The sequence below is a fragment of the Paenibacillus gallinarum genome (genome assembly GCF_014836635.1).
In the GTDB taxonomy this organism is placed as follows: Bacteria; Bacillota; Bacilli; order Paenibacillales; family Paenibacillaceae; genus Paenibacillus; species Paenibacillus gallinarum.
In genome coordinates, this window is the sequence record NZ_JACSQL010000001.1 from 288357 (window position 1) to 343411 (window position 55055).

Below are 55055 nucleotides of genomic sequence, written 5' to 3' on the forward strand. Positions count from 1 at the left end.
GAAAAAAATATTCATGGTATTTATTTTTCTCGTTATATTGCTGACAGGTTGTCAGAATCAAGATGCTGCAAATATGACTTGGGGAAATAAACACTCGATCAGCATAGAAGACATTAGCGGAGTTGATTTTCAGATGGGAGACGGCACAGTTATAACCCTACCACAAGAAGAAATGGTTCGTTATCTGAATGCAATAAGCAGCGGGATATCTGATAAAGGACAGCTTGATATACGTCCAGCGGACTATGCGGCAGAACTAACATTAAAGAACGGGGAAAAAAGGGAATTGTCTGTGTGGATATCTGATGGATCAAATCTATTTACGGATCATGAGGATACAGGGCATTATATATTAGACGAGAAGGCCAAAGCGACGATGATGGAGATTTTAAACGAGAAAGAAGAGCGATGAACTCGGATGGAGCGGAGGTAGATCTATCATGAATAGGCATTAAAGGGGTCATCGGTGACCCTGTATTCGACGTTCCGCGGTTTATATGAAACGAATTTGATGTTCAAGCCCACAGGAGTACTTGAATCATATAAGAATTGCTTTTTTTGCTGAAAAAATAATGGAATGCGGTATTTAGAATAGGAGTGTAATCGATGAGTTCATTAACGAATGAAGACATACAGCTGATTGATGCTGCGAAAAAAACAATAAAAGAATTATATAAAGAGGGAAAACACCATGTGGGAGCAGCGATAAGAACGAAAACCGGTATGACTTATTCAGCCGTTCATTTAGAGGCCTATATCGGAAGAGTGTCCGTATGTGCTGAAGTTGTTGTATTAGGAAAAGCAATTTCAGAGGGGGAATGCGATTTTGATACGATTGTAGCAGTAAGACATCCCGATCTAACTGAAGAGGTACAAGAAATAGAAGTCGTTTCTCCTTGCGGGATCTGCAGAGAATTGATAAGTGATTATGGACCGGAGATAAATGTAATTTTAAAGAAAGAAAATCAGTACATAAAAGTAAAAGTTAGTGAATTGCTTCCGGAGAAATATACAAGAGGAGAATAGGATAGCATGAGCACCCATATCAACTGATTCTTGATGCAGCCGGAGTACTTATCACCAATCTTTCTCCGACATTCTGGTATGAGATTGCGGAAAAAGCGGATATCCCGCATGAACATTTACGAGCTCAATATAAACAGGAAATTCGTGAATCTTTATGGTCTGGGAAGATAAGCGAAGAGGAGTTTTGGCAATGGCTCAAGATACAGTGTCCTTCGATAGAAATCGAAGAAGCAAAACGGATACTATTCAAACATCTCGGGTATTTACCCGCTTTTAATTATATCCCAACCTGGAGTAAGTTAACTGACATTCATATCCTTAGCAATCACCGGGCAGAATGGATCGAACCGTTATTTAGACCCATGTTACCCTATATAAAGAGTCTCACAATCTCGAGTGAAGTTGGACTGTGTAAACCTGACCCTAAAATATACGAGTTTGTTCATAAGAAACTGAATCCAAATGGACATGTATGGTATATAGATGATCAAGAAAAAAACCTAAAACCCGCACAAGAAAGGTTATGGAACACCTATATTGCAGATCAGAACGGAAACTGGATTGAGCATGTAAATGGATTATTAGGACTTAGGGGAGGATTCATATGAACAATGGCAGTATTTCATGTGGAGGCGTACCTTTTGTAAGGGGGGAACTCAGTGAATCCTATTTTTATGGAATATACTAGGGACTTGGTTTTATCAGGAGATTTAAAAGAGGACATTACTTCTTTTTTTAAACTCAATCATGATATAAGAACATTGCAGCATACACTTGAGGTTGCTGAGGAAGCGGAACGAATTGCCAAGCTATATGGCCTGGAATCAGAAAAAATGGTATGTGCCGCATTTTTACATGATATCAGCAATGTAGTTCCAGTCTCCTCAATGATTCAAATTTCGAAAACGCTGTCAATTGAAGTTCTAGAGCAAGAGCTCACGTATGACCGAAGCGTGCATCAAAAACTATCAAGGTATATGGCTGAAGATATTTTTGGAATAACGGATGACGAGATATTAGGAGCCATTGAAAGTCATACCACCCATAAGCCACATGCGAATATGACGGATAAGATCTTGTTTGTCTCGGATAAAATCTCATGGAAGTTACCGGGTGAACACTTGTATTTACAAGAAATGAGAAGCAAGGTAGATCGATTGGAAATTGATGAGGCCATTCTAATTTATCTGAATTACATTTGGGGACAAAGGGATAAGCTGAAGCTCGTTCATCCTTGGTTGATCTCAGCTAGAGAAGAGCTTATTGCAGATACCCTATGAGAGATAATTGATAGAGTAATAGGAAGAAGGTGTTCCATATGAGATACAGAAAAGTGCTGCATTATGATGCTTTTTCCTCTAAACCTAATAAAGGTAATCCAGCAGGGGTTGTACTGAATGCAGATGATTTAGATGAGGAATCAATGCAATCTATTGCAAGATCGGTAGGTTTTAATGAAACGGTCTTTGTGCTGAGATCCGAGAAGGCAGATGTAAGATTGAGGTATTTCACTCCGGGACACGAGATTAATTTATGTGGACATGCGACCATCGCTGCTATGTATTGTTTAAAGACTTTAGGGATTCTTGACGTGGATCAAAATGAGATTGGAGTTGAAACTAATGTTGGAGTGTTACCTATCTTTTTTGAAACAAGAGATGGCGAACATTTTATTACAATGAAGCAAGACAAACCTCGGTTTACTCCGTTTCAGGGTTCTATATCGAAGCTTGCTGAAAGTATCGGGATTACCGAAGAAGAAATTGACGCCACAATGCCGATTGTATTTGGAAGTACGGGGACATGGACCTTGTTACTACCTATCAAAAATGTACATAGTTTCTCTAAAATGAAGCCCACTAATTCTATGTTTCCTGAGATTCTTACCCAAAATTCAAAAGCATCCATTCATCCGTTCAGCTTGGAAACGGTAGATGAGAATGCTTTTATGCATGCAAGACATTTTTCCTCTCCCTATTCAGGAACGATTGAAGATGCTATAACGGGAACAGCTTCCGGAGTTATGGGTGCTTATTATCTAACTTACCTAAACCAAAATGTTTCTGAAGTGAATTTTCTTGTTGAGCAAGGGCAAGAAGTAGGGCGAGAGGGAAGTGTATGGGTAACCGTTAACCGTGGTGAGCAGAATATGGACGTATATGTGTCAGGGACAGGCGTCTATGTCAGAGAATTCGAAGTGTCGTATGCCTTAGCGGAGGAGAGAGTATAGTGAATGATTCCTATCATATTCAGTTTGAAAAATTGTGCTGTACATGTAACTTGGGAGAAATAACGAAAGCACCGGTGAAAGTATCAGGCGGGCTATTACACCGGATGTTTGCCATCGAAACGACAAAAGGAAAGTACGCGGTAAAAGCATTGAATCCGCAAATTATGGAAAGACCAACAGCACTTCCTAATTATATTAGAGCCGAAAAAGTAGCTGTTATTGCCTCTACACGTTTGCCTGCTCTTCCGGCGATGATCATAGAAGGCGAATTTATTCAGAAGATAGATCATCAGTACTATCTTATTTTTGAATGGATCGAAGGAAATCCTTTGAAACCTGATGAAATAGATGTGTCTCATTGTAAGAAGATAGGGGCTATTCTCAGTGATATCCACAATACGGATTTTTCTCAAATAGAGAATCATATGGTCCTGGATCAAATGAAAGAAATAGATTGGGGATTTTATTTAGAAGAAGGAAAAAAAGCCGGCTCTGTTTGGGTGAGTCTATTACGTGATACGGTTAACCAACTATACATCTGGACTGAGAAAACAAAACAATCCCCTATGAAGTTATCATCTGATATGGTTATTAGTCACCGAGATTTAGAACCAAAAAACGTCATGTGGAGTCAAGGGAACCCCATCATTATAGACTGGGAGTCCGCGGGAGCTATCCATCCGAAGCATGATGTAGTGGAGACCGCGCTATATTGGTCTGTAAATGAAACAGGAGGTATAAATAGAGAGAAATTAAATGCTTTTGTGAATAGTTATTTTCAGAAACAGAGCGGAGAAGTAGAAACAGATTGGGGAATGGTGCTGTCTCTTGGTTTTCAGGGCAAGTTAGAGTGGCTCGAATATAGCCTTAAACGCTCATTAAACATAGAAAGCACTGACGCGAATGATCAAGAACAAGGCACAGCCGAGGTGACAGGTACCATCATGGCACTAAAAGCCTATGAAGATCTGATTCCAACTCTAGAGACTTGGCTTAATAGGTAAACATTTAATAATGACATGAGGTGAGGTAAATGGGGACTACATTTTTTCTAGTAAGGCATGGAATAAAGGAAAAAGCCATAGGTGATGTTCCAATCACTCCACAAGGTATCATCCAAGCACAATCTACTGCTGAGCATGTTAGTAAGATACCGATCCATGCAATCATCTCTAGTCCGCTTCGAAGAGCTATAGAAACAGCGGAGTATATTGCTGCTAAAACAAACGTAGAGATCATCGTAGATGACCGTTTACGGGAGCGTGCGAACTGGGGAGATCTACCGGAACAGACATTTGAGGAATTTATTCAGATGTGGGATAAATGTACTCGGGAACCCGACTATATTCCTCCGATAGGTGATTCTGTGAAATCCGCTTGTAAAAGAATGTCCTCCTTATTAACGAGTCTAGCAGAAGAATATCCTTCTGGAAGTAATATTATCATTGTTACCCATGGAGGATTGATTACTGATTATATTGTGAATACATTTTCAGAGGATGTGCTCCATCATTTTCATCCCCAGTTTGTTGCGGAACAAAGCAGTTTAGTATCTGAATGTTCGATTACTACACTTACTTTTGATGGTCAGAATTATACGATTGATTGTTTTGCCTCAATAGAACATTTAATGAATGAACAAGAGGAAAATAAAAAATGAAAATTATGGTCATTGGTTCAAGCGGTTCCGGGAAGTCAACATTTTCGCGTGAACTTGGGGAGATATTGAATGTACCTGTGTACCATCTAGATCTCTACTACTGGAAGCCAGGTTGGATCGAAACACCTAGAACTGAATGGGATGATGTTAACTACCAATTGGTTGCGAAAGATCAGTGGATCATTGATGGACACTATGGAAGAACACTGGATATACGGTTACAAGCAGCAGACGTTATTATATTTTTCGATATATCACCTGTGATCACGACATACCGAGTAATAAAACGCAGAGTACAATATCATGGCAAGACAAGACCTGATTTAAATGAAGGTTGTCCGGAGTCGATTGACTGGCCGTTTATTAAGTATGGTTGGAATTTCAGGAAAGATAAAAGACCGAATATATTAAAAAAGCTAGAGGAATATACAGATAAGAAAATCATCATTATCAAACGCCCTGGCGAAGCCCGAAGGTTATTAAATAAGATCAGAACAGATGGAGATGGTACACGCATATGAACTACTCGTTGTATCATTATTTTGATAGAAAAACTGGACCATTTAGGAACCTTTCAAGTTTACCTCTGCAAAAAGCGATAGATATTTCTAAACAGATTAATAAAGAAGGAAAGACATTTGCGAGTCAAAGGTCTCTTGATTATATCGAGATTAGAAGAGAACTTGAAATGCTTGCAAGAGAACAATTTATTGCTAAAGGCGGCAAACCAATAAACTCCTTCCCTCATTACATGACATTAGGAGCGTGTGATTGGCTTAAGTCATGGTACATCAATCCGGATTGGATTGTACTACATTGGGATGATTTCATAGAGTCATCTATTAGTTTTACATACGGTGATCTTTTCCCAACCATGCGAGTTAAAGATGATAAACCCTATCGAGGACAAGTCTACACGAAGCAGGAAATTATTGAAGTGATCAACGAATATGGAATGCCCCAGGATTGGAATAAACAAGGGGATAAAGGGCCGGAAAGATATATTGAAGTTCAGATCTGGGATGATGATGTAATTAAGAGATATTAATAACATTACTTTTACGAAGGAGTATCCTATGAATGCACAGGAACTAGCCATACAAGCGTGTAAAATCTCTAGAGAATATCTCAAACCAGGTATTTCTGAAAAGCAATTTGCAGATATTTGTGAAAAAACAATGCATTCCCTAGGAGCAGAAGATGTATGGTATCCCATGCTTGTCAATTTCAATACTAATTCAAGATTTTGCACCCGGGCAAACCACTTACCCTCTGATGATGTTTATTTATTGAAGGATGACATTGTATTGATCGATTTTAGTCCGAAGGTAAACGGTTATTGGGGAGATTATTCAGAAACCATCGTGATTGGTGAAAATGAAGCATATTCCCGTCTTGCTGCAGACGCAAAGTTTATTTTCGAACAGACCTTTGATTACGCAAAAAGATGTAATACCATCGGAGAATTATTCACCTTTTGTGACAGCTTAATAGGATCAATGGGCTATCAATTACTAGATCCAAGTGGAAATATTGGACATTCCATTGAGGACGAGAACAACCATGCAAAGAGGATATTTATAAGTCCCGATAATCGAAACACATTACTTAAAGGAAAAAGTTGGGCTATCGAACCTCATATAGGTAAAGGGCAATATGGGGCAAAGTTCGAAGACGTAATAGACTGTTGATTAATCATAATCATAGCAGCTAGGGACTTTAGACAATATAAAATAAAGGATATGGTTGAGATCAAAAAAAGACGAGTGTTACTTATTTTTATGGCGATTATCATCATTACAGTTGTCATAACGCCTGTCATATACGTGCAGGTAAACAAATACAAATATGCGGATAGAGTAACTAATTATCTATTGGAAGAAGAGAAATATAGCAGAGAAGAAATAGAATCTGTAAAAGGGGTTTGGGGAAAGAAGTTACCTTCTTTTTATACACTCGTGATCTTTAAGGATGAACCTTATGTGGAATATGTGTACTTTGCTCATAGTGAAATCATACAATTTGACTACCGATTGACTGAAGAGGGTGAGGAAAAAGGAGTTGCGAAATCGAAGCTGAAACATTATGTACCCCACAATTAGAGGAGGGTGTTCCCATGATTATTTACTCAGAGGAAAAAGTACAAGATGCGAGTGATGTAGCACAAGTATTTAAGAATTCCGGAATAAAACGCCCTTATGAAGACTACGAACGAATACAAAGAATGATAGATAACGCAGATATATTAATTACGGCTTGGACTAACGGGAAAATGATCGGAGTTGCAAGAGCGATAACGGATTGTTCGTATTGCTGTTATTTATCTGATCTAGCAGTAGATTCAGCCTACCAAAAGGATGGAATTGGAACAGAACTGGTCCATCGTGTACAAGCTCAAATTGGAGAGGAGTGTTCTTTGGTACTTCTTTCTGCACCAGAAGCAGTAGAGTATTACCCTCGATTAGGATTTGAAAAAGCAGATAAAGCATTTGTAATGAAAAGAAAGAAATAAACAGAGATCAAGCATATAGACTATAACAATAAGGAATTTGTGTTTGAAGATATTGACCTAAGATGGATTGCAGTTGGCAAGAAACAACAATGAAGATAGGGAAATCAACTGAAGAGTAGTAAGTTTCTATGTTGGCGTATGAAGCTGAGAGAGGTGGACTAATGAAACATTTTACTTTTGATATTCCTGTAGAGAAAAGAGTCTATAAAAAGGCACATCGGGACTTACATTTGTACATTAGCAAACCGGAATCAGAAGGGGAAAATAGACCGGCTTTATTATTTTTTAATGGTGGGAGTTTTAAGAAAAATCCAATAACTCCAGATCAATTTCAGCATCAAGCTAAACACTTTTCAAGTAAAGGGATTGTAAGTATTTGCGTTGATTATCGGAATGGATCGGATGATAATTTCACCCCTGTACAAGCGATCTGTGATGTGAAGTCTAGCATTCGGTGGGTCAAGGATCATCACCTAGAGTTAGGGATAGATCCGAATCGTATCATTGTGTGCGGTGCATCGGCGGGCGGATATATTACCGTTTCGGCTTTCATGTTCCCGGAAATCGATGATGAAATGAATAATACAACCGATTATAACGTGAGCGAGCTGATTATTTTTGCGGCGGGTATGGATGCTGTAGATATTACAACTCGGCTCTTTCCTGACTTGGTGCCTATGTCGCAAACTTTCTCGCCTAAGCATCATATCAAGCGTTGTTTACCGCGAACCCTGTGGATGTGTGGGACTGGGGATGTTCTATATGAAGAGAATAAAGAATTCATTCAACAGATGAAGGAAGCCGGGAATGATATACGGTTTTTGACCTATGATAGTATGGAGCATGGATTTTTTAATTATGGAAGGCATGAGAACTTGTATTTTGAAAAAACAACAAAAGATATGGAGAACTACCTAAAAGAAATGCATTATATAATAGAAGATTAAAGGCATTTCCTCTACATAATATCTAATAAAGAAAAGAGGGTGTTATATGATCTATCAGTTCAATCGAGAATGGCTTGTTAAGAAATTTCAGGAGATACAGAGAAGGATTCTCCTTGTCATGGAACAACTCAGTGAGGAACAATTGAATTGGAAGCCGAATGAGCAGAGTCATCGTATTGCTAATTTAGTACTTCATATCGAAGGTAATATAAAAGAAAGAATCGCCAAGGGAATATTGCACCAGAATATAGTCCGAGATCGAGAAGCTGAATTCTCAGCTGTATTTATTTCAAAAGCCGAGTTAACTGCCATAGTAGAAGGGAATTTTAACTTTTTAATTGATATCGTGAGTAAACTGACAGATAGGGAATTAGAGCAAACGCAATTAGTCAGGAATAAGGAACGAACAAATATAGACATTTTGCATCAGTGCGCAGCTCATTATTCCGAGCATATGGGACAGATCTTCTACATTGCGAAGCTTTGCCTAAATGAAAGCTATAAATCAACTTCGATATAACGAAAGAAGGCACAATTTAATATCAATATCGTAAGCAGGGAAGCGAGAACTAGATTTTCGCGGAGCTGCTTTTTTATTTCTAAAATATGGAGCGAATTAGCTGAAGATAAATTCTTCCATATGGTTTAAAATACAAAATAAGGAATTTGGAAAAAGGAGGGAAACCAAAACTTATGGCTACTGTAGGATTACTTGGAATGATTCATGATGAAGAGTTGAGACAGAAATATCATTGTACATTACCGCTTTACAAAGAGACAATATTAGAATTTGCCCCGGATTTGATCTGTGGAGAAGTTCATCCACTTAGTTGGAAGAGATACCTGGAAGATAACACGGATAAGGGATATTGGGGAGAGCCGGCAAGTGAATACTGGGATCTGATTTTTCCATTATGTGAAGAAAAACAAATCGAATTTGTTCCGATTGATTGGTTTGAACTAGATGTATGGAATAATTTTGGCCCTTTTGTAGATTTCCCCGAAGATCAAAAGAATGTCTATGAATTAATGGAGAAAGATTGGTCTACAGAGCAGTTGCAAACGTCCCTGTATGGAGAGATTCCATTTAACTCCAAAGAATTTGATGTGATAACGAAACAGAAATATGAATGGCTAAAGGGTCTTAATGAAAGATCATATCAACTCAGGTGGCATATTCGTAATCAAATTATGGTTGAGAGAGTAAGAAATACCTACGAGAAATATCCGAACAAAAGAATTTTATGTACGGTAGGAGCAGATCATAACTACTTTTTTGAAGAAGAATTAAAGAAGGACCCTATTGAATTTATTTATCCGATTCGTTAATAAGCGGGGAACAAATAAGATGGTGGAGGCATAATCATGGCGACTTGGGTTACTCATTTTAGGATTGCTGAGAGATTAATAGACTTGGGGTTACCTGTATGTAAAGAAGAATTCGTAGTCGGGAATATTGGTCCGGATTGTGGAATTTACCGTGAGGGCGCAGGATTCATTCCTCCAAAGGAAATAACTCATTTTCAAATCGATAGAAAAATAGACGCAGACTTATTTTATAATCAGTACCTTCTTCATAACGAGAAAGATATCCATACGAAAAAGGTGTCTTTTTATCTGGGCTATTATCTTCATTTAGTGACCGATCAGGAGTGGAACAAATGTTACCAAGCTAAAAAGAAAGAACCATTATATCAAAATATCCTAGAATCACCTGAATATTGGAGTTTAATTAAAGGGGATTGGTATGGCATCGACTTTCAGTATTTGAAAAACAACAAAGATCATATCTTTTGGACCACATTTCAAAATATTACCGACTTTCCGAATTATTTAGAATTTTTCCCTAAAGGACAAGTGGATGAACAGATCAGGGGGATCACATCGTTTTATTTGGAAAATACAATTCCGAATGATCATCATTTTATATATCTCACACAAAGTGAAGTAGATGAATTCGTGGAGCATACGGTATCTAGAATTATTGAAATACTAGAACCACGTATCGATAAAATGAGGATTAGGAGAGATAATTATGACACAATCCATTGAAATAAAGTTAAAAGAGATGAATATAACTTTGCCAGCTTCAAGTAACCCGGCTGCTCAGTATACAAATTATGTTATTGTTAATGGAGTCATGTTTGTCTCTGGTAAAGGACCATCTGGTCAGCCGAGAGGTAAACTCGGCTCTACATACACAACTCAAGAAGGATATGAGTTCGCTAGAACAACAGGAATTGAGATTTTAGCTGTACTGAAAGATGCACTAGGTAGTTTAGACAAAGTGAAGCGTGTTGTAAAGATTCAAGGCTTTGTGAATGCAGAACCTGGCTTTGAAGAGCACCATAAAGTGTTAAATGGGACATCTGATCTCATGTATAAGGTTTTTGGAGAAAAAGGAGTTCACGCAAGATCCGTATTAGGGGCTGTATCGGTAAGAGATAATCTTCCCATCATTGTGGATTCTATATTTGAAGTGGAAGAATAGACAACTATGAAGTTTTGGAAAACGCTATCACACCTATGAATATTAGAGATTGGAGCTAACACATGAGTCAGTATACGATCGGAATCGATCTTGGTGGTACGAACATCAAGGCAGCTGTTTTTAATAAAGAATTTAAAACGGTAGTTGAAAGAAACGTTCAAACGGAAGCAATCAAAGGTCCAACCCATGTACTAAATAGAATGAAAGAAACCATAATTGAAATGTTGCTAACCACTAATTTATCGCAATCTGACATAAGATGTATGGGAATGGGCATCCCCGGTCTCTTGAATCCGGATGAAGGGCTCTCGATCTTCTCCCCTAATTTTCCTGGTTGGGAGAATATCCATATTGTAAATGAGATGGAGAATACCTTTGGAATTCCCACTTTTATTGACAATGATGTTCGTGTAAATCTCTACGGTGAATGGCGATTTGGATCAGGTATTGGATTTGATAATGTTGTGTTAATTACCTTAGGAACAGGACTGGGCTCAGGAATCGTCAGTGCTGGCAATGTGTTGTATGGAAAGACCTCGAGTGCTGGGGAAATAGGCCATATGAATATGTATAGAGAAGGTCGCCCTTGCAAATGTGGCAGTTCAGGCTGCTTGGGTAGGTATGTTTCAGCTGTCGGGATGGTCAACACTTTTATTGAACGGCTAAATGACGGTGATAACAGTATCATTCAAGAATGGGTCCAACAAGATCAAAGCCAAATTACGGCTAAAATGATTTCTGATGCGTATGATTTAGGAGATAAAGTAGCAATGGAAGTGATGCATGAGACGGGTAGAATTTTAGGTTTTGGCCTTTCCAATGTCATTAATCTATATAATCCAGAGATGATCATTGTCGGTGGAGGCATGTCTGCTGCAGGAGATCGATTGCTAGATGTGGTTCGGGAGACAACTGCTAAGCATGCATTAAAGTTATCCAACGAGGCATGTAAGATTCAGGAAGCTCAGTTAGGCAGAAAAGCAGGCATGATTGGTGCTGCTGTATACGCAAGCGAACGCTTTACAAAGAAACTCTCCAATAGAATTGAAATAGAATCCTGATTTGTGATGAGGGGGAGAAGCAGTGGAAACATCAGAGACATCAGAGACATCAGAAGCATCAGAAATTTCAAATTCATCAATTGTTATCCGGTCAGCTTCATTATCAGAAGCGCCCATCATTCTAAACCTGTGGAAAAATTCCGCTAAGTGGCTTAATTCTAAAGGAATATATCAGTGGCGTCCGGAGTTTTTTGATGTAGATCAGGTTATGGAATTTTTAACAAATGGATCTGATGTTTACATTGCTGAGCTGAATTCGGAGGTAGTGGGGACTTATATTATTACTTGGACAGACCCTTTTATATGGAAAGAGCTCGATAATCTACAATCAGGTTATATCCACCGATTTGCAGTGAATAGAGATTATAAGGGAATGGGGATCGGAAATATCCTCTTAAAAACAGCGGAACAGCAGATTAAAAGCCGGGGGAAGACTTTTGTAAGGTTGGATTGTATGGCAGACAACAGCAGACTTAATGTGTATTATCAAGATTATGGATTTAACTATATTAGAACAATAAATGGAGATGGATGGAGCGCTAATCTGTATGAAAAGCAGTAAATGAGCAGTAATTCAGCGGGAATAACGTAAAATTATTAGTACAATAGAACATTTTAATAGCGTTATAAAAAACATTTTATGGATTTTTATCTCGTATTTTATTTTGTTATCCTGTATATTTAAGTACAAACTTTTATGCGTTTTTACAAAGAGAAGCCTACAGACTTTAACACAACAAAGGAGTGCATCGAAAAAGTGTCCATGATAACGAGAGAAAATACAGATCAAAACATGCTTATTGCTACAGAGTATGTTCATTCCGTTTATGAGTCGGTTGTTGCAAGAAATCCACAGGAGTTTGAATTTCATCAAGCAGTAAAAGAAATTCTCGATTCTCTTATTCCCGTTATCGCTGCTCATCCAAAGTACCGGAAAAACAGCTTGCTTGAACAGCTGGTTGAACCAGAACGTGTTATTACTTTCAAAGTACCTTGGGTTGACGATCAAGGTAAGGTACAGGTAAACCGGGGATTCCGTGTACAGTTTAACAGTGCAATCGGTCCTTATAAAGGTGGACTGCGGTTCCATCCTTCCGTGTACGCAGGGATTGTTAAGTTCCTAGGCTTCGAACAAATCTTCAAAAATGCATTGACGGGTTTGCCGATCGGCGGCGGTAAAGGCGGTTCTGATTTTGATCCAAAAGGAAAATCGGATCTTGAAGTCATGCGTTTTACGCAAAGCTTTATGACTGAACTATATAAGTACATTGGTTCAGATGCGGACGTTCCAGCGGGGGATATTGGCGTAGGCGCAAGAGAAATCGGTTATATGTTTGGACAATATAAACGACTTACAAGTAGTCATGAATCCGGTGTCTTGACGGGTAAAGGACTGCAGTACGGTGGTAGTCTTGCACGTAAGGAAGCAACTGGATTCGGATGTGTGTACTTTGTTGACGAGATGTTGAAATCGAAAGATCTTAGCTTTGAAGACAGTACGGTTGTTGTATCCGGTTCCGGTAATGTATCGATCTATGCGATTCAAAAAGCTCAAGAACTTGGTGCAAAGGTTGTTGCTTGTAGTGACTCCGGCGGATATGTATATGATCCAGAGGGTATTAATCTAGAAACAGTAAAACGTCTAAAAGAAGTAGAACGTCTACGGATCAGTGAGTATGTAAAAGAGCATCCTCATGCAACTTATACAGAAGGCTGTGAAGGAATTTGGTCTATTCCTTGTGACATTGCACTTCCTTGTGCAACTCAAAATGAGATTGATGAACATTCTGCTATCTTGCTAGTTAAAAATGGAGTGAAAGCAATTGGTGAAGGAGCTAACATGCCTTCTACACTGGATGCGATTGATATCTTCCATGAGCATGGCGTTTTGTTTGGACCGGCAAAAGCTGCTAATGCAGGCGGTGTAGCCGTATCAGCACTTGAAATGTCACAGAACAGCATGCGGTTGTCCTGGTCATTTGAAGAAGTGGATACCAGACTGCAAGAGATCATGCGTAACATTTATAACAGTAGCGTTGAAGCAGCTGATCAATACGGTTGTTCAGGTAATCTGGTTGCTGGGGCAAATATCGCAGGTTTCCTTAAAGTAGCAGACGCTATGCTCGCTCATGGGATTGTCTAATAAAATAATAGTAAAGCTGTTATCAGCTTGTTAACAATGAAGCCGTCTTCCTTAGGAAGGCGGTTTTTTATATTACTGTTTAATGTGGATGGAATGACAAAATTACATTTTAATGATTAGATAGAGGATTTTTACAGACAGGTCAAGAAGTATAGAGGTTATCGCAGTTGCTGCATTTCAGCTGAATAGTAAAGATTTTCTTTTACAGTAAAGAAAGGAGTTCATAAGTGTGAATATCCTATGGGATTTTGATGGTACTTTGTTTAATACATACCCAGCTTATACTGAAATTCTTTATGAGATTCTTGACCAAGCGGTTCCTAAAAAAGATATACATAATCACCTGAAAATTTCATTTACTCATGCTGTTCAATATTATGGTTTATCAAAAGAACAGGTGAAAAGGCTATTTGCCATGGAGCAAACAATAGACCCTGCAGATACGACTCCCTTTCCGTTCGTTGAGGACATATTAAAGTTTGCCGATCTAAATGTAATCATGACGCATAAACCTCGTAAAGATGTGGAACATATTTTGAAATATTATGACTTTGAAGATTACTTTACCGAAATTGTTGCTATAGATGATGGATATCCGAGAAAACCTGATCCTGCCTCGTACATTTATTTACATCATAAATATAAGATTGATCTAGTGATTGGTGATCGCGAGATAGATATTGTCCCGGCGAAGTCCATTGGAATAAAGACATGTCTATTTCAGAACAGCGCTCCTGGAGCAGATGTATATTTGTCGGCATATGAGAAATTTTTTGATTTAACTTGCATAGCAATAAACGACTAATCAGTTAAAAATTTATTTATCTATTACTCAGAGTTGTTGTGAAAAATTCGTTAGTCACGATAAAAAGCCTCCAAACTTATTGGAGGATAGGAAATCATTTACTGTCAGTTCCTGATTGAGCGAGTACAGACCCTGCTAATGATTTTGAAGTTTTACTAGCAGAGTTACTTTGCAAAACATGCGATGCTTTCTTAGACAATTTCTTAGAAGATACTTTATTTTCGCTTGATTTAGCCATGATACGACACCTCTTAGTTTTAATTTTATATATATTTAATAAACCGCTGAGTTCATTGTAAACATTGATGCATGGAGGAAGAGAATATGAATATCCGTTTGCGAGAGCTTAATGAAAATGATCCTGAGATTATTTCGAATGCTTTTAAACAACAAGGCTGGGAAAAGCCAGTCGATTTATATATAAGGTATCTGAATGAACAGAAACGTGGTGAACGCGTATCGATTGTTGCGGAAGTTGATGGTGATTTTGCCGGATATGTCAATGTGTTATGGGATTCGTATTATCTTTCTTTTCGAGAAAAAAGGATTCCTGAAATTAATGATTTCAATGTATTAATGAAGTACCGCCGATTAGGCATTGGCTCTAAGTTGATGGATAGAGCAGAAGAAATTATGAAAGAACGATCCGATTTTGCCGGAATTGGGGTAGGGTTATTTACGGATTACGGAAACGCTCAAATCTTATATGCCAAACGCGGTTATATCCCCGATGGCAGAGGAATACATAATGGTCAGCAATATATTGAATACGGAGATGTCGCTACAATCAATGATGATCTTACCCTTTATTTAACTAAAAAACTGATCAAACAAGAGATTTGTATCAAGAATATAACAGAAGAACAAGCAGAACAGTTTTGGAAAATAAGACTAGAATCATTAAGAGTAAGCCCGGAGGCATTCGGAACTTCTTACGAAGATTCTGTTGGTACGCCAATTAGTGAAGTTGTGAAAAAGATCAAAAATGAACATGACGAGTATATTTTAGGAGCTTTTACAGAAGACAATCAAATTGTAGGTATCGCAGGTTTCAGAAAAGGACAAGGAATGAAGTTTAAACATAAAGGAATGGTATGGGGTGTTTACGTTTCACCCGAATATCGAGGTAAAGGGATCGGCAAGAGCCTCATGGTAGAAGTATTGAACCGAGGTAAAGATATAGAAGAGTTGAAGCAAATTAATCTCAGTGTGATAACGGTAAATAGATCGGCAGTAGAACTGTATAAGAAATTAGGGTTCGAATCTTATGGTGTTGAAAAGAATGCTTTGGAGTATATGGGTGATGCATACGATGAAGAGCATATGACCTATTTTTATAAGTAAACTACAACAAGTTTGAACTTATTAATAAAAGAGATAAGAGAGATCAAGGATGTTATTAATAAAGAATCATAAAAAAAAGGAAGGATGAGAAGATGAAGTTCATCGTTTCGGCAAGTGTCATCGTATTGAATGAGGAAAATAAGATTTTACTGATGAAAGGTCGTAGAGGTTGGGAGATGCCACAGGGTTGTGTAGAAGAAGGAGAGTCTATACGCCAAGCAGCCATTCGTGAAGTGAAAGAAGAAACAGGAATTGATATTAAACTAACTACTTTTTGCGGTACCTATCAGAATATAACACGAGGCGTATGTAATCATATTTTCACCGGCAAACCGATTGATGGAGAACTTACGACAAGTATAGAGAGTGAAGAAGTCGGCTATTTTTCACTAGAAGAAGTGGATCAGTTAATCACCTGGGGGAACTTCAAAGAAAGAATTCATCTTGCATTAGATAAAGAGAAACATCCTTTTCTCATTGAGTTTACGGAATAGAGTATCTTGATTTTAGTAGCCTTGATTATGGAATTGATTACTAACTGAAATTGAACGGAGGAACCACAGTGGCAAAAATAGCAAAGAATCTTACTGATCTGATTGGCAATACACCGTTATTAGAACTAGCTAACTTTTCTTTGAATCATCATCTAGAGACGAACCTCATTGCTAAATTAGAATACTTTAATCCTGCGGGTAGTGTTAAAGATCGAATTGGCCTTGCCATGATTCAAGCTGCCGAAGAGAAAGGCGATATTAACAAAGAAACAGTGATTATAGAACCGACCAGTGGAAATACGGGAGTGGGGCTTGCTTTTGCAGCTGCAGCGTTAGGATATAAGTTAGTGATTACGCTTCCCGAAAGTTTCAGTATGGAACGCAGAAAATTGTTATCTGCCTTGGGTGCAGAATTAGTTCTCACTCCTGCTCAAGAAGGGATGGCTGGAGCAATCAAAAAGGCCGAAGAAATTGCCAATACCATTCCTAATTCATATATTCCGCAGCAATTTAAGAATCCTGCTAATCCTGAGATCCACCGAAAGACAACAGCAGAAGAGATTTGGAGAGATACGGATGGGGAAGTAGATATATTTATTAGCGGTGTGGGAACAGGCGGAACCATCTCAGGCGTAGGTGAAATTCTTAAACAGAGAAATCCATCGGTTAAAATTATGGCAGTTGAACCATTCGATTCTCCGGTTCTTTCTGGTGGGAATAAGGGATTACACAAAATTCAAGGGATCGGTGCTGGATTTGTGCCCGGTAATTTTCATCATTCGGTCGTTGATGAGATTATTCAAGTGAAAAACGAAGATGCTTATGAAACAACACGACAGTTAGCGAGAAGCGAAGGATTGTTGGTAGGTATTTCATCTGGAGCAGCGACGTTCGCCGCTCTACAAGTCGCAAATAGACCAGAAAATAAAAACAAAAAAATTGTCGTACTACTCCCAGATACAGGCGAGCGTTATCTATCGGTTCCCGATCTTTTTCCAGAAGCATAAAAGTAGAGCAGTTACATGCTGAATGTAGCTGCTCTTTTTTGAGTTATTTTGGAGTCTCCTTATCAGTTCATGGGAGAAAATGACTTAAACCTATCGCTACTCGTGCACAATATGTATAATTATGGTAAATAAAACCTAGAAGAAGTCAGACTGAGGATATTCAAGAATGAATAGTACTGTATGAAAAATAGGAGGCAAGTTCTATGGCTGAGAAGCACTTTATTATTACGGGTACATCAAGAGGGATTGGTGAACAACTGGCTATGATGCTGCTTGAAAGAGGCAGTCATGTTCATGGCATATCTAGAGGAAGTTCAGAAGTCTTATGTAAGTATAAGAATTACTCACATCTTAGGTTCGACTTAAGTAATACAATGGGTGCTCAGCATATGCTAGATGGAATTCTTGAGTCAATCAATATGAATGATACAGAAATGTTATGCCTGATTAACAATGCGGCTATGCTTGAACCACTCAAATCAATTGAAAAATGCATACAGGAAGAAATAAATGGAAATCTGCAAATTAGTTTAATTGCTCCTATGGTTTTGACTTCTTGTTTTATTCAGCAAACCGAAAATCTACAGTTGAGAAGAAAAATTATTAATATATCTTCAGGTTCAGGGACATATCCAGCACCCGATATGAGTGTGTACTGTACAGCAAAAGCAGGACTAAACATGTTTACTTGATGTGTGGGAGCAGAGCAAAATAAACGAGAAAATCCTATTGAAATTATAGCGGTTGATCCAGGTATGGTCGACACAGAACTACAAAGGGTAGCTAGAGGGAAAAATGAGACTGATTTTGGGATGGCTCCGTGGTTTAATTTAGCTCACGAAACCGGACAATTACAATCAACAAGGGATCTTGGAGAGCACTTATTACATATGATTGATCAGAAGATGGAGCCTGGAAAGATCGTTACCTACGCTGAAGTATAGCAGGAGATCAGAGCTAAACTTAAAGGGGGATGAAATGAATAGACTCATTAATTTAGATCAGGTTGTTCATCTTTTTCAGGAAGAATTACAAGAATCCCTTACTGGCATGTACTTGCATGGTTCGATGGCAATGGGATGTTTCCACCCGGAACATAGCGATATAGACATCTTAGTGGTCGTGAAGTCGAAACAACCGAGAGATACATATAAGAGAATTGCATCTGGGCTTATTCGGTTTGAGGAAGAGCTACATCTGACAAAAGGCATAGAGTTAAGTGTAGTGCTCAAAAAATATACAAATGAATTCGTATATCCTACTCCGTTTGAATTTCATTATTCTTTAGCACATAAGGAAAAATATAAAGCAGACCCGGATTATCTATGCGGTGGTTACGAAGATACGGATTTAGCAGCTCATTTCGTAGTTATCTATCATCGGGGGATCGTACTCTATGGAAAATCCATTAGAGATGTTTTTACAGCGATTGATAAGTCGTATTTTATAGCATCGATTCAATCGGATGTAAAAGAAGCGACCGAAGGGATTATCGAGAATCCGGTTTATTATGTCTTGAATTTATGCAGAGTGCTATTCTTTTTCAAAGAAGAGGTCATATCTTCTAAAAGAGAAGGCGGAGAGTGGGCCACTAAGGTTGTCCCTAAGAAATATGTAGTCGTCATAGATAACTGTCTTGCCGCAATCAAGGTAAAGCTGATGTGATCCAGCTGGATAATCAGTTGTTGCTTGATTTTGCTTCTTATATGTTAGAAGAAATTGATAAAACAGGGAGTGTAAACGAATGGAAGAAGTAAAATGGCTTACATGGGCAAAGCAAATGCAGGCAATCAGTCAGAATGGTCTCGCGTATGGTAAAGATATTTATGATATTGAGAGATACGAGCAGCTGAGAAGCTTAAGTGTAGAAATATTAAACACATATACGAAAGTCGATTCAAATCAGATTACCGATTTGTTCGCAAATGAAACCGGGTATGCCACTCCAAAGGTAGATGTCAGGGGTGTTATTTTTCAGGACGATAAAATACTCCTTGTTAAAGAAAAAGCAGATGGTGCGTGGGCGCTCCCTGGGGGATGGGCAGATATTGGGTTATCTCCACGCGAAATCGTAGTGAAAGAAGTAAAAGAAGAATCGGGATTTGATGTAGTACCACGGCGGCTACTTGCTGTATTGGATAAAAATAAGCATTACCATGCACCTTCTCCTTACCATGTGTACAAAATTTTTATATTATGCGACATCATTGGCGGTAGTGCGATGGAAGGAATGGAAACAAGTGAAGTGAATTTCTTTGATCGGTCCAATCTACCACAGCTCTCGGAAGAGAGAAATACATACGGACAGGTCCAAATCATGTTTGATAAAGGCTTACAAGATAATAGTGAAGTGGTATTTGATTGACTAAGATAACGAGCTAGGGAGGAGTAATCAAATCAATATACAAAAAGCGAAATACATTACATTCATCGTGATGATATCTTTGTTGTTGAACATGATACTAATCATGATATTGATAACGAAAAACAACAGAATTGACGATGCAATTTCAAGCCATACCTTTCAAGTTCAAACAGATTTAGTGGAACTAGAGAGCGCAATTAATTACCAAATGGATCAAAGTTGGCAAGATGATAATGTTGTTTTAGAGAAAATGGAAGATATTAAAGAAGAATTAAATTCGTTCATGAAAATAGGTCAAACCTTAGGAAGATTAACAAAAGAACAAGAAAGAGAGCTTTCTATTCTTTATAACTATTTATCAACATATCCCGATTATACAGGTGTTCCTAACACAGTTCTAAGTTCTGCAGATAGAAAAAAACTAGAAGTGCTAGCAAGCAATCTCCCCAAAGCAGGTTGGGGAATGAACATCAGTTATAGTGGCGATTGGGACAGCTTTTCTGAAAAATTAAATAAGTTACTTTAACAAAGTACTCATTAGAATGGCTGGTGCTCATATGATAACGGAACTAGATAAACAAGAGTTTTACAAGGTACAACCTATCACGGATCAGTGTAGAAATTTGGAAGTTCGAGCAGTGGTGAATGGGATGAATCCCGGTTCGGTTTATGTAGATCATGGGACGGATGTTACTGCCGCTATGATTTGGATTCAAGGTCAGTCCGGGTTTCATATGGTTGGAGACCCTAAGAGTGAATCTTTCTTGACGCATTTAGAGACTTACATGATCAATGAAATTGAACCTAGACTCAAAAAGTTGAATATCGATGCTGTGGAAATAAGTGTGGAAAATGATCGTTGGGCAGAAACGCTGCAAACTATATTTAAAAAGCGAAGTCTATTAAATGATAATCAATATGTGTTCGAAATGACTGATAATGAAGCAAAACAAAGTAGTAATCATATGCAGAATACGATGATTCATAGAATAGATAGAGATTTACTTGAATCTAGAGGATTTGAAAATAAATCATTCCTCGAACAGAAGATCGCTAGGTTCTGGGAATCGAAAGAGGACTTCCTACAACACGGTTTTGGTTATATAGCAGAACATAATCATAATGTGATAAGTGTATGTTTTTCTGCTTTTGTAGATGGCCACACGCATGCAGTAGATATAGAAACACTAGTTGAGTATAGAAATAAACATGTTGGGACAGCGGTAGCAGAAGCTTATATAGAAGAGTGCAAACGTAAGGGAGTAGATCCTTACTGGGATTGTATGCCAGAGAATGTGGGTTCGGTGCGCCTGGCGAAAAAGATGGGATTGTCTCTTTCTTTCGATTATCGAATTTTGTGGTATAACATCACCTAAATACATGGAGGTCATTAACATGATAGACATGAAGCAGATCTTTCTTATTACCGATATTCCTGGGTATTCCCCTCAAATCAGCCGTTTACTATCGATGATGAACTATGCGAGATTTACGACTATAGAAGAGGTGAAGGATTTAACCGTTCAGGAGTTAGATTTTTTAATGGACTCCAAAAGTAACTCGATTGGTGCGCTTTTATTACATTTTGCAGCAGTGGAATATGCTTACCAGGTGGGGACGTTTGAGAAAAGAGGATTGAATGAGGAAGAAACAGCGATCTGGGGTCCAGCTTTGAGCCTTGGTGAAGAAGGGCGTAATAAGATTAAAGGGAATGAACTAAGCTATTATACCGATCAGCTACAAACAGTAAGGCAACGTACTTATGAATTATTTAAAACAGTAACGGATGAATGGCTCTATACAGAAGAAGAGTTTTGGGCTCAGCAACAAGCCAATTATTATTTTATGTGGTTTCATGTATTCGAAGATGAGATCAATCATAGAGGCCAGATTAGAATGATAAGAAAAAGAATGGATATATAAATAGATTTAAATAAAGGTTGATTTTGCGGAGAGTTTCTCTGTGAAATCAACCTTTTTGTTTGCTTTTAGTATGAAGTGGAAAAGAGCGAAAACCACCAAATCATACAGAACCAAAATTTATTTTTGTCAAGTAAAATGTTTTAAATTATTTTAAGGGGGTTAAATCTAGAACAAGCAAGCATCACTAAGAAATCAAAAATCAAAAAATACGAATCACTAAAACTAAAATGAGAGAATCTCTAGGAGGAATTTATTATGTTAAACAAAAACACAAACCATTTGGAAGATGTAAAGAAAACGGACAAGGTACATGCAAATGAAAGAATCGTGGGTTCATTTAGAACAGAAGAAGAAGCAAGCCGAGCTATTGAGCAGCTAAAAGCGAAAGGTTACAGCACTGACGAAATTTCAGTAATTGCAAAAGATCGAAAAGATATGAAAGCAATTAGTGAAGAGACAGGAACGAAAGCTCCTGAAGGTGTTGCAACAGGTGCAACAGCAGGCGGACTCGTTGGCGGTATCGCTGGTCTATTAGCAGGACTTGGAATCATGGCAATTCCTGTATTTGGTCCAATCATGGTAGCAGGTCCAATCGCAGTAACACTGACAGGTACTGCTGTTGGAGCGGGTGCCGGCGGACTGGTTGGCGGTTTGATTGGACTCGGTATTCCAGAAGAAGACGCGAAGGAATATGAGTCTAACGTAAAAGAAGGACAAATCTTAGTACTGGTAGAAGACAAAGCGGACACTAGAACAAGTGTACACGATATCTTCCGTAATAATAATGCGACAAATGCACATCTTTTTAATGATAAACAAGTACGCAATTCTTCTGTAACGTCTACTCCAAATACGGCAGCAGCAAATGCTGATCGTAGAACAGCAACGGACCTAGATCGCAAAGTGACTCCTGAGAATGTGGGCAATGGCCGCTTTGATTCAGGTGAAGATGAAAAGACAATGCGTCTTCGCGAAGAACAACTGGATGTATCTAAAAATAAGGCTAAAGTTGGCGAAGTAGAAGTTCACAAAGAAGTTGTCGAAGAACAGAAAACTATTGATGTTCCTGTAAGTCATGAAGAAGTCGTAATTGAACGCAGAGCTGTTCATGACAACACAACAAACGAACCAATCGGAAAAGATGAAAGTATTCGTATTCCCGTAAGTGAAGAACAAGTAGAAGTAAATAAACGTAACGTAGTAACGGGAGAAGTAGAAGTTCACAAAGAAACCGTTCAAAATACGGAACAAGTTAAAGATACGGTAAAACGTGAGGAAGCTCGCATTTCCCGTGAGGGTGAACCAGCAGTGAATGCAGATGCGGATAAAACCCTTGGACGTGAAGGACTTAACCGTGGAACGGTAAATGATAATACAATTAACCGTCCAAGACGCTAATCTTGGTACAATGAACGAAAATAAAGCAAATAAAATAAACCCGATGAGTCTCATACTCATCGGGTTTATTTCTGTAGAAATAAGGTTACAATCTACAATCCTAGAAAGAGAACTATATTCACAATGAGCTGTTCGATGTACTTAAGTTGACTACGGGCTCATCCTTAACGAATTTCACAAATAGGAATCTTACCAGAGGGCCAATTACCAGCAATTGAGCAGGATAGGCAACGATCACATTTTTTAGAATTGTCCGTCCATAGTTTGCGAGGATTGAACCTTCGATGCCATTCATAATCATGGATGTAATAAGACCGTATACCGACATGCAGAGCACCATACCTATAACCATACAAGTAGATGTAGCGAGAATGACATACAACGTCTTGGATTTATCAAATGGCAAGGAAAACGCAGCTTTTCGAGCAATAGGTCCAACAATAAAAGATTCTACTAAAAAAGCAATTACAAATGTTAAAGCAAATTGTGATAAAATACCAGAAATAGGTAATGTCGTTAACAAACCATTCAAATACATGTTGTAAAAGAACATGACACATACCATTCCAAAACACATCATTAATCCAAAAATAATTCCTTCTTTTTTGTTACTAGGCAATTTCTTTTTCTTCCTTTCGTTTTGCAGATAAGCTTTAGTATAGTGACATAAAAATTTCTTAGTAAGTGAACAATTTGTGAACTTTGATACAGAGTTTATAATTTTTTTCTTAAGCTCTATTAATCTGTGGAGATCAGACTCGTTTTTAATCATAGAGAAGAAGGTGTGAAAGATGGATCAATATACCCACCTTGGTGTATATGGCATTCTCGTCAAAGATGACCGGATCTTGCTCGTTCAAAAATCGAGAGGTCCGCATAAAGGAAAATGGGATCTTCCTGGTGGATCCATTGAGTTTGGCGAAGAGCCTTTGTTTACGCTGAAGAGAGAGTTTCTAGAAGAGACAGGGATTGAAGAGATAGATGCGGTTATTCATAGTGCTCCATCATATACTCTTATTCATCCGTTTAGAAAAAATCAGCTAGAGGAAATGCATCATATCGGGATCATTTACAAAGTTAGTATTAATAATGAGAATTACATCTTGAAGGTAAGTGGAGATGGCCATGATTCTCTTGGAGCAAAGTGGTTCTATAAGGAAGAATTTGATGAACTGGAAGTGACACCATTTGTAGAAGGAATAAGGGGACAGATTCTATGAAATAGAAAGCTGTGGTTTTAGATTTAGATATAGTAGCAGTGATACTCGAACGGTATATAGCGAAGAATGCACCTTTGGTGTAACAGATTCTTATTTGTGAGGGGAGTTAAGGATATGCCGTGGCCAATGGTTCATTTTGCAGTAGCGAATGAAATTTATGAGGGGCAGGCGTCCCCTGCTTTTTTACTGGGAAGTATTGCACCGGATACAATTCATGCAAGGGAAGGGGCAACACGGAAAGAGAAAATGCGGTCTCACTTTGTCAGGAACGATCGCCTGGCTGATCCTGTGCTACTTACTAGTAAGTACCTGGAGTATATCGATCTAAGTGAAGATCCGGCGTGGAAAGCATACATAGCAGGGTATTTCATACATATCTTTACAGATGAACGATGGACGGCAACACTCTATGCTGACTTTGAGCGTAAGGTTCAGGAGGACCCGGTGGAGATTCGGAAGATTTACAATGAAGAAGTAAGTCAGCTGGAGTATGATCTTTTACCGAGCAACTACTGGATCGATGTCATCCTGACTCAATTAGAGGCAGCTAATGGGTTTGAGGTGGCCCCTTTTGTGAGTGTGGAAGAAGTAGAAAAGTATCGTGATATGAAACTGGAGTGGCTAAAGGATCCGAAGAATGAACCGGGAATTGAGCTGGTTTATTTTACAGAAGACAGGGTTCGTGACTTTATTAAGAAAACGGCGGACGAAGCTAAAGAACTTCTCAAAGCTTGGGAAGCGTTAGAAAAACGGACGATTCAAGGGTGAGCTTACGGTCTATCTTACCTATGAATGGAGGAGAACCTCGATGAAAAAGATTGTAGCAGGAGGTATTTTATTTCTCGGCGGACTAATGGAAAAAATTGCTTGATCAACTGGGACTGTAAAGTTTAGGATAGATATACAGAAAACATGTTTCTGATACAACGATGAGGGACTGAACTTGATGACGCAACTAAGAATAGCAGATATGATGAAAGCTTATGCTGAAGATGCCGTGGAATTTGCGGATCAGATGGACGTAAAACTAGACTATACTGAAACTAGCTTGAAGGATCTTGATTTGATCCTCCAAAAATTTCATGATGAGCTTCCCAAGGGATGGAGAAAGATTTTCAATAGAGGACCTTCGGAAGAACAGATCGCATACATGGCTAAGATGTGGGGTGGCTACCTAGGGGAAATTATAGTCAGACACCTTGGTGGAGAATGGAAAGCTAGCGAAATGGACGATGACACGATTGCTTTACAAATAGGGGAAGCGGAGCTATATCCTCCTTCTAGAGTTTACAGAAGAATCATGAATGGCGCAGAAGATAGCGTCGAAGATTATTATAAAATACTAAAACTTGAACAGGATTCTATCCGTTTGTGATCCAATTTAAGAAACATAAAGAACATGGAACCGATACCCGATTCATGTTCTTTTTTTATGAGGAGCCTTTATGTTGGTAAAGGATCAGAAGGTATAATATTACAGGATATAGTATAATCGTATTTTGCTCTATTAACGAAACATGACATCAGGGGGCGTACATAAGGATATGAACAAGAAAAAAATCGCTATTATCATTTGTGTTTTACTTGGATTACAAGTTTTGAGTAGCTACACTCAGAACTGGCACCTAACTGCATCAGGTGCGATTCCTGGGAATCACAAGATTATTATTTCTCAAGATACAGTCTATGGTAATGCCGCGATCTATGAAGACACCATGAATAATACGTTCGGAGCTGTTAAACTCAGAAAAAAATTAGGTTTATTTTATGAATTTGGTGGTCATGCAGTAAAAGAATCCCCTGATCGAGATATGCCTTTTCAGGCGGTAGGGTTTGAAAATGATGTAGAAGAAGATGACAGCTATGTTGTCGGCGTTAAAGTAAATCGCGACTCTAATATTACCTCCGTATCACTTGGATATCACAAGAAGATAACCGACTACAATGAGCCCTATGAGTTCAGTATGAAGGACATCGAAGCTCATCCTGACAAGTATCTTGTCGAAGAAGTGAAGGATGGTTATGCGCTGTTTGTCATGGATGAATACACCCATGAAGGATGGACCATAAGAGGTTTTGATAAGGAGGGGAATATGGTTGCTGACAAATTGTTCTCTGCCCAGCCACGGTACACGAACTGGTAAAGGTCATGAATACTCAGGATCTAAAGGTGTGAAAAACAGCAAAATTTGAAAGGGGTAGGGGATGGAAACTTTTTTTCGATATAACTGGATCGTAAGAGAACAATGGTACGAGTGGTGTGTGGACCTGCCGGAAGAGGAATTGTTATGTCCCCGAACTGGAGGAGTCGGAAGCATTTTACAGACGCTTTTTCATATCGTAGATGTAGAGTGGAGCTGGATTCGAATACTTCAAGGTAAACCGGATGATCAGGAGAATTTTGATGATTACGCAACACTTCAGAAGGTAAGGGAGCTCGATCAGCGTTTCAAACCTGAAGTGGAAGCGTTCGTAGCCGCATGGAATGATTCGATGGAGACACGAGTATTTTACGATTATAGACCTGATGGCAGTGTTGATATGGATGCTTGGGGCGAAGTAATGCGCCATATTATTGCACATCAGATCCACCATATGGGACAGCTATCTGTATGGGCAAGAGAAAAAGGAATTCAGAAGAATCCAATTTCTCCTAATGTTATAGGTAAGAATCTAATTGCAGTTCAGCAAAAATGAGAGGTGAAAACGAAGATGGAACAATGGGAATACAAAACGATGAAATATAAGACAGGTGGGTTCTTGGGAGGAAAAGTAGATACGGAGGAGTTCGAACAAGAACTGAATGAACATGGACTGGATGGTTGGAAAATTGTATCCTGCTTTGACACAAGTATTTCGCAAGGTGCATCAAAAGATGTGATTGTCGTCTTTAAAAGAAGAAAATCATTGTAATTGATATTCGCATTCTATCCATCAGAAATTGTTGTCTCTTTTGTTATAATCTGATCGTACACCTGGTAGTAAAAAGGAGCGCCGATAAGTAGAAGAACAGCAAATAAGATCATTAAATTACGAAATAGTTTCACGTTCTTTTCTTTCTTAGCATACAGCCAAAAAGGAAAACAGATACTGGCTGCCAGCAGAAAAAATAACTCAGCAATAACGATCACGGGAGCATAATCCTCAAGCTTCATCACTTTCACCTCGACTTTTTTACCCAATTATAGAATAATTTTCTCCATTACGCGACAAATAATTCTCCAAACAGGGGGCTAGCAGATGAAATTCAAAGCGGTATTTCTCGATTTCTATGGCACATTAGTACATGAAGACGATGATATTCTGCCTCTCATTTATGATGAAGTGAAACGATTTAGCTCCGATGATATAGAAGCAAATCACATTGGGAAGTATTGGTCTAAAGCATTCTTTGACCTGTCGAGAGAAAGTTATGGCGACTCGTTTGTCACGCAAAGGGAGATCGGTATTCAATCTTTAACAGATACCGTTCGTCATTTCAGATCATCTTGTACAGCAGAGGATATTATTCAAACGCAGTTTAATCACTGGATTCAGCCTCGATTATACGAGGATACTCTTCCTTTTTTGAAATCAATCGCTGGAAACCCTATCTACATTCTATCCAATATAGATAGGAACGATATTATGTCTGCCTTAAGCTTTCATGGGATCTCGGTAACGGACGTAATTACGAGTGAAGATGTGAGATCCTACAAACCAAGAGCGGAGTTATTTGAAGAGGGTCTGCGCAGAAGTGGGTGTACAGCAAATGAAGTCATTCATATAGGAGATTCTCTTACAAGTGACATTGAGGGAGCTCAGCGTCTTGGAATGAAAGCAATCTGGATCAATAGACTTGGTAGAAAGCTGCCAGATCACTTTAAACCAGATTACATATATCCGAATTTAAGTGAAGTTCATTTGGAATCTTTATCATAAAAACAAAAGGGATACCCAATGAATGGGATCCCTTCTTTTAATGCTTATCATCTGCTAAAAAAACCTTAAGTTGTTCTGTTGGCATAGGACGCCCTCTAAGATACCCTTGAACTTCATGACATCCTAGTTTACAGAGCAAGGAAAATTGTTGCTCCGTTTCTACCCCCTCAGCGATAACTTTCATACCAAGTCGATCTGCTAATTCAATAATTGTCTGTACAACCTTTGCTTCATTCACGTTCATTGCAATGTCTTGAATGAGGGAACGGTCAATTTTGATATACGTGAATGGAAAACGATTCAACATACTTAGGGAAGAGAATCCCGTACCGAAATCATCAATGGACAGTGATACACCTAGCTCTACCAGAGCACGACAGATTTCTAGTGATTTTTTCGAATCGAATATCGCCGTTCTTTCCGTGATTTCAAGACATACATTTCGCGGAGAAAGTTCATGTTGCTGCAGTAGCTCTGCAATTCGTTCTGCAAACAAAGGTTCTCTGAGCTGATGCGCAGATAAATTGACGGAAACCAAAATATCAGCATACCCCTCATCCACCAACTGCTTCGTTTGTTTAAAGGCGGCATTCAGAACCCAATCACCTATGGATTTTATCATTCCTGTATCCTCGGCGATCGGTATGAATTGAGCGGGGGACACGAATCCCAGTTCTGGTGAATTCCATCGAATTAAAGCCTCTAATCCAACAATACGATTTGTACGAGTATCGATCTGCGGCTGATAATATAGTGTGAATTCATTTTTGGCAAGAGCGGTGCTGAGTCCATTCACGATTGTTAAATTACGTTCAGCCATGGCTTTTAAATTAGGAGTATAGGAATAATATTGGTTACGTCCTGCTTGTTTTGCAGCGTACATAGCAGTGTCTGAACTGCTATACAATGCTTCGATGGTTGTGCCGTCATCAGGCGCTATACTGATTCCAATTGATGCCGTAACGGTGTATGGCTTTCCAAAGATATGAACGGGCTGTTGCAGAGAGGACAAAAGTTCATTAGCGTAACTAATGGCCTCATCACTATGGCTCACGGGCACAGTTATAGCGAACTCATCTCCACCTAGCCGGGAAACGACTGCAGAGGAGGGCATACTCCCGCGAATTTGGCCTGCAACATGCTGTAATAAAAAATCTCCAGCCGAGTGGCCAAGCGTATCATTGATCCATTTAAATTGATCGAGGTCTACCATAATGACGGCCGTTTGTTGATCTTCTAAATCAGCGTTTTGAAGTGCCTCTTCTAAATTTTCCATGAAATAAAGCCGATTACCGAGACCCGTCAAATTATCCTCATACGCTAGTTTTTGCAATTTTGCCTCCGCATTCTTTGTTGCAGTGATATCACGTGTAACCAAATAGCAAAAAATCTGATCATCAATTTCCAAATAGGCGGTGTCAATTTCCACGATCTTTGTTTCGTGTACAAAAGTATTGATTTTTTGTTCCATATGAATCGGTGTCATCGTGCCAAATTTTTCTTTATATAATTCTTTGATCATTTGTTGCTCTTCTTCAGGAATCAGAGAGATTAGATCAATTCCTTCTTCTGGAATTGTATTTGAAATTCCAAGCGATTTCCGAAAAGAGTCATTCATTTCTACAGCGAATCCAAGGTCGTTTACAAGTGCAATCCCTTGTCTTGATAAAGAAAACAGAACTTCAAATCGACGATTAGGCGAAGCGAGAAAGTCATAGTGAATCATGGCGGAACGGATAAAATAAGCCCAGATCAATATACAATACGCGGGCATTATTTCATAAGGGAGTACTCTAAAAAGAGTCTCAGGACCAAATGAATCTTTAAATAAGGAAAACACTGACCAAAAGGCAGTCCATAATAGACAGAGGACGAGCCCTCGTTTGATTCTATGCATACGAAGGTATTCTTTTTGTGACCAGTTCTTATCCCTTCGCTGCCGATTGCCAATCCATAAAAAGAGAAACAACATCAAAAAATTATACCCTGCAATCCCCATGATCATAATCACCATGTAGAAATCCAACTGTTCAGAACGCCAAAATATACTTTGTGTACTTGACACAAAAGCTTCAGGGGGATTTGTTAAAATGGGAATGATACCAATCAATGGGACTAAACAAAGCAAATGTCGGAATAACGGTTTTATTCGTATTTTACTAACCAAGCTATAGAGATAAAGCCCGAGTGTCATCGTTACAAGAGCGCTGATGTATTTCACATACATCGTTACGTATAATCCAGATGCAATTGGCAATGTTTTTGCCCAGAATCCTCCAAGAAAAAATAAACTGAGAGAAAATAGTAATAACATACTTAAGCGATTTAATGTACTGGGAGGATTTTTAAAATAAACTTCAATTCCCATTGCGAATAAAATCAAAAACGGAATAAATAAAAATATAATTTGTAGGATCATGTTGTACATTACCATCGCTCCATCTACTAGACTTCATTAACTCTTATTCGGACAAGATTCTATTTTACAGTATATAACTGGTTAATACATAAAAAGGTTGAATATTAATTATAGATGTGGAATCATAAAACGATATAATAAATGGAAAATAAACCTAATACCAATTGAAATGAATGGGGAGAATTCATTAATGAAGAAGAGAAGGTATACAACAAAGCTCTCCCGAAAAGAATGCCTATCCTTTATTAAAGAAAATATTGATTTTATTCGCTTTGATTTTTATAACGAATCCTTTCGTGGATGGACGAAGTTCGGCATTTTTAGCATTTCGTATAACGATGGGGAACACAACAGGAGAAGAATCGTCCGTAATAAGGCGGTAGGCCGGATTTCTGTAAAAGATGGAAAAACTCATGTTCGTTTTCGTCTATATAAAGGATGGACAGATCCTTTTGCTCTTATATACACGATGTTTCTTTTTTCATGTATAAATTTAATCATGGGCCCTCCGTTTATTTCTGAAATGTTTTTCCTTAGCGTAAGCCTGTTACCTGCGATTATGGTTTTATATTCTTGGTTATACACGATTTTATCAGAAGATGGTCATTCCAATGAGGCGATTTTGCTTGCTTATGTAGAGCGGGTATTTGAACTGGAACCGGAGATGAAGCAGTGATAATGATGAGTCATAGAATCAAGAGAAAGAAATACTTCTGTATTTTTGCAATCGTAATAAGTTGTACTGTTGCTACATTCTATTATCATCGGGATCTGCCCTTCCATCACAATATAGAGGCAGTGATCTATTCTCCAGATATGACATTTGAGAAAAAGACAACGGTAACGCTGGATGGGGAAAAATACAAAAGATTATCGGGTAAGCACCGGATTTCAGGAGAGATTAGAGTGGACGAAGAGTTGTCATATCACTTTACTGCCGATTTGGACGGAAATCAGTACGTGTATATGATTCCTTATTATGATGAGAGTGGAAACCAGCGTACGCTTGGTGTAATCCATATTTCCAAAGATTTAGATCAGGTATGGCTGAGTTCAAGTGAACTCAATAGCCGTTATCAGCTTGATGATGGATATGTCTATGGTCCAGCAAGTTCAAAAAGGGATGTAGGCAATTCGTTAACGAAGATGCTTTATGGTGAGTGAGCAGCGTAGACTGCCTTATTATAAGTTTAAGGAGTGAATGTTATTGTTTGTTATCTCATTGGTGTGTTCATTTTTAATAGGCGTATTATGTGTGAAGTTCGGAATGGATAACTCAAAACAAAGTAAATACAACGAGGAAATGCTGCAAGAGCTTAGGGATATCAAGGAATTACTTGAGCAAAGAAAAGAAAAGTAGAGTACAGGTCACAGTGTGATAATACACATTTTAAGAATGATACATACAGCAAGAATGAGCATATAGGAGGATTTTGCACGATGGATGTAACTACACCGATTCCGTGGAGAAGATATTTTGCTAGAATGTTTGATTATGTGGTTCACGCTGCTCTTTTTCTATCTCTATGGGCAGTGATCGATGAACCAAGTCTTATACGGCAAATGGAACACAGTTCTGCGACCATTGATTTTTTGATGCTTGTCGTGTGGATTGTGATTGAAGGATGCTATATGAATATTCTCAAAACAACACCAGGCAAGAAACTCCTTCATATTCAAGTCGTTCACGCAGATGGAAGTCCAATCGGCAGATATGAAGCTTTTGTCCGTGCACGAATGGTTTGGTATCGGGGAATGGGGATGGGTATTGGAATTTTGCAGCTCATTGCGGGTGTGATCGGATACAGAAGATTAACTAGAAAGGGTTATACCAGTTGGGATGATGATCTGAGGCTTACTGTGAGACATGGCAGGCTTGATACTTACCGGGTTATCCTTTACACCATAATCGTTAGTCTTTGTTCCTTTTGGGTGATCTTTTTATTTGTGAGATATGCTCTAGCAATAAATTAGAATAAAACGGTGGTTTAGGTCGGCAATGTACCGTATGATATGAACAGGACCGACGAATATTTTTATAGGAAAAGAGAGGGATACACCGTATTCATGAAAATTACGATTGATTTAACAAAAGAGGATTACTGGAATATGAACAAGTTTGTTATGTTCCATATTCCGAAATACCGAAACCTGCTGATGCTCACATTCATCAGCCTGCCGATCATTATCATTGCAATGCTTCGTTTCGTACTAGACTATTCTTGGGTAGCTTCTATTATTATCGGAATACTAGTGAGTGCATTATCTGCGTTTTATATGATTTTCTCGATCAAACGCAAGGTTATGAGACTTGTAAAAACAAACGCTGGAACAGTCGGTAAACATGCTATTGAACTTAATGGGGAAGGCATGTACGAAACCACCGAATATAATAATCTCGAGTATTCCTGGAAAGAGATCGAAGCTATTAAATCAGATAAGGATTATATTTATATTTTCGTCAACAGTGTTCAGGCGATCAACATTCCTAAACGTGCTTTTGCGGATGATGAACAAGAGCAGGCATTTGTACATCAACTCGAACAATATACTCATAAGAAAATATCTTAATAAAGAAGGGCCAAGAGCGATATAAAGCTTTTGGTCTTTTTTGTGATTTTATACAGGATAGTCGCATCCCGGTCACGAATGAGAAAACAAAGAACCTCGTCATTTACGTAATTATGCAGTCATAAAGTAAATAGATCGATAAAGAACAGAGTTTGAGATAGGCACAATTCCAAAGGAGGAATGAACGATGGAACAAACCACATCAAGCATGACTTTTTTTCGTGACAGCCTAAAGGTACAGGTGTATGCAGACCGCAAACAGATGGGACTTGCTGCAGCAGTTCTTGTGGCAGATCAAATGAGAAACCTGCTTCAAAAGCAGGAGCGAATCCGGATGGTTTTTGCTGCAGCACCGTCTCAAAATGAGTTTTTGGATGCCCTCGGAAAAGCGGAGGGAATCGACTGGAAGCGGATTGATGCCTTTCATATGGATGAATATGTAGGATTGCCAGAGTCCGCTTCACAGCGGTTTGGTCTATTTTTGAAGCGTGGTTTGTTTGATCGTGTTCCGTTCGGGAATGTTCATTATATCAATCCATCGAAGGAAGCAGAGGAAGAGTGCATTCGGTATACGAAACTGCTGACTGCTTCTCCTGTAGATATTGTCTGTATGGGGATTGGAGAAAACGGACATATCGCTTTCAACGATCCGCCAGTCGCAGATTTTTCTGATCCCGTCTGGATGAAGCGTGTAGAACTGGATGAGGCATGCCGAGAACAACAGGTGAATGATGGATGTTTTGCGAGTCTGGATCAAGTTCCAACCCATGCGTTAACCCTTACTATTCCAGCACTATTATCCGGAAAATATATCTACTGTATGGTTCCAGGCCCGCTCAAACGGGCAGCCGTTACAGCAACCTTAACGGGACCTATAGAACCAAGTTGCCCCGCTTCTATACTGCGAACGCATCAAGGAGCCATTTTGTTCCTAGATGAAGCATCATATGATTCTGAGCTGGGTCTTGGAAAGGAATGATTCTTCCGTTATGAATAAATATAGCGGCACGGCTATAGAAGGTATTCACTACAGGACAGGGGAGAGAATCAGACTCTTTTGTGAAGAGGGAAAGATCAGTGAAATCAAAGTCTTATCTAACACTCCAGATAAACGTAATGAGAGAAGCGGTTATCTTCATGAGATCAAGAAGGAGCTTCCTCTGATTGGCCCGGGACTCGTTGATCTGCAGATTAATGGATTCCAAGGTTATGACTTCAATAATCGGCATCTAACTTCGGAAACGGTAAAGTCGGTAACAAGGTTACTGCGGCAGCAAGGTGTGACGTCCTATTATCCGACGCTAATTACAGAGAGTTCAGAACATATTGAGCGAGCACTTCGCACTATAGCTGCAGCCTGCGCGGAGGATCTAGAAGTGGCAAGCATGATATCTGGAATTCATGTAGAAGGCCCTTATATCTCGCCCAAGGATGGTGCTAGGGGAGCACATGCTTTGAAGTGGGTCAGAAAGCCGGACTTTGAGGAATTTACGCAGTGGCAACAAGCTGCGGAAGGCAAAATTAAGCTAATTACACTCTCACCAGAATGGGAGAATGCAGAGGTTTTTATCCGTCAATGTGTAGCCGCAGGAATTACCGTCTCCATTGGTCATACCTCTGCGTCATCCTCTCAGATCAAGGCTGCGGTTGCTGCTGGAGCATCCATGTCAACCCATTTTGGGAATGGTATACAGGCAGGGCTTCCTCGTCATCCGAATGTCCTATGGGCACAGCTTGCAGCAGATGAATTATCATGTTGTCTCATTGCGGATGGGTTTCATCTTCCAGAGGAAGTGCTTAAAGTAGCCCTGAAGGTAAAAGGAGATCAGGCTCTGCTCGTAAGTGATGCCGTTGCCCTCTGCGGAATGCCGCCAGGGTATTACGATACGCCTGTTGGGGGCAAAGTGATCCTTACTCCGGAAGGCAGACTTCATCTAGCCGAGTCTCCCGAGCTGCTTGCTGGCTCTGCACAGCTGTTGACTAGAGGGATAGAACATCTTACTAGAAGCGGGATCTGTAGTTTAGAACACGCTTGGGATATGGCTTCTGTAATCCCCTCTTCCAAGATGGGCTTATCTTCAGCACGTGGAATTGAGGTTGGTGCACCAGCGGATGTACTCCTGGCTTCCTGGGATGGCGAGCAGTTCAAGGTCCTTCGTACGTATAAAGCAGGAAAGTGCAGCGAGTAGAGCAGACCTCTAAGAAAATCACGTTTTTTTATCATTGAAGAAGTAACTACGCCCACTCTATTGTTGTTATTACATATGAGCTAATCATAAAAGAGAAAACGTAATAGAGCGGAGAGTGAGTGTCATGAGTGTGGTAGCAGGTAATCCTGGGGGGTTTTGGAGACGCTTGGGAGCATATCTCTTAGATTCAATCGTTATCGGCGTTTTAATGAATACATTTATCGGTTTGACAGGTAATACGGCAACAGGATTGCTCATGCTATACTTTTTGCTGCTGCCTGTGTTTTGGAATGGTTTTACTGTAGGCAAGTATCTATGCGGTATCCAAATTCGAAGAGTACTGGATAAATCACCTCCAACCGTAAGGAACATGATACTCCGATTTTTTGTAGGATCTCTGTTGTACGCTGTCACACTGGGAATTGTTCAGATCGTTAGTGGCTATTTTGTTATAACTCGGGAAGATAAACGTTCCATTCATGATCTCATTGCCGGTACAGAGGTTATACGAAGATAATCATCAAAAGATTCCACTGCAAAACCGACTGCGACACAAAGAGCAGTTGGTTTTTTTAACAGAGAGGTAACAAAACCGTCCTATGCTCCGTCCTTTACTTATAAGCTTAACAGCTCGTAACAACAGGTGATGGAGAGGTGTTTTAACTTGGTAAATGGTTCTAATCGCCAGCGGAGTCCTCTTAAAAAGTGGCTTCTGGCGCTCGGTATGATGATGTTAGTCTTTGTGCTGCTCAATCCGACTGAAGATAGGTACCATAGTTGGCTGGAGCGAGAATATGGAATTACACTCGAAGAGTACAATTATTTTGATGGAAAGACTTTTGTTAAAGATGGGGAACGAATGTATGAAACAGGACATACCCGAAATGCTTTGTTTTTCACAATAAAAGATATGGAATTTTACGATATGGATCATAACGAATTAGTATATGAGATTAGAACAGTAGGGATATTGGGAACTTTTTTTGAAAGAAAATAATGATAGGGGGAAGATACTATGAAGCCGATCAAAAGGTCTAAACTCCGTATTAAGCTGGGAACGGCATATTATCGTAGTAGACGATATGTAGAGTGGTATTTCGGAGGAACTCGGTTCGCCCAAAAACAAAGCAGCACCGTATTGCCATATAAAGTTGCATCCCATAAGACTCCGCTGTTACGAAAGTTAAAGGATGTAGATATGTGGCTTCAACATAACAAGATCATCAATTTAAAAATTGCAATGAAACGTTTGAATGGGATTATCATTCAGCCTGGGGAAACATTTTCTTATTGGAAGCTAATCGGCAATCCAAACCGCAGAAAGGGATATGTGGAAGGAATGGTTTTGTTTTATGGTGGCTTTAAACCCGGAATTGGGGGCGGCTTGTGTCAGTTGTCTAATCTCCTCTACTGGATTACCTTACATACCCCTCTGCAGATAACGGAGAGGCATCGACATAGCTATGACGTATTTCCCGATTCAGGCCGAAGTCAGCCATTCGGAAGTGGAGCAACCTGCGCCTATAACTATCTCGATTTGAGAATTACCAATCCTACAGACCGGCCGTACCAGCTTACTCTACAAATCACAGATGAATTTCTAATCGGTTCATGGAATAGTGTAGTTCCACAGGAGCTGACCTATGAAGTGTATGAGAAAGAGCATCGGATTACCCAGGAACATTGGGGCGGACATATGAGACATAATTTGCTATACCGACGTGTATGGAATCAGCAGGAGGAACTGATTGATGATCAGTATATTACAGAGAATCATGCGCTGATGATGTATCAGCCATTTTTGAAATCGGAGAATGAGGTGAATGAACAGCAGGAACAAGCTTAAGATAACCTTGAAGGGCTGACTGCAAGTCTTCGGCTAGAAGGACTAATAGGTAGGAGGTTGAGCATGAGAAGGAAGGACAGAATGCGGAGATCAGGTGGTTTTCTACTTTTATTCGTATGTTTCCTATGTGCTGTGTTTTTACAAGGCTGTACTTCTTCTCGTCCTGCTCTTCAGGGGACAACATTATCCGAGATCTATCCAGGTGATATAACAAAGGTGGACAGAGTAGAACTGCTTGATGGAACAACGGGTAGAACAAAATGGCTGGATGATCCGGGTGAGATCCGTCTATGGATTGGAGGTTTAAAGGATGTGGTACTCATTCCAGAAGAAAATCAGGAGGGAAGTGTCGGCGGGATGTATGTAATCGGATTCTACGAAGGTGAAGAAAGAAAACTTTGGTTTAGTCCACAATCCATAGAAGATGTTTATTATGAAACAAACGAGCTTTTTACAGGTCAAATTCAGTTACTATTCGAGCGTGAATTCAGTACACCATAAGGAAAGGTAACGTAAGGAAGGGTCTCAATACATAAGTGAAAATCCGAAGGGGGAAAGCTCAGATGGAACATATTAAAGCGGTTATTTTTGATCTAGACAATACGCTGCTGGATCGAACGACGACCTTTCGAAAGTTTGCAGAAGGGTTTATGAAGCAGTATTTTGGGCATATCGAATCAACGGATCTATGGCTTGCGCAAATGATTGAGCGCGATGAGGATGGATATAAAAATAAGCCTGTGCTGTTCGCAGAACTGCTGAGCGAATTCCCTTGGAACAACGAACAAAATAAACCGCTCGTAGATGATCTGATGAAATACTATGCTGAGAACTACGTAATAAGTGCTGTCCTTATGGAACAGGCTGAAGAGGTCATTGCTTACGCGAAAGAAAAGTATAAGACAGGGATCATTACGAACGGCAGGAATGCGGTCCAGTATGGCAAAATTGATCATCTCGGGTTAAGGGAACATTTTGATGTGATTGTGGTATCCGAGGAGGCGGGATGCAAGAAACCGGACCCACGTATTTTTCAAGTGGCATTAGAGCGGCTAAACGTAAAACCTGAGGAATGTTTATTTATTGGAGATCACCCGATTAATGATGTGGAGGGGGCGCACATGCTGGGAATGCATACGATCTGGATGAGGGTTAACCAGCCTTGGTGTGAGGCGAACAAGGCAAAACCACTGCACACCATTAATCAAATTGATGAACTGCTACGCATAATGTAATTCTCTTCCTTCTTTCTTAACTGGTTAACTTCTGACCCTATTCTTAATTTTCACTTTCTTTCTGGACAGCCACAGCGTAGAAATAGCTAAGCATCGAGATGATTTGAACGATGGTAAGTGGATCTCTCCATCGTCCGGCTTGTAATGAAAGGATTGTAGAAGTGAAGAACACGAGTAAAGAAAAATACTTCAAATAATTCTGGCTTCCCATTCGGAAAATGAGCAAGACACAGAATAACAGGGCAATACAAAGCAAGACGATCATGGTAAAACTCCTCTACTATTCATGAATACAATTATGTTAACATTAATGAATATTTCATTGGAAGTATATAACAAATATTAAAAAGAAGTCTATATTTAATTTAGTAATGGGATGTCTATGGTGACTGTAGGGAAGAGGTGAAAGCGATGACAGTTTCGTATCCGATTCAGATTAATGAAGTACTAGAAAGACACGAAGTTCCTGAACTCAGAGGCAAAGTGAGCTGGGGGAGAAGGGAGGAAGATTATCCTGCTCTACTAGATCATTGCCTGCTATGGGCAACTGCCCGAAATGAACAAGGAAGATTGGTCGCCTTTGGTTATATTACCGGTCCGGGTGAAGCTTTTGAACATGGATACATGGAGGATGTGATGGTGGATCCAGAAGAGCAGGGCAAGGGGATAGGGAAATCACTTGTTCAGTCATTACTACAGGCAGCGGAAGATAGCGGAATTTCTATTGTGACTGTCAATTACAGTAAGCAGCATGAGTCCTTTTATAAAGAATGTGGGTTTACACCTTGCGGCGGTGCAGTATGGAGGTCCAGAAAGGAAGAGGAGAAATGAGGATACAAGCGGCTCGCAAACTAAAAATAGGCGCTGGTGTGTTGCTTGTTGTAATCGGTGTCTTCCTTGTTCTATCTAGTAACTCAGGAAACAAGAAGGAGGCGGGGATTCATACCTCAGCCCAGACGATTCCCTTAGAAAAAACAGAACTGTATTTAATGAATGGAGTTGGAGAACGGTGGGAGGTCCAGGACTATATGATCTTAATTAGTAACGGACAAATCTTAAGAGGAAATGCAGAGCTCACTTACACAGGCGATCCTAACGATCTTGCTCAAACACGGAATTTTGAAATTAGTTTCTACGAAATAAATGAGGGTGGAGAAAGAAAGGGAGTCTTTTCGCGGGAATATCATCTAGTCAGCAGTAGCAGAACAGTAGATAACCCTCTTAATATTATAGAAAATGCAAAAAATCTCGGTACTAACGTTCACGAGTATTCTTATGACGAGTTAAATAAGGATGAGACCACCTATGAGTCTACTTTTGCTGAAATTATATGGGATGACGAAATGGGAAAGATCCATAAAGAAGTGGTGGATCTGAGCATACGTAGACAAGTGAAGGTAGATCATTATTCAGAAAAAGAGGCATCTTCTGAAAATAAGTAGGAGTTCGTCTTTCGTGAGATGTTAATTAAAGCTGTACATATAACTAGAGCGTATTAGAAATGAGGACATATATGAATTTATTTTCAAAGCGTAGTTTCTTTATTCTGACCGTAATTACCTGTATATTCTTAATCTCAGGTTGTGGGGGTCCGAGTAGACAAGATGTTATGAAATATTTAGAACCTTCTGGGGAAGGTGAGTATGCTGTCCATTTTTTTTACGAAGATAGCTTGCCCATGACGGAAACAAATGAATTAAATATTTTTCATAACTCTCATCCTATTTTTCTAGATACCATTAATAAAATTCAATTTTGGAATCAAGACATAGAACCTTATGAGAAATGGGCCAAGGTACTCGGTATTAAGGATTTTCCCGTGTATTTGGTCATGGATGCAGAAGGGATCGTATTAGAAACTCCCTATTTAAGCAGAGTAAAAGAATTTTTAAAGGAAGAATTGTTGCCAAAAGACACTAATTCTAATCAGTAAATAACCACAGTAGAGAATCAAAAAAGGGGAATCAGAATGAAACCTGATTCCCCTTAGTATTGACACTATTCTTTCAGCTGAATTAAATAAATTTTATTTCGATCTTACATTTTTCAGTACAATGTTGCTGTGGGGTAGTGATGGAATGTCGTTAAAGCTATAACTGAAATCTTGTTCTGGGATCTCATAACTCATTTTATTAGCAAGGTAGTCGAGGCTTTCCTTCATAATCTCAATCGTAATAAACTCCCCAGCACAGCGATGCCCTGTATCGTAATCACCGCCGCCTTGCGGGATGAAATTAAACGGGGTTCCTCTCCAGTCTTTAAAACGATCCGGTCTAAACTGCTCCGGCTGATCCCACAAATCAGGATGGTGATTGGTACCATACAGATCGAGTAGTGTAAGTTCACCCTTCTTAAATTCATAGCCTTGCCATGTGAAATCTTCCTTCACTCTTGCTCCGCTAAAAGGGAAGAATGGATAAAAACGTCGGACTTCCTGAACAAAGTTTTGTAAGTAAGTTTCATCCCCGGAGGCTAGTTTTTCACGTTCTTCCGGTTGCTGAATAACAGCTAAGGCCGTAAAGGTGACATAGATGGAGACCGCTACAATGGGCCGAATAATATTAAGAACTTCAACGGATGCCGTCTCCGGATCAAGCAGCTCTCCCGTTAGGTCACGATGCCAAGAGAAGGTGTAGAGCGCTGTATCTTCTGCTGGATGGATCTTGCCTTCGCGTACTTCTTCCACAAGACCTGTTATCCATTTTTCTGCTTTGGAACGTGCTCGTTTACCCTTCATATGTGCTACGCCAATGGCAGCAGTTGCTTCAATCATGGCACCGAGCCATTCACTTTTTTCCTTCACTTCATCGATTGCTAGAGGGACACCTGCCCATTCACAGGCAATACGGCACAGAAGCTCCTGTGATTCCTCATAGATTTCGATTTCTTTTTTGGTTTCCCAGCGGCCCACGGCAAGACCCCAATGTTTGCTCGTAATCTCTCTTATTTTCTGAAGACCTTCACGAGACATAAGGGACATAAACATCGCTTTCCGGTGATGGTGTTCTTCTCCATCTAAGGTTTGCACTCCGTTCTCACCAAAAAGCGTTTTCAATACTCGCTTGGGAGCTGCACCCTCTCTAACAAATTTCTTGTTGTCATAAAAAAGCTGAGCAGCTTCTTCACCGCGCATGCAGATCGCTTTTTCCCCAAGCAACCGTGTCTCAAACAGATTGGACTGAAATCCAATCGCGCGGTTTGTGATATATAAGTAACCTTCTTTGAGAACGTTTAGCGTATTATCTAATCCTTCTTCTCTTGGAAATGATCTTGTTTCTTCCATTTGATATGACACCTCCTGAATTTGAATTCTATGTACACTTGTATTATTAGATTAATACCCGAATATGAATTCTTTATAACAGAAGGTGAGTAGGAGAAGTGCTATTTTCGCATGTTACTCATTACAAAGAGCTTATATACTAATTTCAATTCCTTATTTATGTAGTCGCTTCACTGCTGACCGCTACAGTCCCTGCAGGGATTGAATGAGCATGGTAGCTGCCATCTTCTCTAATTTCTAATGCATTTAATTGTTTTCCATAAGCACAGGCTCCATCAATACCGATTTTATCTTCCTGAAACCAAATATCAGCCCGCTCGTGTAAATGGACGGTAGGCGTATGACCAAAGACAACGATTTTGTCGAGATTCGTAGCCTGATCATGAAACATCTCTCTAATCCAAATAAAATCATCTTCGGGTTGCTCTTTAAAGTCGGCATAAAAAGGATTGATGCCTGCATGTACAAAGAGATGGGTAGCGTTTTCATAATATAAAGGCAAAGAAGTAAGGAATTCTAGATGGTGGGAAAAATGTGTTTTAATAAAAGCTTTTGCTTGTTCATAAGTTTCCTGATTCAGCTCTTCAGGAGAGCAGGATAAATCACAGTAACTGGCTAACGTTTGACGAGCACCATTTCTAATCCACCGTGCATCTTCATCCTCTAGAATAGCATCGAGAAACAGTTGATCATGATTGCCTTTGAGAACAATGACCCCATGATCACGGTGAAGTGTCATGATCTGGTCTACGACCTCTTTACTGCGTGGGCCACGATCAACGTAATCTCCTAAAAGTATAAGCTGATCTTGCTCGGGCTGATATTTTACTTTGTGGAGTAAGGCGTTAAATTCGTCATAACACCCATGTAAATCACTGATAACAATGGTTCTGATACCGAGCACTCCTTTCAAAAAGATAGATGAAAACAAAGCCAGATTTCATTATTTTCCATTATATCTGAATCAAACGGATTTTGGGATATTTTAATCTATCGTTTATAAAATTCTCTATACGTTTAATTAGTTAACAACAACGAAATATAGAGGGAGAGAGCGAACATGGCAGATAATAGAGAGCGCCCGACAAATCGCAAGAAGAATATGACGATTATCGGTATAATCGTAGTAGTTCTTATCATAGCCGCATTCTTAATGAATTACTTTGGTAACTATACAACAGTAACTGGCGGTTAGGTTAATTACATTATATAAATAAAGTAGATTGAGCTACATACGACAAGCCCTTGCTTTTAGCGAGGGCCTTTTTGTATTTTCATAAATGAATAATAAAAACGTGGATTATCCATAAATTGTAAGATAAACTGATGAAAAGGAGGTACCGATGGTGAAATATCTACTTTTTCTAGGAACGATAATTCTTCTAGTTGGATGTGGGAATACATCTTCTCAATTCATTACACAGCCGAAAGTGCAAACGGAAGAACCGTTTGTACAAGATCCTTTGGAAACAGAGAGCAAACATCTTACATCTCTATCTCCTCAGTACTTAGATGAGAGTAAATATACAGGAGATGAACTTGAGATCGTAAGATTAATCAACCAGAGAGCAGAGTATTTGTGGGAAGGTAACGAAGAAGAATATCTTACGTTATTTACAGAGGATCGTCCGGTATCTCAAATTCCAAATTACCAGATTCAAGAACTTGTGATAGAAGATGAGATCGCTTTTCAAGAACAGAAGCAAATCTATCAGGTTGCGTGCAGAATCAAAGAAATTCATATAGATAAAACAGAGAGTTCTAGAGGATATGTATTCAAAAAAGATAAACAAGATGCGCAAGCAGCTTGGAAGATAGCAGATATTGATTAAGGTAATTGGTCTTGTTTTGTATTTTTTGTAGGAGCTCAGTGAAAAAGGAGGCAAGCGGAATGAACCTCGCCAATCGGATTACCATCGCTAGAATAACAATGATTCCTTTGTTTATGCTCTGTTTTTATTTTTATTCCAATGTCGCAAGTTCGGAACAAGCACCGATCTGGACTACAATGAGCTATGTCTTGACTGTGTTTTTGTTTGTTCTTGCTGCGGGGACAGATAAGCTTGATGGTTATGTGGCTCGAAAATATAATCAAATTACGAACTTGGGTAAGCTGCTTGACCCATTGGCAGATAAGTTGCTTATCTCTGCTGCCCTAATTATGATGGCAGAAGCAGGCATGGTTCCCGGATGGATGACTGTCATTATTATCGGCCGAGAATTCGCGATTACCGCTCTAAGAATGGCTGCTTCTGCGAGAGGAATTGCCCTTCCGGCAGATCAGTTTGGTAAAATAAAAATGGTCCTGCAGGTGATCGCCATTACGGCTGTACTTTTACATAACTTTCCGTTCCGTTTGTTTACCTCTTTTCCTGTAGATCAGGCATTTTTAGCTATCGCTACATTTGTGACCCTGTTATCAGGTTGTAATTATATTATCCGCAACTTGTCCTATCTTAAAAATTAAGAGGTGAAAGAATAATGCATGAATTACGTCAAATAAAATGGAGCCAATCTACGAGAATCTCGCATCCATGATTGTGGAATTATTGGAGGAATGATAGGTGATAACATCATGATAAAAAATAAAGAATCGGCCGAACATTATATTTGGGGAGCAGGCTGTGATGGCTGGAAGCTTGTGAATGATCCGAGGCTAAGCATCATTCATGAAAAGATGCCTCCCAGTACATGTGAATCAAGACATTACCATGAGCTAGCAAGACAATTTTTCTTTATTCTCTCTGGTGTAGTAGAACTAGAGGTGGATGGAGTTATCTACACCCTCTCACAACAGGAAGGGATGGAAGTTCACGCGGGAGCCCCACACCAAATCTTCAACCGTACGGAAGAAGATGTAGAGTCTCTCGTTATCTCTTCACCGAGAACAGCCGGAGATCGGGTGGAGCTTACCTAATGAGAGGAAAATTCACCATAGTGGTATTATCTCCTTCTAGTAGATAAGAGTAAAAAAAGGCTTCTGGCATTTATAATCAAAAAGCCTCTCGTCCAAAGGACGAGAGGCTTTAGTGTTAATACCTAGGATATTTATCTTTATCAGTGTTGTTCAATTAAGAATGTTTCTCCTGTTTTCTCAAAAAGCTTACTGATGATGGCTCTTTTTTCAGCCGTCATGCTAGGACGAAGGTGGTTATAGTCACGTTATTGTGTATCGTACTCCTCTATAAATCGTAATGCACACGCGGCATGGTAATTAGCCAAATCCTTCGCAAACTGCCCATCTGGAAATCCTCTATGAAGCAGTTTCAAACCACCCGATAGTAAGGATATATGATGGTGAAAACGGTAGAATAACATTCTGTTAGGATCAAGCTTATCGTTCTTTAGATATCGGTAGAAATCCCCAAATCGTATTTCTAAAAAACTATGTTCATGCTCGATATCAAAGAACATTGCCCCCTCAATGTCGATCAAAAAGGGTTCTAGTTTGTCATTCACAAGTACATGGTTAGGACCCAGTTCCGCGTGAATAAACCCATACTGCGTTCTAGGTTTGATTCTTGATTCAAGTTCACACAAAATATCGAGTAATTTGTTTTGATTGACCCCAATGTCTTTCATATATGGTGAAGCATACGATAACTGTACTTTGGCATTTTCCATTTGCTCGTAATGGCAGTTCTCGGTCCCCATCTCACTATGATCCGCTTTTCCAAAAGTATACCTTTCGTTAGTATGCATACCAGCGAGCATATCCCCCAGCCGCTCAAACACTTTATCCTGAACTCGTGAATCGGAATGATCAAAATAGGATTCTGCCGTTTGTCCGTCCACATATTCAACAAGCGCATAATCAAATGGGTAACTAACCGGTACCAAAAACTTTTTTCAGATAATCCTGTAGATCAGTCTGGTCGAGATGGCATGTAATGTCCACTAAACAACACTCCAATTTTAGTTTTTGCCGGCATCATTATTGTAAATAAATTCCCTGCCAAAATATAGACTTTTTCTTCGTGAAGAATTATGATGTTGAATAAGGTCTTGAAAAAAATAAACAAAAATCCTTTGGATTAAAGTCCAAAGGATTTTTTTGATGAAAGTCCAGTCTACCGGCAATTAATTACGCTTTAAAATTATATAAAGGTTTAATAATCTCTACAATCTCCAGCGCATCCTTCGTATTCTCCAAAATCTCCTCGATCGGTTTATAAGCCATAGGGGCTTCATCAAGCGTCTTGGTACTTACTGAGGAAGTCCACACATCACGCATTGTATCCTTAAAATCATTCATATCAATGAGGTCTTTGGCACGTGAGCGGCTCATGAGTCTTCCAGCCCCATGGGGAGCAGAAAAGTTCCAATCCGGATTTCCTTTTCCAATCGCAATAATGGAACCGTCACGCATATTGATCGGAATAATCACTTTTTCACCTTTTTTGGCTGAAATGGCACCCTTTCGAATGATCTTATCTTCTGGATTAATATAGTTATGAATGGTAGTGAATTTATCTAATTTTTTGTAGTCGAGCTGCAAAAATTCAGCAATCGCTTTGGACATGCCCTGACGATTAAGCAAAGCAAACTCTTGTGCAGCATACATATCCTCTAGATATTCATCAGCCCCTGCACCTTCCAGAAACATCAGCGGTTTGGGCACTCTGTAGAGTTCCAGTTCCGCGTCATACTTTTGAATAACAGCTGGGATAGTGTCTACATCCCCAGAAGCACGTAATAAGCGAAGTTCTTCCTCGCGCTGCTCCATGAGCTCTTGTATCCGGCTTGTGCAATAACGCTCTGCCTTTTTCTGATGGTAAGTCGCCACCTGGAGGCCCAGGTTCCGGCTTCCCGAGTGAATGACCAGAATTTTGTTGCCTTCCGAATCCACATTAATTTCTATGAAATGATTGCCTCCGCCAAGAGAACCAATGCTTCGCTGATGTTTCTCATAGTCTGTACCTGTTTTCTTAGAGATTCGCTTGATCTGTTCCTGGAGAGCAGGTTTCTGCAGTTTATGCATCACCTTTTGATGGATGGAGTGACCATGTGGAACTTTGTGCCTGATAAAATGATCAAGTAGTGCAAAATCAATTTCTATTTTTCCAAGATAGGTTACCTCCATACCACATCCGATATCGACGCCGATGAGATTAGGAACGACCCGACCTTTTAATTGTTGAGTGTAGCCGATAACACAACCTTTTCCGGCATGGGAGTCCGGCATGATACGAACTTTCGCTCCTTCAAAGGCTTTCTGATTGCATAGTTCAAGCACTTGGCCGTAGGCCGTTTCCTCTAGGTGTGATGTGAAAATTTTAGCTGTATTATACTTTCCGATCGCTTCAAACATACAAATTCTCCTTATGATTCTCTCGTTTGGTACGTAAGCTTATTCTTTAATAACAAGTCCAAAAATCTTGGTGAATAGAATGGCCTGCGCTGGAGAAATAATACAACCTTGAAGATCTTCAAGCGTGGCACCCAAGTTAAAAAATTCATTGTTACTGAGATCAATTCCCTTAAGGCTTGCTCCAGAGAACTGTGACTCGTTTAACATACAACGATCAAATTCTACCTTCGTGAATTCCGAATGATAGAAGTCTGACTTCAGTAAAGAACAGTTTTCGAAAGATACCTGTTTCATGTTACTGAACCGGAACGTAGCATAATCACCTGCGCAGTCTTGAAATACGATGTTCCGAAGAGTGGCAGCTGTGAGGTCCATCCCGATAATTTTGCAATGTTCGAATCGTACCCGGTGCAAAACAGACTCGTTAAAATCAATATTAGATAAGTCACAGTGAGAGAATACCACATCCGTTAGTTCTGCATTTGGAAAGGATACCTGGCTAAAAGTAACATGGCGAAATTGCATTTGATCAAAAAGGATCTTTTCAGCGGTAACATAGGATATTTCTTGTTCTTCGCATACCGACTGTACCCATTCCATCCGGTCGCTTATTATCGTGTTCGAGAGATCTAGTGTATTCAGTTGATGAGGCAGTTTAGGGCGAATGATTTTGAGTGGAGATTTTTCTGTATTCGTCATGGTAAAGTATTCCTCCTGCGATTTGATGTTTTATGTAAATAAACCTGAGTTTATAGCAATAGAGAAGTGTGCCTTCAGGTATTGTAACAAAAACGAGATATCTTTTGATGAGTTAAATGTTCGTAAACGTGGTTTGTCTTGTTATAATAGGGGTAACGGAGCATGATAGCGAGTTATGACGGAGCACGATAAACCGTGTTTTGATAGCTACGTTTATATTATAGATAGGGAGTGCTTGTGCAATGAGACAACAATTTCTGATGAGTTCGTGGAAGACGGCGTCCAAGTTAGTATCGTCCTATTTTAAGAAAAGCTGGTCCATTCACGACTATCCTACCGAATATAGACAGATATCTGGACAAGACGCGGGAGAGGAACAGCAGTTTCCTTGGGAAGCTCGAATCATTAACTGGTACTGGATGAGCGGAAAAGGACATACGAAGCAAGAAGCTTATAAGGCACTACAAGAGAATTTTATGGATTATCAGGCAAAAGGGAATGATCTGCCTAGACCAGGAAGTAAATCAGGAATGGTGTTTACTTCCGTCGATCAGATTAACTATTTAGAGCCAGAAGGCATTATTTTATTCAAAGAGATATTTGGATTGGATTATTACGGGATGTTCATATCGGATGATTCTACATTGTATGATTTCTGTGATACAAAAGAAAAAGCCCAGCGGAAAATCGCCAAAATTCAGGAGAAGTATGGAATCCGGGTGGAGGATATTACAGGTCTGCGAATTGTGGGTATTCTGGAACGTATGCGGGAAGCAGGCGTGTGAGTGTTTTTATCATAAACGAAAAGATTATCTCATTATAAGGGGGATACTTCTATTGCAGATGCCAACACATATTGTGGCCGCAGGCGGAATTGTCGAAGATGAGAACAAACAAATCTTACTAGTTAAGACATTTCATGGCGGCTGGGTTTTTCCTGGTGGACAAGTAGAGGTTGGAGAGAATCTCATGGATGGTCTACGAAGAGAAGTGGAAGAAGAGAGCGGAATTTCTACTCAGGTCATGCAGCTAATCGGCGTATATTCCAATACAGGGATGTATAAGTGGCATGATGGGATAACAGACGTACCGACGAAGGTCATGTTTGATTTTATATGCAAGCCGGTCGGCGGGGAACTCCGCACCTCGGTTGAAACTTCGGAAGTGAAGTGGGTAAAGAAAGATAAGGTTCTCGATTATATTACATCGGGAGCGATCCGTGCTCGGTATGAAGTGTACCTTGAATACAAAGGGTCTGTCAGGTATATGGAGTATGTAACAAAACCAGAGTTTGTCATAAGGGAGAACCGAGATATTTAGGGTTCCTCATATCCATACATATAAAAAAGTGAATAGTGATAACGGTTATGTTCTTATTTTCATCCATGTTCTCATATCCTATATACATAACGCTTTGCATCTGTAATGAATAAAAAACCCGGTCTTCAAGATTTTAATATCTTAAGTCGGGTTTTTATCGTTTTTTGCTCTGATCCTAAAAAAGTTCAGGAGGTAGGATTATGTTTGTAAAAATGTATATCTATCATGTGAACCTTGCCCGAATTGCAGAATATGAAAAAATAATGGAGCGAGCTGACAAGCTGTATAAACGGTATGTGAACTATGAACTTTTTTATATGGAAAGTGAAGAAGAACCCGGGAAATTCATTGAAGTACAGACGTATGCCTCAGAGGAGTTATATGAGATAGGTCATAAGTTAATTAACAAAGATCCTGAGTTCATGGATCTATACCAATCTTTTGAAGCCGTACTGGCACCGAATAACAAGGAGATCCACGAAGAGACACTACGAGATCATTGAACCGAATAGAAGTTATAGGATAGAAATCTATGAGAATATTATATCGGAAGAGTTTAATAATTTATGAGACGGTTAATTAATAGACATGCGGGAGGTAAGATTACTTCCTGTAAACGAATCCAACATAAGGAGTGATTTCAAATGGCAAATGACAATCGAAATGACAAAATGAGCCGCGAGGAAGCAGGACGTATGGGTGGAGAAGCAACAGCAAAAAATCATGATAAGGAATTCTACCAAGAGATTGGCGAAAAGGGTGGAGAGGCTACATCCAAAAATCATGATAAAGAGTTCTACCAAGAGATTGGCGAAAAAGGTGGAGAAGCTACATCCAAAAACCATGATAAAGAGTTCTATCAAGAAATTGGCCAGAAGGGCGGAGAAGCCCGCGGCAACTCTAATAATGATGGTAAAATGAGCCGGGAAGAAGCAGGTCGTAAGGGTGGACAAGCACGTTCTCGCTCGAAATAATGGACTTCTGAAATCAATCTAATATGAGTATAATTTACTGGGTTACTTGAGATATAAAATAATTAATGTTGCTTAACTAGTAAGAGGATGGCTTCTGATAACAATCGGGGGTCATCCTCTTACTCGTGTTTGTTGGAAGATAAAGTTCTCTATATTATTTTATGAAAGCGTTTAATCGTAGGTGGTGGTAAAATAAGGTTGGATATGAGGAGGTGGCATAAATCACAATGAAAAAGATGCTGTTTGTATATGGACTTTTAATATTCGCCTTTTTAATTTACGTCTTTCAATATATGTCAGAAGATAACAAACAGGGAGATCCAGCAGGTATGGGATTAAGAGGCGAGATCTCGGAGAGGTATGTCATGATCACCTTTCAATCGGGGCTTGAATATTGGAAAAGCGTACTTAAAGGCTTTGAAGATGCCGCGGATGCTATGAATGTATCCATCGAATATAGGGGAGCAACCAATTACGATATTCATGAACAGATTACCGTACTGGAGCAGGCTATTGCCAAAAAACCGGCAGGGATTGCGCTCTCCGCTATGAATTCCCATGCCCTTACAGCCGTCATTAATCGTGCGGTGGATGAAGGAATTCCCGTCGTGTTATTCGACGCAGGAGCTCCTAATAGCAAGGCACACTCCCTGTTGGCCACGAACAATTACAATGCGGGAGCGACTGCTGCCAAACAGATGTCTGAGCTCATTGGCGGACAAGGAGAAGTTGCGGTTATTACCTTGCCTGGACAACAGAATCATATCGAACGGACCCAAGGATTTACGGAGACAATGAAAGAGTCCTATCCGGATATCGAGGTCGTTGATACGGTGGATGGTAAAGGACGTATAGAAGTTTCAAGACAACAAACGGAAGAGCTGCTGGGAAAGCATCCTAATCTTGCGGGGATTTTTATTACGGAAGCAACTGGGGGTGTTGGCGTTGGAGAAGTGGTTAAAGCGCGTATGGAAGCAAACAAGAGTAGAGTTCAAATTATAAGTTTCGACACCAATAAAGGAACGCTCGATATGATTCAGGATGGGACCATATCTGCAAGCATTGCTCAAGGAACCTGGAATATGGGGTATTGGTCTTTACAATACCTGTTTCATCTGCACCACGAGCTGACGACTCCGGCACCTTCCGCTACCGATGTAGTATCTCCGCTTCCGGTACTGGTAGATACGGGGATTAATGTCGTGAACAAGCAGAATGTGGAGCAGTATTATGCGAAGTAAGAAGAAGGCTATGCCTTCATGGAAGCAGCTGCGATTTAGTCAAATGCCGCTAAGATATCAGCTTTCGATTCTATTTTTATTGATTGGTATTGTCCCTGCTCTTGGGCTTGGTGTGCTCGTAAACTTTACAGTTGATCGAATTGTAGAAAGGCAGGTAGAAGACAACACGCTCCAATTGATCGGAAAAGTGAATCAATCCCTTGATAAATCGATTGATAATCTGCAAAGCATTACATATCTTGCTGAATTCGATGAGGATGTCCAAACGTTTATCAAAGAAAGCGGAAATGAGAGAGATCCACGTCAGTTAACCGAAAATATGAGTACCTTCTTTCAGGGCTTCACAACATTGTATCCAGAAATAGCTGGAATAATGGTCGTCAATTCTCAAGGAGCTTATCTGAGCAATGAGATGTATGCATACAACGATGCAGATCTGACGGAAGAAGAGTGGTTCAAACAAGCAGCGGGGCAGAAGGGAATATTTACGGTTATCGGACATCCCGGTAAGCGAAGTGTAACGACACATGTAAATTATACGCCTGAGGAAGTCGTCTCTGTGGCTAGAGCCTTTGTTGATTCGGAGACACAGGATATTAAGGGAGTCATATTAATCGATCTAAAGCTGCGCTCACTATCGGGGATTGCTCGAGATATTACACTAGGCAAAAATGGGTATCTGATGATTCTGGATGAGGAAGGGGAAAAGATTTATGCACCTGAGAATTCCGTTCTTAGGCATTTCAATCCTTCCTGGTTTGACGACAATTCTTCTGGAACGTTTAACAAGCAAATTGGAAACGAAAACTATCAATTTCAATATCAGACCTCATCCTATACAGGATGGCGAACGATCGGGGTATTTGATACGGGAGATGCGGCACTTGCCGTCCGAGAAATTCATTTTTATGTGGTCTGCTACTTATTTATTGTCTGCATGTTTGGTTTAACGGCGGCTTATGTGCTGTCGCAGTCGATCTCAAGGCCTATCCATCATCTGATGTCTTTGATGCAAAAAGCGGAAAAGGGAGACATGACCCTGCGCTATTTAGGCAATAGGGGGGATGAGGTTGGACAGCTAGGTATCAGCTTTAACCGTATGCTCCAAGAGATTAAAAAGCTGATGGCAATCAATCGGCAGAAGGAGAAACAAAAGCAGGAGGCAGAGCTACGGAGTCTCACGGCGCATATTAAACCGCATTTTTTATATAACACCCTAGATACGATCCACTGGATGGCACGTAAGCAGGGAGCAGATGATGTGTCCGTTATGATCCAGTCTTTATCGAAATTGTTCCGGATTGGGCTTAGTAAAGGAAGCAATATGATTCCATTATCCCAAGAGATAGAACACATCTCTAGCTATCTGCAAATTCAAAAAACACGTTATCGGGACCGGGTAGAGTGTCACATAGATATCAAGGAGGACGAGCTTCATTGTTATGTTGTTAAGCTGATGCTGCAGCCTTTGGTAGAAAATGCGATATATCATGGAATCAAGGCTAGACGCGGTGCAGGTACGATTTTAATTAAAGTCAGGAAGCAAGGAGAAGCATTGATCATTACGGTATCCGATAACGGAGCGGGAATGGATGAAGACTGGCTTCAACATTTACGAAAGCAACTAGAGGATCCTTTGGCAACACTAGAAACGCATAATGAGGAGCAGCTACCAGGACGGAGCTATGGGTTACTCAATATACAGGCCAGAATCCAGCTCACATTCGGACCGCCCTATGGCATTGCACTAGATAGCACGCAAGGAGAAGGGACGAAAGTAACGATCATACATCCCTTATTAACGAAACCGCAAGTTATGTTAGATCATGCGATGGAGGAAGAAGAGAGATGAAGCACCCTTATCAGGTTCTGATTGCAGATGATGAGCCCATTATTCGCGAAGGTATTCACGATTCTATAGACTGGTACTCACTGGGGATGGAAGTAATGGGGCTTGCCGAAGACGGTGCAGAAGCGCTCGAAATGACGGAACGGCAGGCAGCCGATATCGTACTCGTTGATATGAATATGCCCATTATGGATGGGATAACGTTTATTCAATCGCTTCGTGAGAAAAATCTGGATTCAAGATGTGTAATCATTACGGGATACGATGAGTTCGGTTATGCCCAGAAAGCGATAGGGCTTGGCGTAGATGAATATATTCTAAAACCGGTAGATCCGGTCGAACTGGAAAAAGTGCTTCGCCGCATCAAATTGTCACTTGATGAGAAGCTGAAGCAACGAGAAGAACAGGAAGCAGCGAGTGAGCATTTGAAGAAGAAAAGAGAGATCCTGCGTGAACAATTAGGTCAGGAATGGATTCAAGGAAGACTCAGCGAAGGAGAAATTATCAGTCAGTTACATCTGTTGGCCCTTCCTTCTACGCAACCTGTCAACCTTCTTGTTATTCGCTGGCCGGAGATGCCCACAACGAGGGGCTTGTTAACAGAAAGAGATCGACAACTCTATATGTATGCGGTAAAAAATATAACCGAAGAGCTGCTTGGAAGTGGCAGTGCTTTGATCTTTAAATACGCAGATGACCTGATTGTGGGCATTACGTGGGTTCAGATTGCTCCTGAGCTTCTGATGAGACTGGAGGATGCGGCAAAAGGAAGCTTGGGGATTACCGTTCATACTGCTTGTGAAGAAGCGGGAGGTACATTACTCGACATTCCACATGCTTACCAGCGGATCAAGGATAACATCTATCAGGAAGCATCCCTATCACCGCTGGTTCGCAGAGCCCGGCATTATTTACTGGAGCATTTCCATGACCAAGCATTAACCTTGGAATTGGCTGCGAGCGAACTTTCCGTTTCGCCTGTATATCTGAGCCGAATGCTAAAAAAAGAATTGGGGGATTCCTTTATTTCTTTGTTGACGGGGATTCGAATTCGCAAAGCCATTCAGCTTCTCAACGGTACCGAGCTTAGTATTCATGAGATTGCGGAGCAGACGGGTTATGAGAGTCAGCATTACTTTAGTACCGCCTTTAAAAAAGTGATCGGGATCTCACCTAATAAATACCGTAAAGGAGAGGCTTTTCAAAATGAATGAACGAGCCTCAGCTGTGTATTCATCGACTTGTAATCTTTACAAAAGGACGCCGTGAGGCGTTCTTTTTTATGTTATGAAAGGTTTGATTTTTATAAAAATGGTTGTAAATGTGCAAAGACGTAATTTTTACTGGGGTGCTATGATAATAGGCGAACAAGGAATAACTGGATATGTAAGCGCTAACTTAACGCCTGATATCCATATATTTTCTATATGAATCGTACTAGCGAAAGGGTGGGACCGATGAAGAAAGGATTATCATTTCTGCTTCTCTTCGTGCTCGTCATCTCTTTAAGCGGTTGTAACCTTGCGGAAACGGAAGGAAGCGACAGCAAAGGCTACGTTGGCATATCGATG

The 55055-nt window shown here is 39.8% G+C and carries 74 protein-coding genes and 1 pseudogene (1 of these 75 only partly in view); 65 read left to right on the plus strand and 10 right to left on the minus strand.

Translation table 11 applies throughout. The features are described from left to right. Positions 1–13: 13 nt before the first annotated feature. The 21 genes from H9647_RS01395 to H9647_RS01495 all read left to right on the plus strand — a co-directional run bounded on the left by H9647_RS01395 (position 14) and on the right by H9647_RS01495 (position 14875). Positions 14–412 (plus strand): hypothetical protein, encoded by a 399-nt coding sequence (locus tag H9647_RS01395; RefSeq protein WP_191797492.1) that lies wholly within the window; start codon positions 14–16, stop codon positions 410–412. 194 nt (positions 413–606) lie between these two features. Then, positions 607–1026, plus strand: coding sequence for a cytidine deaminase (locus H9647_RS01400; RefSeq protein ID WP_191797494.1), 420 nt, complete (start codon positions 607–609; stop codon positions 1024–1026). Between the two features lie 362 nt (positions 1027–1388). After that, entirely contained in the window at positions 1389–1634 is a 246-nt protein-coding gene (locus H9647_RS01405) for an HAD family hydrolase (protein WP_191797496.1), read from the plus strand. Positions 1635–1685: 51 nt separating this feature from the next. Then, on the plus strand, positions 1686–2306 hold the full coding sequence (gene yqeK, locus H9647_RS01410; protein WP_318245239.1) for a bis(5'-nucleosyl)-tetraphosphatase (symmetrical) YqeK: 621 nt from the start codon (positions 1686–1688) through the stop codon (positions 2304–2306). A gap of 38 nt (positions 2307–2344) precedes the next feature. Continuing rightward, complete coding sequence (locus tag H9647_RS01415; RefSeq protein WP_191797498.1) at positions 2345–3256, plus strand: PhzF family phenazine biosynthesis isomerase; 912 nt, start codon at positions 2345–2347, stop codon at positions 3254–3256. Then, entirely contained in the window at positions 3256–4260 is a 1005-nt protein-coding gene (locus H9647_RS01420; RefSeq protein ID WP_318245240.1) for a phosphotransferase, read from the plus strand. The genes H9647_RS01415 and H9647_RS01420 overlap by 1 nt, the downstream gene beginning before the upstream one ends. A 29-nt stretch (positions 4261–4289) precedes the next feature. Beyond that, the gene (locus tag H9647_RS01425) at positions 4290–4916 is read left to right on the plus strand and encodes a histidine phosphatase family protein (protein ID WP_191797500.1); all 627 of its coding nucleotides are present in this window, start codon (positions 4290–4292) and stop codon (positions 4914–4916) included. Next, complete coding sequence (locus H9647_RS01430) at positions 4913–5437, plus strand: DNA topology modulation protein (RefSeq protein WP_191797502.1); 525 nt, start codon at positions 4913–4915, stop codon at positions 5435–5437. Before H9647_RS01425 ends, H9647_RS01430 begins: the two co-directional genes overlap by 4 nt. Further along, the gene (locus H9647_RS01435) at positions 5434–5964 is read left to right on the plus strand and encodes a hypothetical protein (RefSeq protein WP_191797504.1); all 531 of its coding nucleotides are present in this window, start codon (positions 5434–5436) and stop codon (positions 5962–5964) included. The genes H9647_RS01430 and H9647_RS01435 overlap by 4 nt, the downstream gene beginning before the upstream one ends. A 28-nt stretch (positions 5965–5992) precedes the next feature. Next, positions 5993–6607 (plus strand): M24 family metallopeptidase, encoded by a 615-nt coding sequence (locus H9647_RS01440; RefSeq protein ID WP_191797506.1) that lies wholly within the window; start codon positions 5993–5995, stop codon positions 6605–6607. Between the two features lie 51 nt (positions 6608–6658). Next, positions 6659–7018: a DUF3139 domain-containing protein gene (locus tag H9647_RS01445; protein WP_191797508.1), complete on the plus strand. Its 360-nt coding sequence runs from the start codon at positions 6659–6661 to the stop codon at positions 7016–7018. A gap of 14 nt (positions 7019–7032) precedes the next feature. Beyond that, the gene (locus tag H9647_RS01450) at positions 7033–7428 is read left to right on the plus strand and encodes a GNAT family N-acetyltransferase (RefSeq protein ID WP_191797510.1); all 396 of its coding nucleotides are present in this window, start codon (positions 7033–7035) and stop codon (positions 7426–7428) included. Between the two features lie 161 nt (positions 7429–7589). Next, positions 7590–8375: an alpha/beta hydrolase gene (locus H9647_RS01455; protein WP_191797512.1), complete on the plus strand. Its 786-nt coding sequence runs from the start codon at positions 7590–7592 to the stop codon at positions 8373–8375. A gap of 46 nt (positions 8376–8421) precedes the next feature. Further along, entirely contained in the window at positions 8422–8895 is a 474-nt protein-coding gene (locus H9647_RS01460) for a DUF1572 family protein (protein ID WP_191797514.1), read from the plus strand. A 173-nt stretch (positions 8896–9068) separates the two neighbouring features. Continuing rightward, positions 9069–9704 carry a hypothetical protein gene (locus tag H9647_RS01465; RefSeq protein ID WP_191797516.1) on the plus strand — a complete coding sequence of 212 codons (636 nt, stop codon included), beginning with the start codon at positions 9069–9071 and terminating at the stop codon, positions 9702–9704. Between the two features lie 36 nt (positions 9705–9740). Continuing rightward, positions 9741–10427, plus strand: a complete 687-nt coding sequence (locus H9647_RS01470) for a zinc dependent phospholipase C family protein (protein WP_191797518.1) — start codon at positions 9741–9743, stop codon at positions 10425–10427. Continuing rightward, positions 10411–10866, plus strand: coding sequence for a RidA family protein (locus H9647_RS01475; protein WP_191797520.1), 456 nt, complete (start codon positions 10411–10413; stop codon positions 10864–10866). The genes H9647_RS01470 and H9647_RS01475 overlap by 17 nt, the downstream gene beginning before the upstream one ends. Before the next feature lie 62 nt (positions 10867–10928). Then, on the plus strand, positions 10929–11927 hold the full coding sequence (locus H9647_RS01480; RefSeq protein WP_191797522.1) for an ROK family protein: 999 nt from the start codon (positions 10929–10931) through the stop codon (positions 11925–11927). Between the two features lie 22 nt (positions 11928–11949). Then, a complete protein-coding gene (locus H9647_RS01485; protein WP_318245241.1) occupies positions 11950–12489 on the plus strand; it encodes a GNAT family N-acetyltransferase in 540 nt (179 codons plus the stop codon). Between the two features lie 201 nt (positions 12490–12690). Continuing rightward, a complete protein-coding gene (gene gdhA / locus H9647_RS01490; protein ID WP_191797524.1) occupies positions 12691–14070 on the plus strand; it encodes an NADP-specific glutamate dehydrogenase in 1380 nt (459 codons plus the stop codon). Between the two features lie 229 nt (positions 14071–14299). Continuing rightward, positions 14300–14875 carry an HAD-IA family hydrolase gene (locus tag H9647_RS01495; protein ID WP_191797526.1) on the plus strand — a complete coding sequence of 192 codons (576 nt, stop codon included), beginning with the start codon at positions 14300–14302 and terminating at the stop codon, positions 14873–14875. Between the two features lie 94 nt (positions 14876–14969). Here H9647_RS01495 and H9647_RS01500 read toward each other — a convergent pair whose 3' ends face one another. Further along, positions 14970–15113, minus strand: a complete 144-nt coding sequence (locus tag H9647_RS01500; protein ID WP_191797528.1) for a hypothetical protein — start codon at positions 15111–15113, stop codon at positions 14970–14972. Between the two features lie 86 nt (positions 15114–15199). Between H9647_RS01500 and H9647_RS25640 the strand changes: the two genes are divergently transcribed. The 11 genes from H9647_RS25640 (at position 15200) to H9647_RS01555 (ending at position 23406) form a co-directional block, all read left to right on the plus strand. Continuing rightward, the gene (locus tag H9647_RS25640) at positions 15200–16219 is read left to right on the plus strand and encodes a GNAT family N-acetyltransferase (protein WP_225228990.1); all 1020 of its coding nucleotides are present in this window, start codon (positions 15200–15202) and stop codon (positions 16217–16219) included. Between the two features lie 92 nt (positions 16220–16311). Then, the gene (locus tag H9647_RS01515; RefSeq protein WP_191797530.1) at positions 16312–16713 is read left to right on the plus strand and encodes an NUDIX hydrolase; all 402 of its coding nucleotides are present in this window, start codon (positions 16312–16314) and stop codon (positions 16711–16713) included. Between the two features lie 68 nt (positions 16714–16781). Continuing rightward, positions 16782–17720 carry a cysteine synthase A gene (gene cysK, locus H9647_RS01520; RefSeq protein ID WP_191797532.1) on the plus strand — a complete coding sequence of 313 codons (939 nt, stop codon included), beginning with the start codon at positions 16782–16784 and terminating at the stop codon, positions 17718–17720. A 203-nt stretch (positions 17721–17923) separates the two neighbouring features. After that, entirely contained in the window at positions 17924–18412 is a 489-nt protein-coding gene (locus H9647_RS01525) for an SDR family NAD(P)-dependent oxidoreductase (protein WP_225228991.1), read from the plus strand. Positions 18413–18415: 3 nt separating this feature from the next. Then, complete coding sequence (locus tag H9647_RS25645; RefSeq protein WP_225228992.1) at positions 18416–18664, plus strand: Rossmann-fold NAD(P)-binding domain-containing protein; 249 nt, start codon at positions 18416–18418, stop codon at positions 18662–18664. A 34-nt stretch (positions 18665–18698) separates the two neighbouring features. Continuing rightward, positions 18699–19385, plus strand: coding sequence for a nucleotidyltransferase domain-containing protein (locus tag H9647_RS01530; protein ID WP_225228993.1), 687 nt, complete (start codon positions 18699–18701; stop codon positions 19383–19385). 79 nt (positions 19386–19464) lie between these two features. Continuing rightward, complete coding sequence (locus H9647_RS01535) at positions 19465–20085, plus strand: NUDIX hydrolase (protein WP_191797534.1); 621 nt, start codon at positions 19465–19467, stop codon at positions 20083–20085. 103 nt (positions 20086–20188) lie between these two features. Next, on the plus strand, positions 20189–20611 hold the full coding sequence (locus H9647_RS01540; RefSeq protein WP_191797536.1) for a hypothetical protein: 423 nt from the start codon (positions 20189–20191) through the stop codon (positions 20609–20611). Between the two features lie 16 nt (positions 20612–20627). Next, entirely contained in the window at positions 20628–21461 is an 834-nt protein-coding gene (locus H9647_RS01545) for a GNAT family N-acetyltransferase (protein WP_225228994.1), read from the plus strand. Positions 21462–21489: 28 nt separating this feature from the next. After that, on the plus strand, positions 21490–22008 hold the full coding sequence (locus tag H9647_RS01550) for a DinB family protein (protein ID WP_404822575.1): 519 nt from the start codon (positions 21490–21492) through the stop codon (positions 22006–22008). A gap of 255 nt (positions 22009–22263) precedes the next feature. Further along, positions 22264–23406 carry a YsnF/AvaK domain-containing protein gene (locus H9647_RS01555; RefSeq protein WP_191797540.1) on the plus strand — a complete coding sequence of 381 codons (1143 nt, stop codon included), beginning with the start codon at positions 22264–22266 and terminating at the stop codon, positions 23404–23406. 118 nt (positions 23407–23524) lie between these two features. On the opposite strand, the gene H9647_RS01560 is transcribed toward H9647_RS01555, so the two are convergent. Further along, positions 23525–24025, minus strand: coding sequence for a DUF2798 domain-containing protein (locus H9647_RS01560; protein ID WP_191797542.1), 501 nt, complete (start codon positions 24023–24025; stop codon positions 23525–23527). A gap of 172 nt (positions 24026–24197) precedes the next feature. Here H9647_RS01560 and H9647_RS01565 point away from each other — a divergent pair, with 172 nt between their 5' ends. The 6 genes from H9647_RS01565 (at position 24198) to H9647_RS01590 (ending at position 27539) form a co-directional block, all read left to right on the plus strand. Continuing rightward, a complete protein-coding gene (locus H9647_RS01565) occupies positions 24198–24626 on the plus strand; it encodes an NUDIX domain-containing protein (protein WP_191797543.1) in 429 nt (142 codons plus the stop codon). Between the two features lie 114 nt (positions 24627–24740). Continuing rightward, the gene (locus H9647_RS01570; RefSeq protein ID WP_191797545.1) at positions 24741–25394 is read left to right on the plus strand and encodes a hypothetical protein; all 654 of its coding nucleotides are present in this window, start codon (positions 24741–24743) and stop codon (positions 25392–25394) included. 202 nt (positions 25395–25596) lie between these two features. Further along, entirely contained in the window at positions 25597–26001 is a 405-nt protein-coding gene (locus tag H9647_RS01575) for a hypothetical protein (protein ID WP_191797547.1), read from the plus strand. Positions 26002–26170: 169 nt separating this feature from the next. Further along, positions 26171–26770, plus strand: coding sequence for a hypothetical protein (locus tag H9647_RS01580; protein WP_191797550.1), 600 nt, complete (start codon positions 26171–26173; stop codon positions 26768–26770). A gap of 61 nt (positions 26771–26831) precedes the next feature. Next, positions 26832–27323 carry a DinB family protein gene (locus tag H9647_RS01585; protein WP_191797552.1) on the plus strand — a complete coding sequence of 164 codons (492 nt, stop codon included), beginning with the start codon at positions 26832–26834 and terminating at the stop codon, positions 27321–27323. A 15-nt stretch (positions 27324–27338) separates the two neighbouring features. Then, positions 27339–27539, plus strand: coding sequence for a DUF4177 domain-containing protein (locus tag H9647_RS01590; RefSeq protein WP_191797554.1), 201 nt, complete (start codon positions 27339–27341; stop codon positions 27537–27539). A 14-nt stretch (positions 27540–27553) separates the two neighbouring features. Here H9647_RS01590 and H9647_RS01595 read toward each other — a convergent pair whose 3' ends face one another. Further along, entirely contained in the window at positions 27554–27808 is a 255-nt protein-coding gene (locus tag H9647_RS01595; RefSeq protein ID WP_191797556.1) for a hypothetical protein, read from the minus strand. Positions 27809–27866: 58 nt separating this feature from the next. Between H9647_RS01595 and H9647_RS01600 the strand changes: the two genes are divergently transcribed. After that, entirely contained in the window at positions 27867–28547 is a 681-nt protein-coding gene (locus H9647_RS01600; RefSeq protein ID WP_191797558.1) for an HAD family hydrolase, read from the plus strand. A gap of 37 nt (positions 28548–28584) precedes the next feature. Here H9647_RS01600 and H9647_RS01605 read toward each other — a convergent pair whose 3' ends face one another. Beyond that, on the minus strand, positions 28585–30966 hold the full coding sequence (locus tag H9647_RS01605) for a putative bifunctional diguanylate cyclase/phosphodiesterase (RefSeq protein ID WP_191797560.1): 2382 nt from the start codon (positions 30964–30966) through the stop codon (positions 28585–28587). A gap of 190 nt (positions 30967–31156) precedes the next feature. On the opposite strand from H9647_RS01605, the gene H9647_RS01610 reads away from it, so the two are divergent. The 11 genes from H9647_RS01610 (at position 31157) to H9647_RS01660 (ending at position 38807) form a co-directional block, all read left to right on the plus strand. Next, entirely contained in the window at positions 31157–31642 is a 486-nt protein-coding gene (locus H9647_RS01610) for a hypothetical protein (RefSeq protein WP_191797562.1), read from the plus strand. Between the two features lie 140 nt (positions 31643–31782). Continuing rightward, positions 31783–32130 carry a hypothetical protein gene (locus H9647_RS01615; RefSeq protein ID WP_191797564.1) on the plus strand — a complete coding sequence of 116 codons (348 nt, stop codon included), beginning with the start codon at positions 31783–31785 and terminating at the stop codon, positions 32128–32130. 276 nt (positions 32131–32406) lie between these two features. After that, entirely contained in the window at positions 32407–32940 is a 534-nt protein-coding gene (locus tag H9647_RS01620; protein ID WP_191797566.1) for an RDD family protein, read from the plus strand. 93 nt (positions 32941–33033) lie between these two features. Continuing rightward, entirely contained in the window at positions 33034–33537 is a 504-nt protein-coding gene (locus H9647_RS01625) for a YcxB family protein (RefSeq protein ID WP_191797568.1), read from the plus strand. A 187-nt stretch (positions 33538–33724) separates the two neighbouring features. Then, positions 33725–34516, plus strand: a complete 792-nt coding sequence (locus tag H9647_RS01630; RefSeq protein ID WP_191797570.1) for a glucosamine-6-phosphate deaminase — start codon at positions 33725–33727, stop codon at positions 34514–34516. A 10-nt stretch (positions 34517–34526) separates the two neighbouring features. After that, a complete protein-coding gene (locus H9647_RS01635) occupies positions 34527–35726 on the plus strand; it encodes an N-acetylglucosamine-6-phosphate deacetylase (protein WP_191797572.1) in 1200 nt (399 codons plus the stop codon). A 124-nt stretch (positions 35727–35850) separates the two neighbouring features. Next, positions 35851–36243, plus strand: coding sequence for an RDD family protein (locus H9647_RS01640; protein WP_191797575.1), 393 nt, complete (start codon positions 35851–35853; stop codon positions 36241–36243). Between the two features lie 147 nt (positions 36244–36390). Continuing rightward, positions 36391–36723 carry a hypothetical protein gene (locus H9647_RS01645; RefSeq protein ID WP_191797577.1) on the plus strand — a complete coding sequence of 111 codons (333 nt, stop codon included), beginning with the start codon at positions 36391–36393 and terminating at the stop codon, positions 36721–36723. An 18-nt stretch (positions 36724–36741) separates the two neighbouring features. Further along, on the plus strand, positions 36742–37572 hold the full coding sequence (locus H9647_RS01650) for a VanW family protein (RefSeq protein WP_191797578.1): 831 nt from the start codon (positions 36742–36744) through the stop codon (positions 37570–37572). Positions 37573–37635: 63 nt separating this feature from the next. Next, positions 37636–38073 carry a hypothetical protein gene (locus H9647_RS01655; protein WP_191797580.1) on the plus strand — a complete coding sequence of 146 codons (438 nt, stop codon included), beginning with the start codon at positions 37636–37638 and terminating at the stop codon, positions 38071–38073. Positions 38074–38135: 62 nt separating this feature from the next. Then, complete coding sequence (locus H9647_RS01660) at positions 38136–38807, plus strand: HAD family hydrolase (RefSeq protein ID WP_191797582.1); 672 nt, start codon at positions 38136–38138, stop codon at positions 38805–38807. 43 nt (positions 38808–38850) lie between these two features. Here the strand turns inward: H9647_RS01660 and H9647_RS01665 are convergent, their stop codons facing one another. Further along, positions 38851–39072 carry a hypothetical protein gene (locus H9647_RS01665; protein ID WP_191797584.1) on the minus strand — a complete coding sequence of 74 codons (222 nt, stop codon included), beginning with the start codon at positions 39070–39072 and terminating at the stop codon, positions 38851–38853. Between the two features lie 146 nt (positions 39073–39218). Between H9647_RS01665 and H9647_RS01670 the strand changes: the two genes are divergently transcribed. The 3 genes from H9647_RS01670 to H9647_RS01680 all read left to right on the plus strand — a co-directional run bounded on the left by H9647_RS01670 (position 39219) and on the right by H9647_RS01680 (position 40740). After that, on the plus strand, positions 39219–39638 hold the full coding sequence (locus tag H9647_RS01670) for a GNAT family N-acetyltransferase (RefSeq protein WP_191797586.1): 420 nt from the start codon (positions 39219–39221) through the stop codon (positions 39636–39638). Further along, a complete protein-coding gene (locus tag H9647_RS01675) occupies positions 39635–40249 on the plus strand; it encodes a hypothetical protein (RefSeq protein WP_191797588.1) in 615 nt (204 codons plus the stop codon). The genes H9647_RS01670 and H9647_RS01675 overlap by 4 nt, the downstream gene beginning before the upstream one ends. 167 nt (positions 40250–40416) lie before the next feature. Beyond that, positions 40417–40740: a hypothetical protein gene (locus H9647_RS01680; protein WP_191797590.1), complete on the plus strand. Its 324-nt coding sequence runs from the start codon at positions 40417–40419 to the stop codon at positions 40738–40740. Between the two features lie 93 nt (positions 40741–40833). Here H9647_RS01680 and H9647_RS01685 read toward each other — a convergent pair whose 3' ends face one another. Beyond that, positions 40834–42090, minus strand: coding sequence for a cytochrome P450 (locus H9647_RS01685; protein WP_191797592.1), 1257 nt, complete (start codon positions 42088–42090; stop codon positions 40834–40836). Between the two features lie 157 nt (positions 42091–42247). Next, positions 42248–42994 (minus strand): metallophosphoesterase family protein, encoded by a 747-nt coding sequence (locus H9647_RS01690; protein WP_318245257.1) that lies wholly within the window; start codon positions 42992–42994, stop codon positions 42248–42250. A gap of 156 nt (positions 42995–43150) precedes the next feature. Here H9647_RS01690 and H9647_RS25930 point away from each other — a divergent pair, with 156 nt between their 5' ends. The 4 genes from H9647_RS25930 to H9647_RS01705 all read left to right on the plus strand — a co-directional run bounded on the left by H9647_RS25930 (position 43151) and on the right by H9647_RS01705 (position 45007). After that, complete coding sequence (locus tag H9647_RS25930; RefSeq protein ID WP_263621299.1) at positions 43151–43285, plus strand: hypothetical protein; 135 nt, start codon at positions 43151–43153, stop codon at positions 43283–43285. A 148-nt stretch (positions 43286–43433) separates the two neighbouring features. Continuing rightward, entirely contained in the window at positions 43434–43922 is a 489-nt protein-coding gene (locus H9647_RS01695) for a hypothetical protein (protein ID WP_191797594.1), read from the plus strand. A 59-nt stretch (positions 43923–43981) separates the two neighbouring features. Beyond that, the gene (gene pgsA, locus H9647_RS01700; protein ID WP_191797596.1) at positions 43982–44557 is read left to right on the plus strand and encodes a CDP-diacylglycerol--glycerol-3-phosphate 3-phosphatidyltransferase; all 576 of its coding nucleotides are present in this window, start codon (positions 43982–43984) and stop codon (positions 44555–44557) included. A gap of 108 nt (positions 44558–44665) precedes the next feature. Then, positions 44666–45007 carry a cupin domain-containing protein gene (locus tag H9647_RS01705; protein ID WP_191797598.1) on the plus strand — a complete coding sequence of 114 codons (342 nt, stop codon included), beginning with the start codon at positions 44666–44668 and terminating at the stop codon, positions 45005–45007. Between the two features lie 245 nt (positions 45008–45252). Here the strand turns inward: H9647_RS01705 and H9647_RS01710 are convergent. The 3 genes and pseudogenes from H9647_RS01710 to H9647_RS01720 form a co-directional block, all read right to left on the minus strand. Further along, a pseudogene (locus tag H9647_RS01710) lies at positions 45253–45915 on the minus strand (phosphotransferase); the annotation flags it as partial. A 259-nt stretch (positions 45916–46174) separates the two neighbouring features. Further along, positions 46175–47401, minus strand: coding sequence for an RtcB family protein (locus H9647_RS01715; RefSeq protein WP_191797602.1), 1227 nt, complete (start codon positions 47399–47401; stop codon positions 46175–46177). Between the two features lie 39 nt (positions 47402–47440). Next, on the minus strand, positions 47441–48100 hold the full coding sequence (locus H9647_RS01720; protein ID WP_191797604.1) for a pentapeptide repeat-containing protein: 660 nt from the start codon (positions 48098–48100) through the stop codon (positions 47441–47443). 242 nt (positions 48101–48342) lie between these two features. On the opposite strand from H9647_RS01720, the gene H9647_RS01725 reads away from it, so the two are divergent. The 8 genes from H9647_RS01725 to chvE all read left to right on the plus strand — a co-directional run. Beyond that, positions 48343–48885 carry a hypothetical protein gene (locus tag H9647_RS01725; protein ID WP_191797606.1) on the plus strand — a complete coding sequence of 181 codons (543 nt, stop codon included), beginning with the start codon at positions 48343–48345 and terminating at the stop codon, positions 48883–48885. 52 nt (positions 48886–48937) lie between these two features. Continuing rightward, on the plus strand, positions 48938–49420 hold the full coding sequence (locus H9647_RS01730; protein WP_191797608.1) for an NUDIX hydrolase: 483 nt from the start codon (positions 48938–48940) through the stop codon (positions 49418–49420). A 200-nt stretch (positions 49421–49620) separates the two neighbouring features. Further along, positions 49621–49923: a hypothetical protein gene (locus H9647_RS01735; RefSeq protein ID WP_191797610.1), complete on the plus strand. Its 303-nt coding sequence runs from the start codon at positions 49621–49623 to the stop codon at positions 49921–49923. Positions 49924–50064: 141 nt separating this feature from the next. Further along, on the plus strand, positions 50065–50394 hold the full coding sequence (locus H9647_RS01740; protein ID WP_191797612.1) for a KGG domain-containing protein: 330 nt from the start codon (positions 50065–50067) through the stop codon (positions 50392–50394). A 227-nt stretch (positions 50395–50621) separates the two neighbouring features. Further along, positions 50622–51635 carry a substrate-binding domain-containing protein gene (locus H9647_RS01745; RefSeq protein WP_191797614.1) on the plus strand — a complete coding sequence of 338 codons (1014 nt, stop codon included), beginning with the start codon at positions 50622–50624 and terminating at the stop codon, positions 51633–51635. Continuing rightward, positions 51625–53487, plus strand: coding sequence for a cache domain-containing sensor histidine kinase (locus tag H9647_RS01750; protein WP_191797616.1), 1863 nt, complete (start codon positions 51625–51627; stop codon positions 53485–53487). Before H9647_RS01745 ends, H9647_RS01750 begins: the two co-directional genes overlap by 11 nt. Next, positions 53484–54698, plus strand: coding sequence for a response regulator transcription factor (locus H9647_RS01755; protein WP_191797618.1), 1215 nt, complete (start codon positions 53484–53486; stop codon positions 54696–54698). Before H9647_RS01750 ends, H9647_RS01755 begins: the two co-directional genes overlap by 4 nt. Positions 54699–54941: 243 nt before the next feature. Continuing rightward, on the plus strand, positions 54942–55055 hold the 5' end (the start) of the coding sequence (chvE, locus tag H9647_RS01760) for a multiple monosaccharide ABC transporter substrate-binding protein (RefSeq protein WP_191797620.1). 969 nt of this gene lie beyond the right edge of the window; the window shows 114 of its 1083 coding nt (coding positions 1–114); the start codon lies at positions 54942–54944; its stop codon lies off the right edge, out of view.

What these genes read in the sequence shown, in the direction of transcription:
- H9647_RS01720 (WP_191797604.1), bottom strand. Translation starts at nt 48,100, where the DNA reads ATGACGAATACAGAAAAATCTCCACTCAAAATCATTCGCCCTAAACTG.
- H9647_RS01450 (WP_191797510.1), top strand. Translation starts at nt 7,033, where the DNA reads ATGATTATTTACTCAGAGGAAAAAGTACAAGATGCGAGTGATGTAGCA.
- H9647_RS01395 (WP_191797492.1), top strand. Translation starts at nt 14, where the DNA reads ATGGTATTTATTTTTCTCGTTATATTGCTGACAGGTTGTCAGAATCAA.
- H9647_RS01415 (WP_191797498.1), top strand. Translation starts at nt 2,345, where the DNA reads ATGAGATACAGAAAAGTGCTGCATTATGATGCTTTTTCCTCTAAACCT.
- H9647_RS01685 (WP_191797592.1), bottom strand. Translation starts at nt 42,090, where the DNA reads ATGGAAGAAACAAGATCATTTCCAAGAGAAGAAGGATTAGATAATACG.
- H9647_RS01565 (WP_191797543.1), top strand. Translation starts at nt 24,198, where the DNA reads ATGGATCAATATACCCACCTTGGTGTATATGGCATTCTCGTCAAAGAT.
- H9647_RS01610 (WP_191797562.1), top strand. Translation starts at nt 31,157, where the DNA reads ATGAAGAAGAGAAGGTATACAACAAAGCTCTCCCGAAAAGAATGCCTA.
- H9647_RS01695 (WP_191797594.1), top strand. Translation starts at nt 43,434, where the DNA reads ATGGTGAAATATCTACTTTTTCTAGGAACGATAATTCTTCTAGTTGGA.
- H9647_RS01435 (WP_191797504.1), top strand. Translation starts at nt 5,434, where the DNA reads ATGAACTACTCGTTGTATCATTATTTTGATAGAAAAACTGGACCATTT.
- H9647_RS01535 (WP_191797534.1), top strand. Translation starts at nt 19,465, where the DNA reads ATGGAAGAAGTAAAATGGCTTACATGGGCAAAGCAAATGCAGGCAATC.
- H9647_RS01620 (WP_191797566.1), top strand. Translation starts at nt 32,407, where the DNA reads ATGGATGTAACTACACCGATTCCGTGGAGAAGATATTTTGCTAGAATG.
- H9647_RS01735 (WP_191797610.1), top strand. Translation starts at nt 49,621, where the DNA reads ATGTTTGTAAAAATGTATATCTATCATGTGAACCTTGCCCGAATTGCA.
- H9647_RS01540 (WP_191797536.1), top strand. Translation starts at nt 20,189, where the DNA reads ATGATATTGATAACGAAAAACAACAGAATTGACGATGCAATTTCAAGC.
- H9647_RS01650 (WP_191797578.1), top strand. Translation starts at nt 36,742, where the DNA reads ATGAAGCCGATCAAAAGGTCTAAACTCCGTATTAAGCTGGGAACGGCA.
- H9647_RS01580 (WP_191797550.1), top strand. Translation starts at nt 26,171, where the DNA reads ATGAACAAGAAAAAAATCGCTATTATCATTTGTGTTTTACTTGGATTA.
- H9647_RS01550 (WP_404822575.1), top strand. Translation starts at nt 21,490, where the DNA reads ATGAAGCAGATCTTTCTTATTACCGATATTCCTGGGTATTCCCCTCAA.
- H9647_RS01555 (WP_191797540.1), top strand. Translation starts at nt 22,264, where the DNA reads ATGTTAAACAAAAACACAAACCATTTGGAAGATGTAAAGAAAACGGAC.
- H9647_RS01745 (WP_191797614.1), top strand. Translation starts at nt 50,622, where the DNA reads ATGAAAAAGATGCTGTTTGTATATGGACTTTTAATATTCGCCTTTTTA.
- H9647_RS01470 (WP_191797518.1), top strand. Translation starts at nt 9,741, where the DNA reads ATGGCGACTTGGGTTACTCATTTTAGGATTGCTGAGAGATTAATAGAC.
- H9647_RS01615 (WP_191797564.1), top strand. Translation starts at nt 31,783, where the DNA reads ATGACATTTGAGAAAAAGACAACGGTAACGCTGGATGGGGAAAAATAC.
- H9647_RS01460 (WP_191797514.1), top strand. Translation starts at nt 8,422, where the DNA reads ATGATCTATCAGTTCAATCGAGAATGGCTTGTTAAGAAATTTCAGGAG.
- H9647_RS01585 (WP_191797552.1), top strand. Translation starts at nt 26,832, where the DNA reads ATGGAAACTTTTTTTCGATATAACTGGATCGTAAGAGAACAATGGTAC.
- H9647_RS01600 (WP_191797558.1), top strand. Translation starts at nt 27,867, where the DNA reads ATGAAATTCAAAGCGGTATTTCTCGATTTCTATGGCACATTAGTACAT.
- H9647_RS01440 (WP_191797506.1), top strand. Translation starts at nt 5,993, where the DNA reads ATGAATGCACAGGAACTAGCCATACAAGCGTGTAAAATCTCTAGAGAA.
- H9647_RS01445 (WP_191797508.1), top strand. Translation starts at nt 6,659, where the DNA reads ATGGTTGAGATCAAAAAAAGACGAGTGTTACTTATTTTTATGGCGATT.
- H9647_RS01635 (WP_191797572.1), top strand. Translation starts at nt 34,527, where the DNA reads ATGAATAAATATAGCGGCACGGCTATAGAAGGTATTCACTACAGGACA.
- H9647_RS01725 (WP_191797606.1), top strand. Translation starts at nt 48,343, where the DNA reads ATGAGACAACAATTTCTGATGAGTTCGTGGAAGACGGCGTCCAAGTTA.
- H9647_RS01480 (WP_191797522.1), top strand. Translation starts at nt 10,929, where the DNA reads ATGAGTCAGTATACGATCGGAATCGATCTTGGTGGTACGAACATCAAG.
- H9647_RS01525 (WP_225228991.1), top strand. Translation starts at nt 17,924, where the DNA reads ATGGCTGAGAAGCACTTTATTATTACGGGTACATCAAGAGGGATTGGT.
- H9647_RS01545 (WP_225228994.1), top strand. Translation starts at nt 20,628, where the DNA reads ATGGCTGGTGCTCATATGATAACGGAACTAGATAAACAAGAGTTTTAC.
- gdhA (WP_191797524.1), top strand. Translation starts at nt 12,691, where the DNA reads ATGATAACGAGAGAAAATACAGATCAAAACATGCTTATTGCTACAGAG.
- H9647_RS01605 (WP_191797560.1), bottom strand. Translation starts at nt 30,966, where the DNA reads ATGATCCTACAAATTATATTTTTATTTATTCCGTTTTTGATTTTATTC.
- H9647_RS01665 (WP_191797584.1), bottom strand. Translation starts at nt 39,072, where the DNA reads ATGATCGTCTTGCTTTGTATTGCCCTGTTATTCTGTGTCTTGCTCATT.
- H9647_RS01680 (WP_191797590.1), top strand. Translation starts at nt 40,417, where the DNA reads ATGAAATATTTAGAACCTTCTGGGGAAGGTGAGTATGCTGTCCATTTT.
- H9647_RS01590 (WP_191797554.1), top strand. Translation starts at nt 27,339, where the DNA reads ATGGAACAATGGGAATACAAAACGATGAAATATAAGACAGGTGGGTTC.
- H9647_RS01630 (WP_191797570.1), top strand. Translation starts at nt 33,725, where the DNA reads ATGGAACAAACCACATCAAGCATGACTTTTTTTCGTGACAGCCTAAAG.
- H9647_RS01570 (WP_191797545.1), top strand. Translation starts at nt 24,741, where the DNA reads ATGCCGTGGCCAATGGTTCATTTTGCAGTAGCGAATGAAATTTATGAG.
- H9647_RS01515 (WP_191797530.1), top strand. Translation starts at nt 16,312, where the DNA reads ATGAAGTTCATCGTTTCGGCAAGTGTCATCGTATTGAATGAGGAAAAT.
- H9647_RS01475 (WP_191797520.1), top strand. Translation starts at nt 10,411, where the DNA reads ATGACACAATCCATTGAAATAAAGTTAAAAGAGATGAATATAACTTTG.
- H9647_RS01655 (WP_191797580.1), top strand. Translation starts at nt 37,636, where the DNA reads ATGAGAAGGAAGGACAGAATGCGGAGATCAGGTGGTTTTCTACTTTTA.
- H9647_RS01750 (WP_191797616.1), top strand. Translation starts at nt 51,625, where the DNA reads ATGCGAAGTAAGAAGAAGGCTATGCCTTCATGGAAGCAGCTGCGATTT.
- H9647_RS01755 (WP_191797618.1), top strand. Translation starts at nt 53,484, where the DNA reads ATGAAGCACCCTTATCAGGTTCTGATTGCAGATGATGAGCCCATTATT.
- H9647_RS01670 (WP_191797586.1), top strand. Translation starts at nt 39,219, where the DNA reads ATGACAGTTTCGTATCCGATTCAGATTAATGAAGTACTAGAAAGACAC.
- H9647_RS25640 (WP_225228990.1), top strand. Translation starts at nt 15,200, where the DNA reads ATGAATATCCGTTTGCGAGAGCTTAATGAAAATGATCCTGAGATTATT.
- H9647_RS01405 (WP_191797496.1), top strand. Translation starts at nt 1,389, where the DNA reads ATGTTACCCTATATAAAGAGTCTCACAATCTCGAGTGAAGTTGGACTG.
- H9647_RS01425 (WP_191797500.1), top strand. Translation starts at nt 4,290, where the DNA reads ATGGGGACTACATTTTTTCTAGTAAGGCATGGAATAAAGGAAAAAGCC.
- H9647_RS25930 (WP_263621299.1), top strand. Translation starts at nt 43,151, where the DNA reads ATGGCAGATAATAGAGAGCGCCCGACAAATCGCAAGAAGAATATGACG.
- H9647_RS01500 (WP_191797528.1), bottom strand. Translation starts at nt 15,113, where the DNA reads ATGGCTAAATCAAGCGAAAATAAAGTATCTTCTAAGAAATTGTCTAAG.
- pgsA (WP_191797596.1), top strand. Translation starts at nt 43,982, where the DNA reads ATGAACCTCGCCAATCGGATTACCATCGCTAGAATAACAATGATTCCT.
- H9647_RS01640 (WP_191797575.1), top strand. Translation starts at nt 35,851, where the DNA reads ATGAGTGTGGTAGCAGGTAATCCTGGGGGGTTTTGGAGACGCTTGGGA.
- H9647_RS01675 (WP_191797588.1), top strand. Translation starts at nt 39,635, where the DNA reads ATGAGGATACAAGCGGCTCGCAAACTAAAAATAGGCGCTGGTGTGTTG.
- H9647_RS01705 (WP_191797598.1), top strand. Translation starts at nt 44,666, where the DNA reads ATGATAAAAAATAAAGAATCGGCCGAACATTATATTTGGGGAGCAGGC.
- H9647_RS01400 (WP_191797494.1), top strand. Translation starts at nt 607, where the DNA reads ATGAGTTCATTAACGAATGAAGACATACAGCTGATTGATGCTGCGAAA.
- H9647_RS01455 (WP_191797512.1), top strand. Translation starts at nt 7,590, where the DNA reads ATGAAACATTTTACTTTTGATATTCCTGTAGAGAAAAGAGTCTATAAA.
- H9647_RS01430 (WP_191797502.1), top strand. Translation starts at nt 4,913, where the DNA reads ATGAAAATTATGGTCATTGGTTCAAGCGGTTCCGGGAAGTCAACATTT.
- H9647_RS01660 (WP_191797582.1), top strand. Translation starts at nt 38,136, where the DNA reads ATGGAACATATTAAAGCGGTTATTTTTGATCTAGACAATACGCTGCTG.
- H9647_RS01740 (WP_191797612.1), top strand. Translation starts at nt 50,065, where the DNA reads ATGGCAAATGACAATCGAAATGACAAAATGAGCCGCGAGGAAGCAGGA.
- H9647_RS01715 (WP_191797602.1), bottom strand. Translation starts at nt 47,401, where the DNA reads ATGTTTGAAGCGATCGGAAAGTATAATACAGCTAAAATTTTCACATCA.
- H9647_RS01465 (WP_191797516.1), top strand. Translation starts at nt 9,069, where the DNA reads ATGGCTACTGTAGGATTACTTGGAATGATTCATGATGAAGAGTTGAGA.
- H9647_RS01575 (WP_191797547.1), top strand. Translation starts at nt 25,597, where the DNA reads ATGATGAAAGCTTATGCTGAAGATGCCGTGGAATTTGCGGATCAGATG.
- H9647_RS01530 (WP_225228993.1), top strand. Translation starts at nt 18,699, where the DNA reads ATGAATAGACTCATTAATTTAGATCAGGTTGTTCATCTTTTTCAGGAA.
- H9647_RS01625 (WP_191797568.1), top strand. Translation starts at nt 33,034, where the DNA reads ATGAAAATTACGATTGATTTAACAAAAGAGGATTACTGGAATATGAAC.